Origin of the sequence: Streptomyces resistomycificus (assembly GCF_001514265.1) — a bacterium.
GTDB lineage: Bacteria > Actinomycetota > Actinomycetes > Streptomycetales > Streptomycetaceae > Streptomyces > Streptomyces resistomycificus.
This window is the reverse complement of the sequence record NZ_KQ948991.1, coordinates 218,457-274,397: the sequence shown is the minus strand read 5'-3', so window position 1 is coordinate 274,397 and position 55,941 is coordinate 218,457. Positions and strand designations below refer to the sequence as shown.

General features: G+C 70.6%; 54 protein-coding genes (2 of these 54 running past the window's edge). 36 read left to right on the top strand and 18 right to left on the bottom strand.

The features are described 5' to 3' along the window. Positions 1-1,536, bottom strand: the 5' portion of a protein-coding gene (locus tag AQJ84_RS15720; protein ID WP_053193092.1) for a heterodisulfide reductase-related iron-sulfur binding cluster. The gene continues 756 nt to the left of window position 1, outside the view; only the first 1,536 of its 2,292 coding nucleotides appear in the window; its start codon is at positions 1,534-1,536; the stop codon falls past the left edge of the window. Positions 1,537-1,755: 219 nt separating this feature from the next. Here AQJ84_RS15720 and AQJ84_RS15715 point away from each other — a divergent pair, with 219 nt between their 5' ends. From AQJ84_RS15715 to AQJ84_RS15695, 5 genes are all read left to right on the top strand, one after another. After that, positions 1,756-2,787 (top strand): MraY family glycosyltransferase, encoded by a 1,032-nt coding sequence (locus AQJ84_RS15715; RefSeq protein ID WP_030044330.1) that lies wholly within the window; start codon positions 1,756-1,758, stop codon positions 2,785-2,787. 96 nt (positions 2,788-2,883) lie between these two features. After that, a complete protein-coding gene (gene dnaK, locus AQJ84_RS15710; protein ID WP_030044331.1) occupies positions 2,884-4,731 on the top strand; it encodes a molecular chaperone DnaK in 1,848 nt (615 codons plus the stop codon). Then, entirely contained in the window at positions 4,728-5,381 is a 654-nt protein-coding gene (grpE, locus tag AQJ84_RS15705; protein WP_030044332.1) for a nucleotide exchange factor GrpE, read from the top strand. The genes dnaK and grpE overlap by 4 nt, the downstream gene beginning before the upstream one ends. A gap of 45 nt (positions 5,382-5,426) precedes the next feature. Beyond that, entirely contained in the window at positions 5,427-6,614 is a 1,188-nt protein-coding gene (gene dnaJ, locus AQJ84_RS15700) for a molecular chaperone DnaJ (protein WP_030044333.1), read from the top strand. Positions 6,615-6,619: 5 nt separating this feature from the next. Further along, the gene (locus tag AQJ84_RS15695) at positions 6,620-7,072 is read left to right on the top strand and encodes a heat shock protein transcriptional repressor HspR (protein WP_030044334.1); all 453 of its coding nucleotides are present in this window, start codon (positions 6,620-6,622) and stop codon (positions 7,070-7,072) included. 78 nt (positions 7,073-7,150) lie between these two features. Here AQJ84_RS15695 and AQJ84_RS15690 read toward each other — a convergent pair whose 3' ends face one another. Next, complete coding sequence (locus tag AQJ84_RS15690) at positions 7,151-8,869, bottom strand: PA14 domain-containing protein (RefSeq protein WP_079076135.1); 1,719 nt, start codon at positions 8,867-8,869, stop codon at positions 7,151-7,153. 2 nt (positions 8,870-8,871) lie between these two features. After that, entirely contained in the window at positions 8,872-10,905 is a 2,034-nt protein-coding gene (locus AQJ84_RS44150; protein WP_059198827.1) for a PA14 domain-containing protein, read from the bottom strand. Between the two features lie 294 nt (positions 10,906-11,199). Between AQJ84_RS44150 and AQJ84_RS15680 the strand changes: the two genes are divergently transcribed. The 3 genes from AQJ84_RS15680 to AQJ84_RS15670 all read left to right on the top strand — a co-directional run bounded on the left by AQJ84_RS15680 (position 11,200) and on the right by AQJ84_RS15670 (position 14,405). Then, entirely contained in the window at positions 11,200-12,306 is a 1,107-nt protein-coding gene (locus tag AQJ84_RS15680; protein WP_030044853.1) for a sugar ABC transporter substrate-binding protein, read from the top strand. A 205-nt stretch (positions 12,307-12,511) separates the two neighbouring features. Then, entirely contained in the window at positions 12,512-13,969 is a 1,458-nt protein-coding gene (locus tag AQJ84_RS15675) for a WD40 repeat domain-containing protein (RefSeq protein ID WP_128092387.1), read from the top strand. A gap of 19 nt (positions 13,970-13,988) precedes the next feature. Next, positions 13,989-14,405, top strand: coding sequence for a hypothetical protein (locus tag AQJ84_RS15670; protein WP_051870275.1), 417 nt, complete (start codon positions 13,989-13,991; stop codon positions 14,403-14,405). A gap of 119 nt (positions 14,406-14,524) precedes the next feature. On the opposite strand, the gene AQJ84_RS15665 is transcribed toward AQJ84_RS15670, so the two are convergent. The 6 genes from AQJ84_RS15665 to AQJ84_RS44970 all read right to left on the bottom strand — a co-directional run bounded on the left by AQJ84_RS15665 (position 14,525) and on the right by AQJ84_RS44970 (position 18,787). Next, the gene (locus AQJ84_RS15665; protein WP_030044856.1) at positions 14,525-15,721 is read right to left on the bottom strand and encodes a DUF418 domain-containing protein; all 1,197 of its coding nucleotides are present in this window, start codon (positions 15,719-15,721) and stop codon (positions 14,525-14,527) included. Next, positions 15,718-16,626 (bottom strand): ABC transporter permease, encoded by a 909-nt coding sequence (locus tag AQJ84_RS15660; protein WP_059198826.1) that lies wholly within the window; start codon positions 16,624-16,626, stop codon positions 15,718-15,720. Before AQJ84_RS15660 ends, AQJ84_RS15665 begins: the two co-directional genes overlap by 4 nt. Next, positions 16,623-17,543 carry an ABC transporter ATP-binding protein gene (locus AQJ84_RS15655; RefSeq protein WP_078632409.1) on the bottom strand — a complete coding sequence of 307 codons (921 nt, stop codon included), beginning with the start codon at positions 17,541-17,543 and terminating at the stop codon, positions 16,623-16,625. The genes AQJ84_RS15660 and AQJ84_RS15655 overlap by 4 nt, the downstream gene beginning before the upstream one ends. Then, a complete protein-coding gene (locus AQJ84_RS43055) occupies positions 17,536-17,802 on the bottom strand; it encodes a hypothetical protein (RefSeq protein ID WP_128092389.1) in 267 nt (88 codons plus the stop codon). The genes AQJ84_RS15655 and AQJ84_RS43055 overlap by 8 nt, the downstream gene beginning before the upstream one ends. Positions 17,803-17,879: 77 nt before the next feature. Then, positions 17,880-18,305: a hypothetical protein gene (locus tag AQJ84_RS15650; protein WP_128092390.1), complete on the bottom strand. Its 426-nt coding sequence runs from the start codon at positions 18,303-18,305 to the stop codon at positions 17,880-17,882. Positions 18,306-18,427: 122 nt separating this feature from the next. Next, entirely contained in the window at positions 18,428-18,787 is a 360-nt protein-coding gene (locus AQJ84_RS44970) for a helix-turn-helix domain-containing protein (RefSeq protein ID WP_078632411.1), read from the bottom strand. 323 nt (positions 18,788-19,110) lie between these two features. Here AQJ84_RS44970 and AQJ84_RS15645 point away from each other — a divergent pair, with 323 nt between their 5' ends. Continuing rightward, complete coding sequence (locus AQJ84_RS15645; RefSeq protein ID WP_030044860.1) at positions 19,111-20,166, top strand: helix-turn-helix transcriptional regulator; 1,056 nt, start codon at positions 19,111-19,113, stop codon at positions 20,164-20,166. On the opposite strand, the gene AQJ84_RS15640 is transcribed toward AQJ84_RS15645, so the two are convergent. Together AQJ84_RS15640 and AQJ84_RS15635 are read right to left on the bottom strand one after the other, a co-directional pair. Next, a complete protein-coding gene (locus AQJ84_RS15640) occupies positions 20,129-21,103 on the bottom strand; it encodes a helix-turn-helix transcriptional regulator (RefSeq protein WP_030044861.1) in 975 nt (324 codons plus the stop codon). The genes AQJ84_RS15645 and AQJ84_RS15640 overlap by 38 nt on opposite strands. 26 nt (positions 21,104-21,129) lie before the next feature. Continuing rightward, positions 21,130-22,140, bottom strand: a complete 1,011-nt coding sequence (locus tag AQJ84_RS15635; RefSeq protein ID WP_078632413.1) for a helix-turn-helix domain-containing protein — start codon at positions 22,138-22,140, stop codon at positions 21,130-21,132. Between the two features lie 336 nt (positions 22,141-22,476). Between AQJ84_RS15635 and AQJ84_RS15630 the strand changes: the two genes are divergently transcribed. After that, the gene (locus AQJ84_RS15630) at positions 22,477-22,812 is read left to right on the top strand and encodes a Rieske (2Fe-2S) protein (protein WP_030044863.1); all 336 of its coding nucleotides are present in this window, start codon (positions 22,477-22,479) and stop codon (positions 22,810-22,812) included. A 257-nt stretch (positions 22,813-23,069) separates the two neighbouring features. Here the strand turns inward: AQJ84_RS15630 and AQJ84_RS15625 are convergent, their stop codons facing one another. Then, the gene (locus AQJ84_RS15625; protein WP_053193807.1) at positions 23,070-23,483 is read right to left on the bottom strand and encodes a pyridoxamine 5'-phosphate oxidase family protein; all 414 of its coding nucleotides are present in this window, start codon (positions 23,481-23,483) and stop codon (positions 23,070-23,072) included. Between the two features lie 121 nt (positions 23,484-23,604). On the opposite strand from AQJ84_RS15625, the gene clpB reads away from it, so the two are divergent. The 5 genes from clpB (at position 23,605) to AQJ84_RS15600 (ending at position 29,002) form a co-directional block, all read left to right on the top strand. Then, complete coding sequence (gene clpB, locus AQJ84_RS15620; protein ID WP_030044864.1) at positions 23,605-26,202, top strand: ATP-dependent chaperone ClpB; 2,598 nt, start codon at positions 23,605-23,607, stop codon at positions 26,200-26,202. Positions 26,203-26,351: 149 nt separating this feature from the next. Beyond that, entirely contained in the window at positions 26,352-26,879 is a 528-nt protein-coding gene (locus AQJ84_RS15615; RefSeq protein WP_030044865.1) for a YbjN domain-containing protein, read from the top strand. Positions 26,880-27,067: 188 nt separating this feature from the next. Beyond that, positions 27,068-28,045, top strand: a complete 978-nt coding sequence (locus tag AQJ84_RS15610) for a hypothetical protein (protein ID WP_063785394.1) — start codon at positions 27,068-27,070, stop codon at positions 28,043-28,045. 124 nt (positions 28,046-28,169) lie between these two features. Then, positions 28,170-28,655 carry a hypothetical protein gene (locus AQJ84_RS15605; protein ID WP_037804611.1) on the top strand — a complete coding sequence of 162 codons (486 nt, stop codon included), beginning with the start codon at positions 28,170-28,172 and terminating at the stop codon, positions 28,653-28,655. After that, entirely contained in the window at positions 28,652-29,002 is a 351-nt protein-coding gene (locus AQJ84_RS15600) for a hypothetical protein (RefSeq protein ID WP_030044868.1), read from the top strand. Before AQJ84_RS15605 ends, AQJ84_RS15600 begins: the two co-directional genes overlap by 4 nt. Positions 29,003-29,020: 18 nt before the next feature. On the opposite strand, the gene AQJ84_RS15595 is transcribed toward AQJ84_RS15600, so the two are convergent. After that, on the bottom strand, positions 29,021-30,211 hold the full coding sequence (locus AQJ84_RS15595; RefSeq protein ID WP_030044869.1) for a pyridoxal phosphate-dependent aminotransferase: 1,191 nt from the start codon (positions 30,209-30,211) through the stop codon (positions 29,021-29,023). A 395-nt stretch (positions 30,212-30,606) separates the two neighbouring features. Here AQJ84_RS15595 and AQJ84_RS15590 point away from each other — a divergent pair, with 395 nt between their 5' ends. The 16 genes from AQJ84_RS15590 to AQJ84_RS15515 all read left to right on the top strand — a co-directional run bounded on the left by AQJ84_RS15590 (position 30,607) and on the right by AQJ84_RS15515 (position 46,335). Then, entirely contained in the window at positions 30,607-31,047 is a 441-nt protein-coding gene (locus tag AQJ84_RS15590; RefSeq protein ID WP_030044870.1) for a VOC family protein, read from the top strand. A 240-nt stretch (positions 31,048-31,287) separates the two neighbouring features. Continuing rightward, positions 31,288-31,635 carry a hypothetical protein gene (locus tag AQJ84_RS43475; RefSeq protein ID WP_053193804.1) on the top strand — a complete coding sequence of 116 codons (348 nt, stop codon included), beginning with the start codon at positions 31,288-31,290 and terminating at the stop codon, positions 31,633-31,635. 427 nt (positions 31,636-32,062) lie between these two features. Continuing rightward, complete coding sequence (locus tag AQJ84_RS15580) at positions 32,063-32,626, top strand: DUF2617 family protein (protein ID WP_030044872.1); 564 nt, start codon at positions 32,063-32,065, stop codon at positions 32,624-32,626. 60 nt (positions 32,627-32,686) lie between these two features. After that, complete coding sequence (locus tag AQJ84_RS15575; RefSeq protein WP_053193801.1) at positions 32,687-34,324, top strand: polyamine aminopropyltransferase; 1,638 nt, start codon at positions 32,687-32,689, stop codon at positions 34,322-34,324. A 77-nt stretch (positions 34,325-34,401) separates the two neighbouring features. After that, positions 34,402-35,247: an SRPBCC family protein gene (locus tag AQJ84_RS15570; protein ID WP_053193798.1), complete on the top strand. Its 846-nt coding sequence runs from the start codon at positions 34,402-34,404 to the stop codon at positions 35,245-35,247. A 283-nt stretch (positions 35,248-35,530) separates the two neighbouring features. Then, entirely contained in the window at positions 35,531-36,319 is a 789-nt protein-coding gene (locus AQJ84_RS15565; protein WP_030045876.1) for an aldose epimerase family protein, read from the top strand. 10 nt (positions 36,320-36,329) lie between these two features. Then, on the top strand, positions 36,330-36,878 hold the full coding sequence (gene pyrE, locus AQJ84_RS15560) for an orotate phosphoribosyltransferase (RefSeq protein ID WP_053192901.1): 549 nt from the start codon (positions 36,330-36,332) through the stop codon (positions 36,876-36,878). 146 nt (positions 36,879-37,024) lie between these two features. Next, positions 37,025-38,056, top strand: coding sequence for a class II fructose-bisphosphate aldolase (gene fbaA / locus AQJ84_RS15555; RefSeq protein ID WP_030045879.1), 1,032 nt, complete (start codon positions 37,025-37,027; stop codon positions 38,054-38,056). A gap of 66 nt (positions 38,057-38,122) precedes the next feature. Continuing rightward, positions 38,123-39,592 (top strand): MFS transporter, encoded by a 1,470-nt coding sequence (locus AQJ84_RS15550; RefSeq protein WP_053192903.1) that lies wholly within the window; start codon positions 38,123-38,125, stop codon positions 39,590-39,592. A gap of 204 nt (positions 39,593-39,796) precedes the next feature. Continuing rightward, on the top strand, positions 39,797-40,210 hold the full coding sequence (locus AQJ84_RS15545) for a DUF3151 domain-containing protein (RefSeq protein ID WP_030045882.1): 414 nt from the start codon (positions 39,797-39,799) through the stop codon (positions 40,208-40,210). A gap of 150 nt (positions 40,211-40,360) precedes the next feature. Continuing rightward, complete coding sequence (locus AQJ84_RS15540) at positions 40,361-41,200, top strand: tryptophan 2,3-dioxygenase family protein (protein WP_030045883.1); 840 nt, start codon at positions 40,361-40,363, stop codon at positions 41,198-41,200. Further along, entirely contained in the window at positions 41,193-42,404 is a 1,212-nt protein-coding gene (kynU, locus tag AQJ84_RS15535) for a kynureninase (RefSeq protein ID WP_030045884.1), read from the top strand. Before AQJ84_RS15540 ends, kynU begins: the two co-directional genes overlap by 8 nt. Before the next feature lie 448 nt (positions 42,405-42,852). After that, a complete protein-coding gene (locus tag AQJ84_RS15530; protein WP_053192905.1) occupies positions 42,853-43,731 on the top strand; it encodes an alpha/beta hydrolase in 879 nt (292 codons plus the stop codon). Positions 43,732-43,857: 126 nt separating this feature from the next. Next, positions 43,858-45,204, top strand: a complete 1,347-nt coding sequence (locus AQJ84_RS15525) for a sensor histidine kinase (protein ID WP_079022747.1) — start codon at positions 43,858-43,860, stop codon at positions 45,202-45,204. Then, positions 45,201-45,866 carry a response regulator gene (locus AQJ84_RS15520; RefSeq protein WP_030045891.1) on the top strand — a complete coding sequence of 222 codons (666 nt, stop codon included), beginning with the start codon at positions 45,201-45,203 and terminating at the stop codon, positions 45,864-45,866. The genes AQJ84_RS15525 and AQJ84_RS15520 overlap by 4 nt, the downstream gene beginning before the upstream one ends. A gap of 13 nt (positions 45,867-45,879) precedes the next feature. Next, a complete protein-coding gene (locus AQJ84_RS15515) occupies positions 45,880-46,335 on the top strand; it encodes a VOC family protein (RefSeq protein ID WP_053192908.1) in 456 nt (151 codons plus the stop codon). A 71-nt stretch (positions 46,336-46,406) separates the two neighbouring features. Here AQJ84_RS15515 and AQJ84_RS15510 read toward each other — a convergent pair whose 3' ends face one another. Next, positions 46,407-46,685: a hypothetical protein gene (locus tag AQJ84_RS15510; protein WP_157875019.1), complete on the bottom strand. Its 279-nt coding sequence runs from the start codon at positions 46,683-46,685 to the stop codon at positions 46,407-46,409. Positions 46,686-46,823: 138 nt separating this feature from the next. Between AQJ84_RS15510 and AQJ84_RS15505 the strand changes: the two genes are divergently transcribed. Beyond that, a complete protein-coding gene (locus AQJ84_RS15505) occupies positions 46,824-48,026 on the top strand; it encodes a cytochrome P450 (protein ID WP_030044921.1) in 1,203 nt (400 codons plus the stop codon). Here the strand turns inward: AQJ84_RS15505 and AQJ84_RS15500 are convergent. The 3 genes from AQJ84_RS15500 to AQJ84_RS15490 form a co-directional block, all read right to left on the bottom strand. After that, on the bottom strand, positions 48,010-48,243 hold the full coding sequence (locus AQJ84_RS15500; protein ID WP_051870282.1) for a hypothetical protein: 234 nt from the start codon (positions 48,241-48,243) through the stop codon (positions 48,010-48,012). The genes AQJ84_RS15505 and AQJ84_RS15500 overlap by 17 nt on opposite strands. A gap of 81 nt (positions 48,244-48,324) precedes the next feature. After that, a complete protein-coding gene (locus AQJ84_RS15495; RefSeq protein ID WP_030044923.1) occupies positions 48,325-49,983 on the bottom strand; it encodes an ABC transporter permease in 1,659 nt (552 codons plus the stop codon). Then, positions 49,983-50,978 carry an ABC transporter ATP-binding protein gene (locus AQJ84_RS15490; RefSeq protein ID WP_030044924.1) on the bottom strand — a complete coding sequence of 332 codons (996 nt, stop codon included), beginning with the start codon at positions 50,976-50,978 and terminating at the stop codon, positions 49,983-49,985. The genes AQJ84_RS15495 and AQJ84_RS15490 overlap by 1 nt, the downstream gene beginning before the upstream one ends. Positions 50,979-51,082: 104 nt before the next feature. On the opposite strand from AQJ84_RS15490, the gene AQJ84_RS15485 reads away from it, so the two are divergent. Further along, a complete protein-coding gene (locus tag AQJ84_RS15485; protein ID WP_030044925.1) occupies positions 51,083-51,580 on the top strand; it encodes a GbsR/MarR family transcriptional regulator in 498 nt (165 codons plus the stop codon). Positions 51,581-51,644: 64 nt separating this feature from the next. On the opposite strand, the gene AQJ84_RS15480 is transcribed toward AQJ84_RS15485, so the two are convergent. Further along, positions 51,645-53,156, bottom strand: a complete 1,512-nt coding sequence (locus AQJ84_RS15480; protein WP_053192912.1) for an APC family permease — start codon at positions 53,154-53,156, stop codon at positions 51,645-51,647. Positions 53,157-53,306: 150 nt separating this feature from the next. Between AQJ84_RS15480 and AQJ84_RS15475 the strand changes: the two genes are divergently transcribed. From AQJ84_RS15475 to AQJ84_RS15465, 3 genes are all read left to right on the top strand, one after another. Continuing rightward, positions 53,307-54,695 carry an ethanolamine ammonia-lyase subunit EutB gene (locus AQJ84_RS15475; RefSeq protein ID WP_053192914.1) on the top strand — a complete coding sequence of 463 codons (1,389 nt, stop codon included), beginning with the start codon at positions 53,307-53,309 and terminating at the stop codon, positions 54,693-54,695. Between the two features lie 125 nt (positions 54,696-54,820). Further along, positions 54,821-55,540 (top strand): ethanolamine ammonia-lyase subunit EutC, encoded by a 720-nt coding sequence (gene eutC, locus AQJ84_RS15470; RefSeq protein ID WP_051870283.1) that lies wholly within the window; start codon positions 54,821-54,823, stop codon positions 55,538-55,540. 35 nt (positions 55,541-55,575) lie between these two features. Further along, positions 55,576-55,941, top strand: the 5' portion of a protein-coding gene (locus AQJ84_RS15465) for a Uma2 family endonuclease (protein ID WP_037804650.1). It continues 252 nt past the right edge of the window; the window shows 366 of its 618 coding nt (coding positions 1-366); the start codon lies at positions 55,576-55,578; its stop codon lies off the right edge, out of view.

Genomic DNA, 55,941 nt, shown 5'->3' with positions numbered 1-55,941 from the left:
GATCGCGAACTTGACGCCCGCCATGTGCAGCAGCTCCGCGAAGGCCTTGGTGGTCTTCTTGGCGCGGTCTTCCAGGGCGCCGGCGCAGCCGACCCAGTACAGGTACTCGACCTCGGAGAGGTCCTCGATGTCCTTGCCGACGACCGGCACCTCGAAGTCGACTTCCTTGAGCCACTCCAGGCGCTGCTTCTTGGCGAGGCCCCAGGGGTTGCCCTTCTTCTCCAGGTTCTTGAGCATCGTGCCCGCCTCGGACGGGAACGCGCTCTCGATCATCACCTGGTAGCGGCGCATGTCGACGATGTGGTCGACGTGCTCGATGTCCACCGGGCACTGCTCGACACAGGCACCGCAGGTGGTGCAGGACCACAGCACGTCCGGGTCGATGACGCCGTTCTCCTCGGCGGTGCCGATGAGGGGCCGCTCGGCCTCCGCCAGAGCGGCGGCCGGCACCGAGGCGAGCTGCTCCTCGGACGCCTTCTCCTCGCCCTCCATGGTCTTGCCGCCACCCGCGAGCAGGTAGGGCGCCTTGGCGTGGGCGTGGTCCCGCAGCGACATGATCAGCAGCTTCGGGGAGAGCGGCTTGCCGGTGTTCCAGGCCGGGCACTGCGACTGGCAGCGTCCGCACTCGGTGCAGGTGGAGAAGTCGAGCAGACCCTTCCAGGAGAACTGCTCGACCTGGGAGACGCCGAAGACGTCGTCGTCACCGGGGTCGGTGAAGTCGATCGGCTTGCCGCCGGACGTCATGGGCTGCAGGCCGCCGAGGGCCGTCCCGCCGCTCGCCTCGCGCTTGAACCAGATGTTCGGGAACGCCAGGAAGCGGTGCCAGGCCACGCCCATGTTGGTGTTGAGCGAGACCACGATCATCCAGACGAACGAGGTCCCGATCTTGATCATCGCGACCAGGTAGACCAGGTTCTGCAGCGTGCCGACGCTCAGCCCCTTGAACGCCAGGACCAGCGGGTACGAGGCGAAGTACCCGGCCTCGTAGTGCTCCACGTGGTGCAGCGCGCCCTCGAGGCCGCGCAGTACGTAGATCGCGAGGCCGATGGTGAGGATGACGTACTCGACGAAGTAGGCCTGGCCGGCCTTGGAGCCCGCGAAGCGGGACTTGCGGCCCGGCCGCGACGGCAGGTTCAGCAGGCGGATCACGATGAGCACCGCGATGCCCAGGATCGTCATCACACCGATGAACTCGATGTACAGCTCGAACGGCAGGAAGTCGCCGATGAGCGGCAGCACCCAGTCCGCCTGGAAGAGCTGACCGAAGGCCTGCGCCAGGGTCGGCGGGAGCGTCAGGAAGCCCACTGCCACGAACCAGTGGGCGAAGCCGACGATGCCCCACCGGTTCATCCGGGTGTGGCCGAGGAACTCCTTCACCAGCGTCACGCTGCGCTGGTAGGGGTTGTCGGTACGGGTACCGGCCGGGACCGGCTGACCGAGTTTGAAGTACCGGACGAACTGGCCGATGGCGCGTGCGAGCAGCGCGACGCCGACCACGGTCAGGACCAGCGACACGATGATCGCGGCGAGTTGCATTTGGGGGCTCCTCGGGCCTGCGAGGGGAGTCTTCGAGCGAGATTACTAAGCGGTAACTTATCTGGTCCTCTGAGACTACCCGCAATTCTGTGCCGCACTGTAGTCAGCCGTGCGGTGATCTGTGCTACTGAGGCAGACCTCAGTAACCATCCCGGGACGGCGCGCCGAGCCCGTGGCGTTATTCACCAAATATCATGACATTCGGCTTAGTTTGGAACCGTGCTCTACGGGATCGCTGCCGCCACCACCGCCCTTCTCCTCGCCGCCGTGCTCGCCGCCCTGCTGCGCGCCCCGGCCCTGCGCCTCGGGATCGTCGACCGGCGGCGGCAGAGGCCCGTTCCGCTGTTCGGCGGCGCGGCCGTGGTCCTCACCGTCTGCCTGGTCACGGCGGCCGGGGGGTGGACCGGGATGGCCCCGGTCGCCGACGACATCCGCGGGCTGCTCGTCGCCGGGGCCGCGGTCGCCCTGCTGGGTCTGATCGCCGACGTGCGGCGCGTCAAGGCACGGTTCCTGGTCGGCGGTACGGCCGTGTCGGCGGCCTGCGTGGTGCCGTACGCGGAGACCGGCGTCCTGGGCGGGCTGCTGGCGGTCGGCTGGATCGTCTTCGTCGCCGCCGGGTTCCGGGCGCTCGACCACGCGGACGCGCTGGCCGGCACCGTCGGCGTGGTGACCGCCTTCGGGGTGGGGGTGCTGGCGGCGGTCGAGGTGATGGACGGGCTGGCCGCGCTGCTGAGCGTGCTGGCCGCCGCGCTGACCGGGTTCCTGATGCACAACTGGCCTCCCGCGCGCGTGGGGCTCGGTTCGTGCGGCTCCCTGTTCACCGGGTTCGTGCTCGCCTCGGCGGCCGTGGTCGCCCGCACCGGGCACGAACCGGCCTCCAGCGCGGGGGTGTTGTTCGCGCTGACGGCCCTCACCGGAGTGGACGTCGTCCTGGTGCTGCTCGCCCGCCGGCTGGCCGGACGGCCCCTGCTGCGCGGCGGCCCCGACCACGTCGCCCACCGGCTGCGGCGCCTGGGCCTCACCCCTCAGGGGGTGGCGCTCCTGCTCGGTGTCGGGGCGTCCTGCGGGGTACTCGTCGCGGTCCTCGTGCATCTGGGGTGGATCGCCGAGTCCGGGGTGCTCTGGGTGGCGGCGACAGCCCTGATCGTCGTACTCGCACTGCTGCGGATCAGGGTCCACGGACCTCGCACGGGGGTTCGCCGCCCGTCATCACCGCAGGTCACAGGGCAGTTGCGTGTAAGGAACGGATAAGAGTTGAGTCCCCGTGACTCATGTCTGTTGACCGAGCGGGGGCCGTCATGCACACTTGAGTCCGTTCCACTCAAGTCATTGCTGGAGGAATCAACCATGGCACGTGCGGTCGGCATCGACCTGGGCACGACTAACTCCGTCGTCAGCGTTCTTGAAGGCGGCGAGCCCACCGTCATCACCAACGCAGAGGGCGCCAGGACCACGCCGTCCGTCGTCGCCTTCGCCAAGAACGGCGAGGTGCTCGTCGGCGAGGTCGCCAAGCGCCAGGCGGTCACCAACGTGGACCGGACCATCCGTTCCGTGAAGCGCCACATGGGCACGGACTGGAAGATCGAGCTCGACGGGAAGCCCTTCAACCCGCAGCAGATCTCCGCGTTCATCCTGCAGAAGCTGAAGCGTGACGCCGAGTCGTACCTGGGCGAGAAGGTCACGGACGCGGTCATCACCGTCCCGGCCTACTTCAACGACTCCGAGCGCCAGGCGACGAAGGAGGCCGGCGAGATCGCCGGTCTGAACGTCCTGCGCATCGTCAACGAGCCGACCGCGGCCGCGCTCGCGTACGGCCTCGACAAGGACGACCAGACGATCCTCGTCTTCGACCTCGGTGGCGGCACCTTCGACGTGTCCCTCCTGGAGATCGGCGACGGCGTCGTCGAGGTGAAGGCCACCAACGGTGACAACCACCTCGGTGGTGACGACTGGGACCAGCGCGTCGTCGACTACCTGGTCCAGCAGTTCAAGTCCGGTCACGGCGTGGACCTCGCCAAGGACAAGATGGCCCTCCAGCGCCTTCGCGAGGCCGCGGAGAAGGCCAAGATCGAGCTGTCCTCGTCCACCGAGACCTCGATCAACCTGCCGTACATCACCGCGTCCGCCGAGGGCCCGCTGCACCTGGACGAGAAGCTCACCCGGGCTCAGTTCCAGCAGCTGACGGCCGACCTGCTGGAGCGCTGCAAGACGCCGTTCCACAACGTCATCAAGGACGCCGGCATCCAGCTCAGCGAGATCGACCACGTCGTACTCGTCGGTGGCTCCACCCGTATGCCCGCCGTCGCCGAGCTCGTCAAGGAGCTGACCGGTGGCAACGAGGCCAACAAGGGCGTGAACCCGGACGAGGTCGTCGCCATCGGCGCCGTCCTGCAGGCCGGTGTCCTCAAGGGTGAGGTCAAGGACGTCCTGCTCCTCGACGTGACCCCGCTGTCCCTCGGTATCGAGACCAAGGGCGGCATCATGACCAAGCTGATCGAGCGGAACACGACGATCCCGACCAAGCGGTCCGAGATCTTCACCACCGCCGAGGACAACCAGCCCTCCGTCCAGATCCAGGTCTACCAGGGCGAGCGCGAGATCGCGGCGTACAACAAGAAGCTCGGCATGTTCGAGCTGACCGGTCTGCCGCCGGCGCCCCGCGGCGTCCCGCAGATCGAGGTCGCCTTCGACATCGACGCCAACGGCATCATGCACGTGACCGCGAAGGACCTGGGCACGGGCAAGGAGCAGAAGATGACCGTCACCGGCGGCTCCTCGCTGCCGAAGGACGAGGTCGACCGGATGCGCCAGGAGGCCGAGAAGTACGCGGAGGAGGACCACGCCCGCCGCGAGGCCGCCGAGACCCGCAACCAGGGCGAGCAGCTCGTCTACCAGACGGAGAAGTTCCTCAAGGACAACGAGGAGAAGGTCCCCGGCGAGATCAAGACCGAGGTCGAGGGTGCGGTCGAGGAGCTGAAGGCCGCGCTCAAGGGCGAGGACACCGCCGAGATCCGTACCGCCACCGAGAAGGTCGCGGCCGTCTCGCAGAAGCTCGGCCAGGCCATGTACGCCGACGCGCAGGCCTCCCAGGCCACCGCCGGCGGAGCCGGTGAGGGCGCGTCCGAGGCCAAGGCCGACGACGACGTCGTGGACGCCGAGATCGTGGACGACGAGCGCAAGGACGGTGCCGCGTGACGGAGGAGACCCCGGGCTTCGACGAGAAGCCCGACGTCCCCTCCGGCGCCACCCCCGACGACGCCGAGCCGCAGGCTGCCTCCCCCTCCGGGGAGGGGGCGGCCCCGGCCGGGGACGAAAGTGCCCAGATCGCCGGCCTGACGGCCCAGCTGGACCAGGTGCGCAAGGCGCTCGAAGAGCGCACCGCGGACCTCCAGCGGCTCCAGGCCGAGTTCCAGAACTACCGCCGCCGGGTCGAGCGGGACCGGGTCACGGTCAAGGAGATCGCGAACGCGAACCTCCTGACCGAGCTCCTGCCCGTCCTCGACGACATCGGCCGCGCGCGGGAACACGGCGAACTCGTCGGCGGATTCAAGTCCGTCGCGGAGTCGCTGGAGACCGTGGCGGCGAAGATGGGTCTGCAGCAGTTCGGCAAGGAGGGCGAGCCCTTCGACCCGACGATCCACGAGGCCCTGATGCACTCGTACGCGCCGGACGTCACGGAGACGACGTGCGTGGCGATCCTGCAGCCCGGGTACCGAATCGGCGAGCGCACCATCCGCCCCGCGCGGGTGGCCGTGGCCGAACCCCAGCCGGGGGCGCAGACCGTCAAGGCCGACGAGGCGGAGACGGCCGACGACAAGGAGAGCGGTGGCCCGGACGAGGGCTGAGCTTGAACCGATCGTTGTGACGACGAGAGAGGAGGGGCGTCGAGGATGAGCACCAAGGACTTCATCGAGAAGGACTACTACAAGGTTCTCGGCGTCCCCAAGGACGCCACCGAGGCCGAGATCAAGAAGGCGTACCGGAAGCTCGCCCGCGAGTTCCACCCGGACGCCAACAAGGGCAACGTCAAGGCCGAGGAGCGCTTCAAGGAGATCTCCGAGGCGAACGACGTCCTCGGCGACCCCAAGAAGCGCAAGGAGTACGACGAGGCCCGCACCCTGTTCGGCAACGGCGGCTTCCGCCCGGGGCCCGGCGCGGGCGGCGGGTCCTTCAACTTCGACCTGGGCGACCTCTTCGGAGGCGGCGCCCAGGGCGGCGCCGGCGGGGGCGCCGGCGGCTTCGGCGGCGGAATCGGTGACGTCTTCGGGGGCCTGTTCAACCGCGGCGGCGCCGGCACGGGCACGCGTACGCAGCCCCGGCGCGGCCAGGACATCGACTCCGAGGTCACCCTCAGCTTCACCGAGGCGATCGAGGGCGCGACCGTACCGCTGCGGATGTCCTCCCAGTCCCCGTGCAAGGCCTGTTCGGGCACCGGCGACAAGAACGGCACCCCGCGGGTGTGCCCGACCTGTGTCGGCACCGGCCAGGTGGCGCGCGGCTCCGGCGGCGGCTTCTCGCTGACCGACCCCTGCCCGGACTGCAAGGGCCGCGGTCTGATGGCCGAGCACCCCTGCCTGGAGTGCAAGGGCAGCGGCCGGGCCAAGTCGTCCCGCACGATGCAGGTCCGCATCCCCGCGGGGGTCACCGACAGCCAGCGGATCCGGCTGCGCGGCAAGGGCGCGCCGGGCGAGCGCGGCGGCCCCGCGGGCGACCTGTACGTCACCGTGCACGTGGACGCCCACCCGGTCTTCGGCCGCAAGGGCGACAACCTCACGGTGACCGTCCCGGTGACGTTCGTGGAGGCGGCGCTCGGCGGCGAGGTCAGGGTCCCCACCCTGGGCGGCCCGCCGGTCACGCTCAAACTGCCCGAGGGCACTCCCAACGGCCGCACCATGCGCGCCCGCGGCAAGGGCGCGGTGCGTAAGGACGGCACCCGCGGCGACCTGTTGGTCACCGTGGAGGTGAGTGTTCCGAAGGACGTGACGGGGAATGCTCGTGACGCGCTCGAGGCGTATCGCGAGGCAACCGCGGGTGAGGACCCGCGGGCGGAGCTGTTCCAGGCCGCGAAGGGAGCATGAGTCAGATGGACGGTCGTCGACGCAACCCGTATGAGCTGACCGAGGAGACCCCGGTCTACGTCATCTCGGTGGCGGCCCAGCTGTCCGGCCTGCACCCCCAGACCCTCCGCCAGTACGACCGCCTGGGCCTGGTCTCCCCGGACCGCACCCCCGGCCGGGGCCGCCGCTACTCGGCACGCGACATCGAACTGCTGCGCACCGTCCAGCAGTTGTCGCAGGACGAGGGCATCAACCTGGCCGGCATCAAGCGCATCATCGAGCTGGAGAACCAGGTCGCCGCGCTGCAGTCCCGGATGGTGGAGATGCAGGCCGCCCTGGACGGCGCGGCGGCCGCGATGCAGCAGCGCGAGGCCGCGGTCCACGCGTCGTACCGCCGCGACCTGGTCCCGTACCAGGAGGTGCAGCAGACCAGCGCGCTGGTGGTGTGGCGCCCGAAGGGACGCCAGCCGTCGGACTGACGGCGGCGCCGCCCACGCCCGTACGCGAGGGGCCCGGAGGTTCGTGGTGAACCTCCGGGCCCCTTCCGCGTGTTCGGGTCACGTCGCCGGTACGGTGACCGCCGAGTCACCCGCCGGCAGGCTCTCGGTACCGTCCGCGGCGACGGCCGTGACCCAGTAGTACGACGTGGTGCCGCGCGCGGCACCGGTGTCGAAGTACTGGAACGCGCCGGAGTCGGCGTCGGCGACCTTCTCGTAGGCCGAGGTGGCCGGGTTCCAGCGGTAGACGCGGTACCCGCCCGCCTGCTCGGGCGCCGACTCGTCGAGTCCGCGCCACTCCAGCAGGTTGCCCTCGTCGCCCTCGGCGCCGGTGGCCTCCAGACTGAGCGGCGACCCCTCCGGTGTCGGCGTGCTCGGCGTCATGTCGAGCTCGGTCGCGACGACGATCTGGGCCTCGCCGGTCGACTGGAAGCTGGAGTTCCAGTCGTCGTCGACGGCATCGACGACGAAGCAGGACTCCTCGCCGTCCGGGACGGTGGCGTAGGCGTACGAGGTGGTCTCGGCGTCCACGTGGTAGCCGGGGTAGAGGGAGCACATCCGCTCCTCCTCGTCCCCGATCAGCTCGCCGCGGCGCACCACGTAACGTGCCAGGTCCGGCGTCGGGTTGGCGTCCCAGGTCAGATGGAACCCGTACGAGGTCGGTGTGACCGTCACGCCGGTCACGGCCGACGGAGGGGTCAGGTCCCGGCGCTTGCCGCTGACCGCCGCCGACCGCGCGGACTCGTTGCCGGCCGCGTCGAGGGCGGTCACCCGGTAGTAGTAGGTGCTGCCCTCGGCGGCCGTGGTGTCGACGTAGGACACCTGGTCCGTCGTGCTCCCGACCCGGGTGTACGTTCCCGCCGCGGTCGTCGCCCGGTACACGCGGTACGACGCGGCTCCCGGGACCGCTGACCAGCCCACCCACAGCCCGTTCTCCTCGGAGGCCGTGCTCAGTCCGGCGGGCACCGCGGGCGCGGTCTTGTCGGCGGTGGCGGCGGGCTGGTCGGCGCTGCCCGCCGACTCGTTGCCGGCCTTGTCGTAGGCGCGGACCTCGTAGTAGTAGGTGTCGCCGGTCACCGGGAGAGTGGAGTCGGTGTACGACGTCGAGGTGGTCGTCGCGAGCGGCGTGGTGCCGAACGCGGTGCCCTTCAGCCGTCGGTAGAGGCGGTAGCCGGCGAGGTCCATCTCCTTGTTCCTGGACCAGGTGACTTTGGCTTTGCCGGTGGCCTGGTCGTAGGTGACGGCGGTCCCGGTGGGGGCGAGGGGTTTGACCGTGTCGACGGTGGCGGAGGTGCGCGGGGTGTAGTCGAACTTGACGTTGGCGGTGCCGGTCCAGTTGACGTGGTCGATGCGCAGGGTGTGTCTGCCGGAGGGGATGGTGATGTTGACGGTCTTTGTGACCGTGCTCGACACGTTCTTCCAGAGGTCGACCTTGCGGACGTCGTCGAGGTAGACGCGGATGCCGTCCTGGGTGGCGACGGGCAGGGCGAAGGGGCCGCCGGAGCCGAAGTCGCGGGTGACGGTCCAGCGGACGCCGAAGTTGTTCGAGGGGAGGCCGGAGGCGGGGGCTCCGGTGCCCCAGTTCTGGTCGATGGCGCTGTCGCAGTCGGTCTTCTTCGGCGTCCCGGAGAAGGTGGTGTTTGTGAAGAACTGCCGCTTGAAGACCGGCGAGGCGCAGGTCGTGGCGGCGGTCGCGGGCGCGGCGAGCGCGGTGAGCAGGCCGCCCGTGGTCGCGAGGACCACCAGCGGTGCCGTGGCGCGCGGGGCCAGGTTCTTCATGCTCATGCTCCGCTCGGCGGAACCACCACGGCGGCGAGGCCGGAGAAGGACTCCGAACCGTCCGCGGCGACGGCCGAGATGACGTAGTGACTGGTCGTGGCCGTCGGGGTGGTGAGGTCGGTGTGGCCGTGGACGTCGGCGGCCAGGGGCACGTCGGTCAGGCGGACGTACTCCCCGGCGGCGCGGTCCCAGCGGTAGACGTGGAAGCCGGTGGCGGCGCAGCCGGTGCCGTGGCAGTTCCACGACAGCGCCGCGTGGCCCGACTCGTCAGCCGCGGCGGACAGGGACCAGGGCGAGGTCTGCGGCGGCGACTGCGGCGGCGTGAGCTCGAACTCGTTGACGCTCACGTTGGCGACGTCGGCGAGCGGGTTGCCCGACGTCGTGTAGAGGGAGTTGTTCCGCTTGTCCACCGCGTCGACGAAGTAGATCCAGTTCTCGTCGTCGGGCACCTGCACGTCGGTGAAGCGGGTCGTCCCGGCAGGGAGGGTGGCGAGCCACTCGTGGGTGGCCTGGTCGCGGCCGTCGGAGGCGCGCCGCACGATGTACGCGGCGATGTCCGGGGCCGGGCTCTCGTCCCACTCCAGGACCGTGCCGTACTCCGTGGCGGTGTGGGTCAGGCCCGTCACGGTGGGCGGCGCGATGGTGTCCCGCAGGCCCGCGTGGACCGTGGCCGAGGGCGCCGACTCGCGGCCCGCGCCGTCGACGCTGGTGACGTGGTAGGCGTAGGCCGTGCTCGCCTCGGCGGAGTAGTCGGTGCAGCCGTACTGCGGGTAGTAGTCCGCCTCGTTGCCCGTCCGGTACGTCTCGCAGGTGACCCGCACCGGCACGGCGTTCGGGTCGGACGGGTCCCAGCGGTAGGCCCGGTACTGGGTGGGCGCGGCCTTGGAGGCGGTCCAGCCCAGGGTGATGCCGGTCTGCTCGGCGTTCGTGCCCGTGGAGTCGACGACGGGCACGAACAGCGGCCGGGCGAGGGAGACGACCCGCGCCGCGGCCGTGTTGCCGGCGGCGTCCCTGGCGACGACCTTGTAGTACGAGGTCTCCCCGTAGGGCGCGGTCTCGTCGGTGCGGCTCGACCCGTGGGAGACGCCGAGCTTCTCGAACGGCCCGGAGGCGGACGCGGCACGGTAGACGTCGTAGTCCACGTCCCAGGTGTCGTCCTGCCAGTCCAGCTCGACCCCGAGGACGGGGGCGTCGGTCGCCGTCACCACCGGCGTCAGCGGAGCGGTCCTGTCGACGGTGGTGACGGGCACGTCGGTGCCGCCCGCCGACTCGTTGCCGGCCTTGTCGACGGCCCTGACCTCGTAGTAGTACGCGGCGCCGGTCGGCGCGAGCGTCTCGGTGAACGAGGTGCCGGTGACCGGGTCGCCACCGCTGACCCTGCGGTAGTCCTCGGTGCCCTTCAGCCGTCGGTAGAGGCGGTAGCCGGCGAGGTCCATCTCCTTGTTCCTGGACCAGGTGACCTTGGCTTTGCCGGTGGCCTGGTCGTAGGTGACGGCGGTCCCGGTGGGGGCGAGGGGTTTGACCGTGTCGACGGTGGCGGAGGTGCGCGGGGTGTAGTCGAACTTGACGTTGGCGGTGCCGGTCCAGTTGACGTGGTCGATGCGCAGGGTGTGTCTGCCGGAGGGGATGGTGATGTTGACGGTCTTCTTGACCGTGCTCGACACGTTCTTCCAGAGGTCGACCTTGCGGACGTCGTCGAGGTAGACGCGGATGCCGTCCTGGGTGGCGACGGGCAGTGCGAAGGGGCCGCCGGAGCCGAAGTCGCGGGTGACGGTCCAGCGGACGCCGAAGTTGTTCGAGGGGAGGCCGGAGGCGGGGGCTCCGGTGCCCCAGTTCTGGTCGATGGCGCTGTCGCAGTCGGTCTTCTTCGGCGTCCCGGAGAAGGTGGTGTTCGCGAAGAACTGCCGCTTGAAGACCGGCGAGGCGCAGGTCATGGCGGCGGACGCGGGCGCGGCGAGCGCGGTGAGCAGGCCGCCCGTGGTGGCGAGCACGACGACGGACGCGGCCGCCGTGGTCGTGCGTCTGGCTGAGTTCATTCGGTCCTCTGGTCGGGATCGGAGCGGCAGAGGCAGCCGCTGTGATCACGACTCGTGAGTAAACGAGTTGGTTGTACGGTTTCTCGCCTGCTGTTGGTCACCTTTGAATGGAGGGACCGTAAAGGGCGCTTGAAGACGGTTTCGCGGTGTCTTCACATGCAAAGCGGAGCGTGGTGTTGCCATCTCGTTAAGTAGTTCCGCTTGACGCTGGGGGAGGGCGGCGCGTTGGCTTTTCAGTCACATGGGCCGCAATGCTGCGCCCGCGTCCGGAAGGCACCAGAAGTGAGCTCCCCAATGCGTCGTATCGCCATATCCGTGGCCGCGTCCACGATGACCCTCTCGCTGGCCGCCTGCGGCGCGCTGGGGGTGACCGGGGACGCCGGCGAGGCGAGCCCGACCAAGGGGAACGACATCACGGTCGGCGTGCTGATGCCGGAGAAGACGAACACGCGCTACGAGGAGTTCGACTACCCGATCATCAAGGAGAAGGTCGCCTCCCTCACCAACAAGCAGGGCAAGACCGTGTACGCCAACGCCGAGGCCGACGCGAAGAAGCAGGCCGCCCAGATGGAGCAGATGATCGACGAGCAGGTCGACGTCATCCTGCTGGACGCCGTCGACTCGCACGCCATCGCTCAGACGGTGACGAAGGCGAAGGACGCGGGCATCCCGGTCATCGCCTACGACCGTCTGGCCGAGGGCCCGATCGACGCCTACGTCTCCTTCGACAACGAGCTGGTCGGCGAGGTCCAGGGCCGCTCGATCATCGAGGCGCTGGGGGAGAACGCCGACACCTCGGACAAGATCGTCATGATGAACGGTTCGCCCACCGACCCGAACGCCGGGCAGTTCAAGGCGGGTGCGCTCTCCGAGCTGGAGGGCAAGGTGACGATCGCCGAGTCGTTCGACACCGAGGGCTGGAGCCCGGAGGCCGCCCAGGCCAACATGGCCGGCGCGCTCCAGAAGATCGGCAAGGGCAACATCGCCGCCGTCTACTCCGCCAACGACGCCATGGCGGGCGGCATCATCAAGGCCCTGGAGGCCGGGGGCGTCACAGACCTGCCGCCGATCACCGGTCAGGACGCGGAACTCTCCGCCGTGCAGCGGATCGTCGCGGGCGAGCAGTACATGAGCGTCTACAAGCCGTACCCGCAGGAGGCCGAGGCCGCCGCCGAGATGGCCGTGGCGAAGGTCCAGGGCAGGGACATCAAGTTCGACGCCCTCGCCTCCGACAAGGTGGACAGCCCCACCGACAAGGACATCCCGGCACAGCTGGTGCCCGTGGTGGCCCTGACGAAGAAGAACATCGAGACGACCGTCGTCGCGGACGGCATCTACAAGGTGTCCGACATCTGCACCGGCGACTTCAAGTCGGCCTGCGCGGCGGCCGGTCTGAAGTAGGGCGTGTCGCGGGCGGGGGTCTCCCGCTCCGGTGATGTGTTCCTGATCACCAGGCCGCCTTCGCACCTGCGAACGCGATGAAGCGGGGGCGGCCGGGCGCAGGCGAAGATCCTGTGGAGGTGGGGCCCTTCGCGTCGCCTTCGCCGGAAAAGTTCGAATGGCGGACCGGGCAAGATCCGAAACTCCTCTAGGATCACGGGCTGTCATGTCTCGAACACGGGGGAAGTACATGCTGTCCACCAACGGAACACGGCTGCGCACTTTCGGCGCGCCCACCCGCGCGACCACCGGCCTCACGCTGTCCGTGGTGCTCTCGCTCGCGCTGCTGTCCGGCTGCGGCGGGGCCGACGCCGACACCGCCGGGAAGGCCCCCAAGGCCTCCGGATCCGCCGACGCCACGCCGGCCGCCGCCCCGAGCGGCCCCGCCTACACCGGCCCCGCCCTGCCCGGGTTCGCGCCGAAGGCCGCCTGGAGCCTGCCCGGCGAGGGCCACTTCAGGGCGCTGGACCTCGGCGGCACCCTGCTGTTCGCCAAGCGCGCGAACGGCGAATACCTCAGCGACAACGACCCGAGCACGCTCGTCGAGCCCACCCGGGCCCTGTTCACCTACGACACCGACGAACCCGAGCCCCTCACCCTGGAGTTCCGGGACGCCAAGACCGGCGCGGTGAACAAGACCCTTAAGGTGACCGCCGGTTCGATCGAGCGGACGACCTGGCACGGGGGCACCCCGGCCATCGTCGTGGCCACCGCCTCCACCACCGAGTCCGACGGCCTGACCGAGGCGAAGACGAGCTCGACGGCGGTCGTGTACGACGCCGAGGGCACGAAGCTGGGGCAGGTCTCGGGCTACGAGGAGGGGCAGATCCTCGACGGCTACCGCGTCGAGACCGTCGACAACACCCTGCGCCTGACCCCGGTCGACGGCGGCACCGCCCGCACGGTCACCTGCACGGGCACCGCGGCCGACTGCACGTACCGCCCGGAGCAGGGCATGGCCGACGGCTTCGCGACGCACGCGCCGCTGATCGCGGACACGTACTACGCGGGCTTCGAGAACGCCACCAACTACGAGTCGGACCCCGAGCTGGTCAGCCTCAACGACCTCGCCACCGGCAAGAAGGTGTGGTCCAGCGGCGACGCCCAGGTGCCGCCCGGCGTGGCGCTCGACGACGAGGGCGCGCCCGCGTCCGGCGCGGTGAGGGTCCTGCGCGTCACCGACGGAAAGGCGCTGGTCGGCTGGCAGTCCGACATCGCCTCCGGCACCTGGATCGACGCCTGGTACGACCTGGCGAGCGGCAAGCTGACCGCGTCGTACAAGGCCAGTGAGGAGGTCCTCTTCTCACCCGACGGCAGCGTCGCCGCCAAGGACGCGGAGGAGGTCGACGTCAACTACTCCGGTACGGCGCTCTGGCAGGTGGCCGACGGCAAGCGGCTGTGGACCCAGGCGGAGGGCGAGACGGCGCTCGACCCGCTGCGCTTCACGAGGGACGGTGCGGTGCTGTACGGACTGACCGACGACGGCGCCCTGGCCGTGGACGCCCGCACCCGCGAGGTTCTGGCCAAGGACCTCCCCGAGGAGTCCGTCCCCCTCGTCGAGACGGCCACGGGCTACGGCTACCTGAGCACAGGGGACGGCTTCTTCGCGTTCGCCCCGGCCTGAGCCGGGAGCTGAGCTGAGCGTGGACGCGGAACGCCGGTACCCACCCGTCAGGCTCCCCGAGGGGGCCTGGTGGGACTGGGACGTCATCACCTGGAACGCCGGTGAGTTCCGTCTGGCGGCGGGCCAGGACCTCACCTACCACCACGGGTTGGAGCTGGTCTTCGCCGATCCGGTGTACGTCCAGTGCCCGACGGCGTTCCACGATCCGGTGTTCCGCGAGCCGACGAGCGAGGAACTGGTACGGGTCTCTCGCCGGCTCGGCGAGGACCCGCCGGTCCTGGTCGCCTTCGAAGCGGACGCGGGCGGCCGGGAGCCGGTCTCCTGCCTCGTCGCCGCGGAACGCCTGGAGGTCGTGCAGGAGATGGTCCTGAGGTACCGGCGTGACGACGCGGTCCCCGGGCAGCGCTTCGCGCCGTGGGTGCGGCGTCCGGGGTAGCCGCTGGGCTACCGGACGGAGTTCGCAGCGGCCCAACGCGCCGCTGCACGTCGACGTCTGCCAGTGCGGTTCGGGCATCCGCGCCTTCTCAGAGGGTGTGGAGCGCATGCGTTCTGACGTCACGTGGGACGGGGCGTTGCCGCTCTGTCTCTCTTCCCCGGCCGCCCGGCCATGGTGATCGCCCGCAGCAGCCACTCTGCGGGGCCGTGTCGGAAACGTCTCGCGTACGTCGCGCTGGCGGCGAGCTGGAGGGCGTAGAGAGCGCACGCGAGTGTCAGGATCGCGGCCGCTCCCAGGCGGCCGTAGAGGGAGAGGCCGTAGGCCGTGGCGATGAAGGCCATGACCAGGGACTGGGTCAGGTAGTTGGTGAGGGCCGTGCGGCCCGCCGGGGCGAGCAGCCGCTGGGTACGGGCGCCGCGTGACGAGCGCAGCAGGAGCAGTACGAAGCACGCGTACGCCGCCGACAGGGCGGGAGCCGTCAGCATGCCCACACCGAGGCCCAGGTACTGCCAGCGTGCGTCCAGGGGGCCTTGAGAGGCGGAGGCGAAGAAGATCGCCCCGGGGGCTCCCACCGCCAGTCCGACGACCGTGATCCCGGTCAGCCGGGAGCGGCTCGCCTGTCCCGGTGCGAGCAGGCGTCGCCGGCCCGCGGCCAACCCGAGGAAGAACGCCGCGAGTACGCCGGGCGCCATGACGAGGATGCCGAGGAACGCGTCCGGGAGCCGGTCCAGGTTCGCCTGGAGAACCGTGCCGGGGTCGCCGCGGTAGGCGGCCACCGCGTCCGCGATCGCCCGGGAGTCGGAGGCGCTCTCGTCGTCCACCCACAGGGTGAGCGCGCCCACCGCGGTGAGAACGGCGCCGAAGACCCCGTACGTCCAGGCGGCCGTCTTGGCGGCGGTGGCCGGGGTCATCCGCCGCGCCCACAGCAGGGTCAGTCCGAGGAGGCCGTAGGTCATGAGGATGTCGCCGTTGAACAGCACGACGGCGTGCACCAGACCCAGCAGCACCAGGCCCAGGGACCTGCGCAGGAAGCGCGGAGCGAGGCGCGCGCCGTCCCGCTCGGCGGAGTCCGTCTGGAGGGTGAAGCTGTAGCCGAAGAGGAAGGAGAACAGGAGGTAGAACTTGGTGGCCGCCAGCGCCGTCACCAGCCACAGGGCGAACTGGTCCCAAGGAGCGGCCCCGGGCTCGCGGATCCCCTCCGACATGTAGGGATCCATCATCTGACTGCTGTTGACCACGAGGATCCCGAACAACGCGAACCCGCGCAGCGCGTCGACGTCGGGCAGGCGCCGGGGGTCTACCGGTGTGCTGCTCATGGGGCCTCCCGCCGCCGGTAGACCTGCCATCCGCAGTAGGCGATAAGGGCGGCGCTGACGGAGAAGACCGCGAGGCCTGTCAGGGGTGCCAGGTCACTGCCGATGAGTAGCCGGGTGAACTCCTCCGGATTCTCTGTACCGCTCATGGCTGCTCTGGCCGCAGCGAACGGAAACCACTCCGAGACGTTGCCTGTTCCGGGGATCTGTTCGACGGCCAGGCCGAAACCTCGTTCCAGCATGAGGGGCCACAGTGCGAGTATGAGCACCGTCATCAGCCGGCTTCGGATGCACGCGGCCAGACCGCCAGCCAGAACTGGCAGACATGCCATGACAGTCAGGTACCTCAGCAGGGGGCCGCATGCAGCCCACCAGTCGGGCTGCGGCAGCCCTACCACTGTCACGGCTGTCGAGCCCGAGGCCGCGCTGAGCACGAGCCCCACGACTGAGGCAGTCAGAGCGCCGACCGTGCCCGTGATGAGCTTGGCTGCATAAGACAGACTGCGGCTGCCGACGGTCAACCAGGCTGTCCGCGCTGTCCGGTGGCTGAACTCCGTGGTGATCGGCCCAGTGCCGAAGACGAACACCAGCATCCATGCAGAGAGCGGCAGTTGCATACCTATGGGATTGAATTGCAGAGAATCGACCAGCCGTCCGGTGTCGAGGGAGGACTGCCCTGCCCCTCCGGGCCCGGCTCCCATCGCCTCCATCGGCAGCAGCACGCCGTTGAGCAAGCTCAGGGTTATCAGCGCCGCCAGGACTACCCAGGTCGACCGGAGGCCCCTCAGCCTCATGTATTCGTAGTGCAGAGCGCGTTTGAGCGCGGTCCCGGCCAGGGGGATGACCGGGACCGCGCGGTCATAGGGTGAAGCATCTCGTTTGCTGGTTGTGACGGCAGTTGGACTCATCGGATCCGGTACTCCTGCTCGGCCACGGACAGGTAGAAGTCCTCCAAGGAAGCCGGTCGCTCGTCCAGCCAGTGCAGGGGTATGGAGTGCTCGGCCGCCAGGTCACCAACCTCGGCCCTCGACAGTCCCGTGATCTCGGCGGCCTCTCCGGTGGTCATCGTGAGAGCCCCGCCTCGCTGCTCGACCAGTGGTTCCAGTCGTTCGAGGACGGGGCTTTGCACGCCCACCCGTCCTTGAGCTGTCCTGGCCAGGTCCGACATGGATGCTCTGGCCACCACTCGGCCTTTCGCGAGTACGACGACTCTGTCGGCCAGCAGTTCCAGTTCTGCCAGTTGGTGGCTGGACACCAGCACCGCACGTCCCTCGGCGGCGAAGTCGCGCAGGAAGGTCCTCAACCAGCGCACCGAATGCGGGTCGAGCCCATTGGTTGGCTCATCGAGGATCAGGACTCGCGGATCGCCGATCAGAGCCTGAGCCATTCCCACGCGCTGAGCCATGCCGAGAGACAGACGCTCGAGGCGCATCCCCGCACTCTCCCGCATGCCGACCAGGTCGAGAACGTCAGTCACGCGTCCGCTTGGGGTGCCCGCACCGGAGGCCACCATCGTCAAATGCGCGCGCACCGAGTGCTTGGGGTGGCCGGCGATGCCGCCGAGAACCGCTCCAACGATCCCCGCGGGCGCACGCCACTGGGCCAACGGCCGTCCCATGAACAGAGTTTCACCACGTCCCGGCAGCAGGCCGAGCAGCAGGCGGATCGCGGTGGTCTTTCCTGCACCGTTCGCGCCCAGAAAACCAGTCACCGTATAGGGAGGCAGCTCCAGCGAAACTTCGGACAGTGCGCGTCGGCCGCGGAATTCCTTGGACAGGCCGTGCGCGGTCAGCAGGGGAGATGCCGAGGTGTCGAGGTCAGCCATGGTTCAGCCAGAACAAGACTCCTGAAACCATCAGAAGTAGGAAGGAAAACGCTCCACCGACACCAAGGTTACGGCGCTTGGTAAGGCACCATATCGCCATTCCCGTCGGGGGGATCCAGCCGCAGAGATAGAGTATCCACCCCACCTTGTCCGCGCCATCCGTACGGACAGCCACAAAAGAGAAGAAGGCAGCGCAGACAAAGAGTGCCGCCGATCCCCACATGTTGTCTGCGACCATCTGCTCGCGTGTTTTCTTCATTCTTCCCCCTTGTGCAGTGCAACTCCCCCCGAGCGGTCCGTGGTGCGGGAACCCGGGAGGAGGCACACTCGTCCGAATCAGATGACTTGCTGTGCCAGCCAGGAGATGAGCTCGGTGACGATGTAGCTCGGCGATCCCTTGATGGCCCACTTGACAGGGTTGAAGTTCGAGAGGCTGTTGACCCATCGGTCGAACGCCGCCTTGCCCTTCTTTGCAGCCTTCACGGCCGCCTTGAAGAGGGGCTTGCTCTTCTTGATCAGTACTTTGAGTGCGCTGAGCCTGCCCAGCGCCACCCGCTCTCCCTCGGCCTTGGCGGCTGTCTCGGAGCTCATCTCGACCTCGGGATACACCTCCACCGTCGCCGTCGGCAGCGCGGCGGTGTGCACCGTCACGACGGTGGCGACCGTCCGGTTGCTCTCGACAGCCGATGCTGCAGGCGCAGCCACACCCAAGGCCACTGCCGCCACCACAGAAGCGGCGATCGTACGCGTCTTCTTGCGCATTTGGTCCCTCCCCATAATCCCATTCCAGACGGCCTTTGAGGGCCGCCTTCGGCCGGTCTGTCCGGCTGCTGGAATCAATACTGTCGGGCAGGGTGTAATGCTCTCAATTGGACCTTAGGGCATTACCCTTCAGGGTGTAGCACTTCAGGGCAGTGATCCATGTGCGGGAGTTCATCCCTGTGCAGATTGGAGAACAGGGCCGCCTCGAGGCGCGACTCAATGTTGAGCTTTCGCATCAAGCTTGTCAGGTGTGCTTTGACTGTTCGTTCCGCTATGCCGAGCTGTCTGGCCATCACGCGATTGGACGGTCCATCGGCGAGAAGAGACAGTACTTGCTTTTCTCGATCCGTCAGTAGATCGAGATCGGAAAGCGGCCCCTGCTCGGCTCCTCCTCTTCCCGATGGAAGCGCAAGTGTCGCTCTGTCTGACAATGGGTTGACATCCCCCGTGGTCACAGCGATGTATACCTTCCCCGCTGGCATCAGTGGCAGCTCGCAACTGACGCGGTGTATGCCGAACTCCCGTGACTGCCAAGGTATTCGGAGGAGCCTAGGTCCGTGGGGGACGTCGTCCTCCGGGCGTCCACGGGTGAGCTTGGTCGTAGGCCCGTGATCACAGACGATCGCACCACTGCTGCATGAGTAACACCCCCATCTTGTTGCAACAGGCCATGAGGGGGTGGGGGTGTATGGGGATGAAAGGTGTCGAAAAGGTGTGCGGACGTGGTGAAGTCGTGTTGCGCAGCCGGTTCGGGCCGCGCATAGTTGCGCTGCGGAAGAGGCTGGAACCGGGGGTGGATTGGCTCATGGCCGGACACGGGACGGAGCATCCGCACGGTGCCGACCGGCTGTGCGAGGCCGGGGATCGCGTCTATTCGAGGGCCGTGCGGCGGGGCCGTGTGCCGCGCGAGGACGCCGAGCCGGTCCCCTGCCTCCTCGAACTCGCCCTCCTCCACCCGGATCCCGACGACATGGCCTGGCTGGTGCCGGCGGCCCCGCAGGAGGTCATGACGCGACTGCTGCGCGGGCTGTACGACGAGGTCAGCGCCAGTCAGCGACGGGTGGGTTCGGCGGTCGCGGCCTTCGAGTGGTACGCCGGTCTCGGCGGCCCGCGACCGCAGGCGGCCGCAGCGGAGGGCAGCGCGATCCGGGTCCTCGACGGACTCTCCCGCATCCAGGCCGCGATGGACGAGGCGACCGAGGCGTGTACGACGGAGGTCCTGACCGTCCAGCCCGGCGGCATCCGGCCCGAGCACGAGCTGACCGAGGGCCTGCACCGGGCGCTGGCGCTGCGCGGCCGGGGTGTTCGCATGCGCGACCTGTACACGCACGTGGCGCGGCACGGGCAGGGCCTGCTCAACTACCTGGAGCTGATGGGCGGCACGGTCCAGGCCCGCACGCTCGACGAGGTCATCGACCGCCTCATCCTCTTCGACCGCACGGTGGCCTTCATCCCGGCGAACGCGGACCGCACGCTCGCGTTGGAGCTGCGGCATCCGGCGCTGGTGGAGTACCTGGGCACGGTCTTCGAGCGGCTGTGGCGCCTCGCGATCCCCCTGACCGCACCCCTCCCGGACACCGGCATCGAGGGCATCTCGCACCGGGAGCAGTCCATCGCCGCGCTGCTCGCGGAGGGCCACCAGGACGCGGTGATCGCGGAACGGCTGGGGATAAGCGTCCGTACGTGCCGGGCGCACATCGCGCGCCTCTCGGAGACCCTGGGAGCGGCCAGCCGCACCCAACTCGGCGTCCGCATCGCCCAGGTGGGCCTGGACGGCACGCCCCGCCACGCCGAACTGGGCTCGGGGCCGGAGCCGGCCTCCCTCACCCTTCCTGCTCAAGAATCCCGGAACGTCCGATGAGATAACCGAGCTGCGCCCTGCTCTCGCTGCCGAAGGTGGAGGCGAGTTTCGCGATGTGCTCGCGGGCGGTGCGGATGTTCATGCCGAGGCGTTCGGCGATGACGGCGTCGGTGCGACCTTCCACGAGAAGGGCGGCGATGGCTCGCTGGCGGGGGGTGATTCCATTGAGGGCGGGCTGTTGGACGGCCCGGGGGTACATGGGGGTGGCGAGGGGCCACAGGCGGTCGAAGGTGGTGGCCAGGTACGTGACCAGCGGACGGTGGCGGACTTCGACGGCGATCGTGCGGTCCGGGTTGGCCGGGATGAAGGCGATTTCGCGGTCGAGCACGATGAGACGCTCGGGTACCTCGTCCAGGGTGCGGACCTCGACATCGCCGTCCAAGAGCTCGTAATGAGCGAGGACGGCGGGGTCGTGGCGCGAAGTGTGCTGGTAGAGGGTGCGCATCCTGGCTCCCCGGGCAAGGATCTCCTGTTCTTTGGTGAAGGCGAGGGCGAGCGAGGGGACGGGCCGCTTGCCACCTGGCTGAATCGTCAGCACCTCGTCGGACGACCGCAGCATGGCCTGCCGGATGGCGTCGTCGATCGGGGCGGAGCCGCTGAGCAAAGTGATCCCCGCGGCTTCAGTCGGGTCCGTGTGCGCGGTGCCGAGTCCCATGAATGGCTCGAAAGCCTCGGCCAGGAGGGCCTCGGCCTGTCGGCGCCGGGCTATGTCCTCGGCGATGCCGCGCAGCAGCCGGGGCAGGGCGAGGGCGGGTGCGACGGGACGCAGCCAACGTGTGTCGTCCAGGTCGGGCCGGAGGAGGCCGGCTCGCAGCAGGCAGGGCGCTGCAGCCGCCTCCTGCTCGGGGACGAGCCCTTCGCGCAAGGCGCGGCCGTACAGTTCCAGACCAGCTGAGCACAGTTCCTCCGGACCGTGCTGGTGCACCGGTGTCGTCACGCGTGATCCTCTTCTACTGGCAGGCGTCAGGGATCCTGCTTCAGGATCCCTGACTGCGCTATCAGGAATCCGAGTTGGGCACGGCTGCCGCTGCCCAGAGCAGTGGCGAGTTTGGCGATGTGCGCACGGCATGTGCGTACGTTCATACCAAGCCGCCGGGCGATCGCCTCGTCGACATGGCCCTCCACCAGGAGCTTGGCGATGGAGTGCTGGATGTCCGTGATGCCATCAGGCGCGGTTTCGTAGGGGGCGCCGGCGCTCAGCGGTACCGCGCGACCCCACATGAACTCGAAGACCTTGATCAAATAGCGGACGAGCCCCGGGTGACGGAGTTCGAGGGCCACCTGTCCGTCGTCGCGGGTGGGGATGAAGGCGACGGTCTCGTCACAGATGATCAGCCGTTCGACGAGTTCGTCGATGGTGCGGTACTCGACCTTGCTGTCGGAGAACTGCGCCACGTAGGCCAGCGTCTCGGGGCTGTACCGGGCCGGATGCTGGTAGAGCGTCCGGATACGGCAACCCCGCTCGATCAATGGCCTGTCGCGTTCCAGTGCCTTGATGAGCGTCTGCTCGAGGCGGCGACGGCTCGGCTGGACGGTGAGCATTTCGTTCTGGCACTGGGCGGTGGCCAGATCGAGCGACGCATTGATCCGGTCGATGCCTTCCAGCACTGTGATTGAGTGAGTGGTCCCCGTCGACTGGGCACTCAGGGTCATGAACGGCTCGAAAGCGTCTGCGAGTGAGATCGACAGTCGCCTCCGCTGGGTGATCTCGTCCTCGATCGGGTTCAGCCGCTGAGCCAGGGCGATCGATGGCGGCACGGGACGCAGCCAGTTCGGGTCATCGGGGTCCGGGTGGAGCAGGGCGAACTCCATCAGGCACGGAGCAGGCGCTACGTCGGTGCGAGCGATGCGTCCCGTGCGGAGAGCGTTCGCATAGAGACGGCGGCCTTCCTCGCAGAGGTCAGTCAGCGCATGAGGATGCGTCTGCTTAGTCTCATTTGCTTCCAATTCTCCACCCCCCAGGGTCCTGAACATGCAGGAACATGATGCATCGATTGTGTGGCCATGACGTGCCTGAATGCGCCATCGTCGTAGTCGACGGGGGAGAGGTGACCTTCAAATGAGGACGAAGCCGACTATGCATAAAAAAATGCTTCGCTCGGCGCTTGTCGCCGCCTTCTCCGCCGCTGTGGCCTTCGGAACGCTGAGCAGCGTCGAAGGGGCGAAGGAACGCGCTCCGCGTGACAGCAGTTGGAGTGTGGAAGCGGTGGTTGACGCCGCTCCGCGTGATAGCAGTTGGGCGGTTGTGGCGTCCGACGGTCCTCTCGACAGCTCCTGGAGCGCGGACGACAGTAGTTGGGCCACAGAGTCATGACCACCCCACCCGACGACCGCTCCTTCCGTCGCGAAATGGCCACGGCCTACCGCTCCGGCTGGCACTTCATCGACCTGGTCACCGCGATCCCCCACGCCGGTGACTCGTTGATGGTGACCGTCTTCGGTGAGCCGGTCGTCGTGACGCGGGACGAGGAAGAGGACGTACGGGCGTACCGGTGTCTGCGGCGGCCTCGGGGGGCGCCACAGCCCGTGCGGTGTGCCATCCGGTACGGAATGATCTTTGTGAACCTGGACCAGCGGGACCACCGGCTCGTGGAGCCGGACGCCCCGCCCCTACGGACCATCTCAGCCACCCCCCGCAGTGCCTGACGCGATTCCCCCGTCGTAACAGATCGCGCAGGTACTTCCCCCCGCAGCGGCGTCACCGTGACCTGAACACGGTGACGCCGCTGCAGTTTGCGGGACATTTCCCGGTATCCGGCACATCGGGGTGTGGCCGAAACCAGTCGATCTTCAGTGCGGTACGGGATTCGGCGGGATCGAGCGCAGAACACCTCGCCTCTGCCCGCCCCGCCCCCTGTCCGAACCCGCCTCCGTCGGCCCCGCCCCTGTCGGTCCCGCCTCCGTCAGCCCCGCCCCATCGCCCGGGTCAGCTCGATCTCGATCACCACGCGTGTCGGGTTCGGGCGCGGCGTCCGCCCGTAGCGCTCCTCGAAGCGGCGTTCCGCCTCCGCGACCCGTTCCGGCTCCGTGCGGACGAACGCCCGGCCCTCCAGGGTGGCCCAGCGGCGGCCGTCGACCTGGCAGGCGGCGACCAGGGCGCCCGCCGGGCCCGCCGCCAGGATGTTGCGCACCTTCTTGCTCGCCCTGTCGGCGATCACCCGAGCAAGCCGGCGCTCCGGGTCGTATGTCACCGCGACCGGCACGACGTGCGGGCTGCCGTCCGGGCGTGGGGTCGTCAGGGTGCAGTGGTGTCGTTCGGACCAGAAGCTGAGATACGACGCGTCCGGGGCACCCGGGTCCTGGGGGTATGCGGCCATGGACCGGAACTTAGCCGCTCCGGGGCTCCCGACCGCCACCTTGAGTGGAATAGACTCAAGTTTGTGTACGCTGACTGAGTCAGAGTGCAGGGACGGCTGACGCAAGGAGGAGACAGCGAACGTGGACGCCGAGCTGACCAACCGGAGCCGTGACGCCATCAACGCGGCCGGCAACCGGGCCGTGACCGAGGGGCACGCCGACCTCACCCCGGCCCACCTGCTCCTGGCTCTGCTCCAGGGGCAGGACAACGAGAACATCGTCGATCTGCTGGCCGCCGTCGACGCGGACCAGGCCGCCGTGCGGGTCGGCGCGGAGAAGGTCCTCGCCGCCCTGCCCAGCGTGACCGGGTCCACCGTGGCGCCCCCGCAGCCCAACCGCGAGCTGCTCGCCGTGATCGCGGACGCGCAGGAGCGGGCCAAGGAGCTCGGGGACGAGTACCTCTCCACCGAGCACATGCTGATCGGCGTCGCCGCGAAGGGCGGCGCGGCCGGGGACGTACTCTCCGGGCAGGGGGCCACGGCGAAGAAGCTGTCCGAGGCCTTCCGGAAGGCAAGGGGAGGACGCCGCGTGACCACAGCCGATCCCGAGGGCCAGTACAAGGCCCTGGAGAAGTTCGGGACCGACTTCACCGCCGCCGCGCGGGAGGGGAAGCTCGACCCCGTCATCGGCCGGGACCAGGAGATCCGGCGGGTCGTGCAGGTGCTCAGCCGCCGGACCAAGAACAACCCCGTGCTCATCGGTGAGCCCGGGGTCGGCAAGACCGCCGTGGTCGAGGGGCTCGCCCAGCGGATCGTGAAGGGCGACGTGCCCGAGTCCCTCAAGGACAAGCGGCTGGTCGCGCTCGACCTCGGCGCCATGGTGGCCGGGGCGAAGTACCGGGGTGAGTTCGAGGAGCGGCTGAAGACCGTCCTCGCGGAGATCAAGGACTCCGACGGGCAGATCATCACCTTCATCGACGAGCTGCACACCGTCGTGGGGGCGGGCGCCGGCGGCGACTCCGCCATGGACGCCGGCAACATGCTCAAGCCGATGCTGGCCCGCGGTGAGCTGCGCATGGTCGGCGCGACGACCCTGGACGAGTACCGGGAGCGGATCGAGAAGGACCCCGCCCTGGAGCGGCGCTTCCAGCAGGTACTGGTCGCCGAGCCGACCGTCGAGGACACCATCGCGATCCTGCGCGGGCTCAAGGGGCGGTACGAGGCCCACCACAAGGTCGTGATCGCGGACAGCGCGCTGGTCGCGGCCGCGACGCTCTCCGACCGGTACATCACCTCCCGCTTCCTCCCCGACAAGGCCATCGACCTGGTCGACGAGGCCGCCTCCCGCCTCCGCATGGAGATCGACTCCTCCCCGTTGGAGATCGACGAACTCCAGCGCGCCGTGGACCGGTTGAAGATGGAGGAGCTCGCGCTGGTCAAGGAGACCGACCCGGCCTCGCGCGAGCGGCTGGAGCGGCTGCGCCGTGACCTCGCCGACAAGGAGGAGGAGCTGCGCGGCCTGACCGCCCGCTGGCAGAAGGAGAAGGAGTCCCTCAACCGCGTCGGTGAACTCAAGGAGAAGCTCGACGAACTGCGCGGCCAGGCCGAACGGGCCCAGCGCGACGGCGACTTCGACACCGCCTCAAAGCTGCTGTACGGCGAGATCCCCACCCTGGAGAGGGACCTGGAGGTCGCCTCGCAGGCAGAGGAGGAGGCGTCCAAGGACACCATGGTCAAGGAGGAGGTCGGCGCCGACGACATCGCCGACACCGTCGCCGCCTGGACCGGCATCCCCGCGGGCCGCCTCCTGGAGGGCGAGACGCAGAAACTCCTGCGCATGGAGGAGGAGTTGGGGCGCAGGCTGATCGGCCAGACGGAGGCCGTGCGGGCCGTGTCGGACGCCGTCCGCCGCACCCGCGCCGGCATCGCCGACCCCGACCGCCCCACCGGCTCCTTCCTCTTCCTCGGCCCCACCGGCGTCGGCAAGACCGAACTCGCCAAGGCCCTCGCGGACTTCCTCTTCGACGACGAGCGGGCGATGGTCCGCATCGACATGAGCGAGTACGGCGAGAAGCACACCGTCTCGCGGCTCGTCGGCGCGCCCCCCGGCTACGTCGGCTACGAGGAGGGCGGCCAGCTCACGGAGGCGGTGCGGCGGCGGCCGTACAGCGTCGTCCTGCTCGACGAGGTCGAGAAGGCGCATCCGGAGGTCTTCGACATCCTCCTCCAGGTGCTGGACGACGGCCGCCTGACCGACGGTCAGGGGCGCACGGTCGACTTCCGCAACACGATCCTCGTCCTGACGTCCAACCTGGGCAGTCAGTTCCTGGTCGACCCGGTCACCAGCGAGGCGGAGAAGAAGGAGCAGGTGCTGGAGGTGGTCCGGACCTCCTTCAAGCCGGAGTTCCTCAACCGCCTCGACGACCTGGTCGTCTTCTCGGCCCTGTCGAAGGACGACCTCAGCCGGATCGCCCGCCTCCAGATCGACCGCCTCGCGGCGCGCCTCGCCGAGCGGCGTCTCACCCTGGAGATCAGCGACGAGGCCCTGGTCTGGCTCGCGACGGAGGGCATGGACCCGGCGTACGGTGCCCGGCCGCTGCGCCGCCTCGTCCAGACCGCCATCGGCGACCGCCTCGCCAAGGAGATCCTCTCCGGCGAGATCAAGGACGGCGACACGGTCCGGGTGGACGTGTTCGAGGAGGGCCTGATCGTGGGCCCCGCCACCGGAAAGACGCTCTAGCACGTCGATGGCCGTACCCCGGGTACCCGGGGTACGGCTGCCCCGGTGACCGGATCGAGTCAGCCCACGGCTGACAGACCCGCCGGGGCTTGCCACCCCCCTCCCCGCATGGGGGAGGATGGCGGGATCCGTACGAAGGGAAAATCACGGTGACCATCGACCCGTCCTCGATTCCGAACTTCGGGGGCCAGCCCGAGCCGCAGCCGCAAGGACCGGCAGGCCCCGTCGTCCCGGATCAGGACCTCGTGAAGCAGCTCCTCGACCAGATGGAGCTGAAGTATGTCGTCGACGACGAGGGTGACCTCGCGGCGCCGTGGGAGCAGTTCCGTACGTACTTCATGTTCCGTGGCGAGGGTGACCAGCAGGTCTTCTCGGTGCGGACGTTCTACGACCGGCCCCACAAGATCGACGAGAAGCCCCAGCTGCTGGAGTCCATCGACGACTGGAACCGGCGCACCCTGTGGCCCAAGGTCTACACGCACACCCACGACGACGGCACCGTCCGTCTGATCGGTGAGGCGCAGATGCTGATCGGCACCGGCGTCAGCCTGGAGCACTTCGTCTCCTCCACGGTCAGCTGGGTGCGCGCCGCCATCGAGTTCGACAAGTGGCTCGTGGAGCAGCTCGGCCTCGAGCAGGAGGTCAACGACGCGGAGAAGCCCGAAGAGGACGAGTAGTCCCGGGACAGGCATCCGAGAGCCCGGCCAGGGCGCCGACCACCAAGGTCGCGCGCCCGGGCCGGGCTCTCGCCGTTTCCGGGCCGGGACGACCCTGCCCCGCTCACGTCCCCGGACACAGAAACGGCCCCCGGCCGGGACGGCAATCCCGATCGAGGGCCTGACCGATCAGGAAGCGGACCTTCCCGATGGCTGACCCGCAGTCTAACGCGCGCCTGCGCGCCGACGCCGGAGCTCCGACCTCCGGCGTGATCCACGTACGCACCCGCCTCACGTCCGACTTCACGGTGATCTCCAACGCCCTCGCCCAGCGACGCGGCAGCGCGGTCACGGTCGGCGTCGCGGCGTACATCTCCTCACTGCCCGACGGCTCGTCCGTGACCATCACCGCCCTGTGCGACCACTTCACCGAGGGCGAGATCCTGATCTCGAGGGCGCTCAGGGAACTCGAAGCGGCCGGCTACCTGGAGCGCCGCCGCGAGCGAACGCCCACCGGGCAGGTCCGTACCCGTACGTACTTCTACGACGCACCCGGCGGCGACACGGACCCGGCCGGGCCGCCGAAGCCGCCCCGCCCCCGGAGGACGAAGTCGCCCGCGGCCGCGTTCGAGAAGACCGCGCCCGTCGCGACGCCCGCGCCCTCGGCCGCAGCCGCGACGCCCACGCCCGTCGCGACGCCCGCGCCCTCGGCCGCAGCCGCGACGCCCACGCCCGCCGCGACGACCACGCCCGAAGCGGCGCTCACCCCTACCCGGGAAGAGCCGTCGCTCTCCGAGGCCGACCCTCAGGCGGTCGCCGTTCTGGCCGCGCTCCGCCGCGTCGATCCGCGTCTCGTCCTGTCCGAGCGGGAAGCCGTACGTCTGGCCCCGGGCGTCACCCAGTGGCTCGCGGCCGGTGTCACGCCCTCCCAGATCACCGCACTGCTGACCGCACGGCTCCCCGACTGCTTCCTGACCCGTCCGGCGGGCATCCTCGCCTTCCGCCTCCGGGAGACGCCCCTGCCCGCACCGCCTCCGAGGCCGCTCGCCGAGAACGCGACCCGCCCGGTCCTGCCGCCCTTCCAGACGTGCGACGGCTGCGAGTGGGCCTTCCGCGCACCGGAACCGGGCCACTGCCGGGACTGCCGATCCGGAGCATCCGGGGAACTGCTGCGTGCGGCCTGCTGAGCCGCCAGCGGGTGGGTGTGCGGTCTGGCCCTGGGTGGAAGGCGCGATGGCTGGTTGCCGTCTCCCATAGAAATCAGAGTGCAATCTGAGTGCAGTCCGAGTACGGTCCGAGTACGGTCTGAGTATGAGCATCGTGTACCCGGCATCCGAATCGGAATCCGTCTCGTTCACCGATCTGTCCCGGAACCCGAAGGCGGTCGCCGCGAGGGCCGCTGCCCTGGGGTGTCTGCGTGTTACGCACCGAGACGCGCCCGACATGGTGCTGACCACGGCCATACACGCAGAGCGCAGCGAGGAGAACCTGACCACGGCGTCCCGGCTGTTTCTTGCCCTGATGAAGCAGGACGGCGGTGCCAGGTCGCTTCTGCTCGCGCTGCCCGAGGTGTTCCCGTGGGTGCGTCACCTGGACGACGAAGAAGTCCGGGAATTCACCGTTGAGCTCCTGAACGCGCTGTCCGACGCCGCTGAGCTGGGCGCCAGGGAGGCTGTGCACCGAGCGATCGTCTCGTGGCGGGCGACCGCCCGCATCAACGCTGACCCCGACCAGCTCAGGGAAGCACTCGGTCCGCTCGGTGACGTCGACCTCGGACCGGTCGAGGTGCACGAGTGAGCCCGAAGAAAGGCGATCGGGTCAGCGTCCCTCCGCTGAACGGCTGGAACGTCATTCACGGGACGACAGAGGCGGCGACCGGTTGGGAGGAGCTGTGCCGGGTGGCGTTACCGAACGCGCATCGCTGCCTGGAAGCCCTGCGCACAGAGCCGCTGTCGCGCGCCAACTGGAACCGTCAGCACCAGCTCCGCGGCAGGCACGTCACCAGGGAATGGAAGGGCGCCGAGCTGGAGCAGTGGGAGTACGAGATCACCAGCGGCGGCCGGGTTCGCTACCTGGTCAGCCCGGATACGGCGACTGTGATCCTGGTGTACGCCTCCCCGCGACACCCGAAGGACACTGAATAGCCCGACGGCGCAGGGCCCCTATGCGCCCAGTGTCTTGAGACGGCGCGTGGCCTCCTCCAGTACGCCTGTCCTCTTGCAGAAGGCGAAGCGGACGAAGGGGGCTCCGGCCTCCCGGTGGTCGTAGAAGACCGCGTTCGGGATGGCGACCACGCCCGCCCGCTCGGGCAGTGCGCGGCAGAACGCGAAGCCGTCCTGCTCGCCGAGGGGGCGGATGTCGGTGGTGACGAAGTAGGTGCCCGCCGGCCGGAACACCCCGAAGCCCGCCTCCGCGAGGCCCGTCGCCAGCAGGTCCCGCTTGGTGAGCATGTCGTCGCGGAACGCGGTGAAGTAGCTGTCGGGCAGGGCGAGCGCCTCGGCGACCGCGTACTGGAAGGGCCCGGACGCCACATACGTCAGGAACTGCTTCGCCGACCGTACGGCCGCCACCAGGCCCGGTGCGGCCGTCACCCAGCCGACCTTCCAGCCGGTGAACGAGAACGTCTTGCCGGCCGAGCCGATCGACACCGTCCGCTCGCGCATCCCCGGCAGGGTCGCCAGCGGCACGTGCTCGGCCTCGTCGAAGACCAGGTGCTCGTACACCTCGTCCGTGACGACGAGCAGGTCACGTTCGACGGCCAGCTCGGCGATCGCGGTCAGCTCCGCGCGGGTGAGGACCGTGCCGGTCGGGTTGTGCGGCGTGTTGATCAGCAGCAGCCGGGTCCGGTCGGTGACGGCGGCGCGCAGCTCGTCCAGGTCCAGCCGGAACGCGCCCTCGTGCGGACGCAGGGTGACCGGCACGCGGGTGCCGCCCGCCATCGCGATACAGGCCGCGTACGAGTCGTAGTAGGGCTCCAGCGCGACGACCTCGTCACCCGTTTCGAGCAGTGCCAGCAGCGCGGCGGCGATCGCCTCCGTGGCACCGGCGGTGACCAGCACCTCGGTGTCCGGGTCGTAGGACAGGCCGTACCGGCGCTCCTGGTGCGCGGCGATCGCCGTACGCAGCTCCGGGACGCCGGGGCCCGGCGGGTACTGGTTGCCGCGGCCGTCGCGCAGCGCCCGTACGGCCGCCTCCCTGACCTCCTCGGGCCCGTCAGTGTCGGGAAAACCCTGGCCGAGGTTGATCGACCCGGTGCGCAGGGCCAGGGCGGACATCTCGGCGAAGATCGTCGTCCCGAACTCGGCGAGCCGGCGGTTGACGAGGGGGCGTGCGCTGGAGGTCATGGCGGTCATCCTGCGCCCAAGCTCCGGAGTTCCTCAACCCGCCTTCGGGGACATGCACCTGCTGGTGTCCCCGGACGTCTGTGGTCGGAGCAGACCGGATCGGCGCCGCCGGGGGGCGCCGACGTCCACCGGCTACGGCCGCTCCTGCCGGGCATCCGGCTGAGCGGGCATGCGGGGGCCCTGATCTCTGCCTCGCACAGCGCGGCAACCACGGTGTGGGCCTTCGTGGGCGCCATTCTCATCGTGCCGGCGGTGGGTTGGTACATCCGGATGAACCTCACCTGGGGCGCGATCCGGATCTCTCGGAGTCCGGTGGTCCGGGGATGTCGAGAACGTGCCACCGGCTCCGTCCCAGGGGCGTCGGCGACCACCACCGGCCGCACGAGGAAGAAGGAGAAACCAGCATGGCGATTCAGCGGATGGACAACGTCGGCATCGTCGTCGAGGACATGGATGCCGCCATCGCGTTCTTCGTGGAACTCGGCATGGAGCTGGAGGGCAGGGCGGAGGTCGAGGGCCCCGTCGCCGACCAGTGCACCGGACTCGACGGCGTCCGCTGTGACATCGCGATGGTCCGGACCCCGGACGGTCACAGCCGGCTCGAGCTGGCGAAGTACCGCAGCCCGGCGGCGATCAGCGACGGGCCGCGCAACCGGCCGCACAACGTTCTGGGCACGCACCGCGTCATGTTCGCCGTCGACGACATCGAGGACACCGTCGCCCGCCTGCGCCCCCACGGCGCCGAACTCGTCGGTGAGATCGCCCGGTTCGAGGACAGCTATCTGCTCTGCTATGTCCGCGGCCCGGAGGGCATCATCGTCGGACTGGCCGAGCAGCTGCGCTGAGAAGGAGGAACCGGCCCGTCTTGCGCATGCGGAGTCCGGCGTCAGCCGCGCAACGCGACGACGAGCTGGTAACCGGTGAGCCCGACCGACAACAGCGGCGGCCTGCGGACCCCGGAGAGAACCCTCTGAGGTTGCTCAACTCTGCTTTGGGCCGTGAAGCGGAGGGGCATCTCACCGGCACGCACCAAGCGAGGCGCCCACGGGGGGCCGCTTCGGGGGAATCGGAAGGAGGGTGACGCCATGGTCATCGGCATCATCCTGGCGGTTGTCTGCTTCGTCCTGGTCGGGGTGTTCATCGCCCTCGGCGCCGGCCGGCGGAGGAACACGGTACGGACCGCGGGCCGCGGCGGGGGCGGGGGCCGCCGCTCGTCGAGCGGGAGCAGCCACCACAGCAGCGGCAGTGACGCCAGCTGGTGGGTCGCGGGCTCAGTCGCCGCCGGTGACGGCGGCTCGGGCCCGTCCGACAGCGGTTCCTCGCACGACGGCGGCTCGTCCGGCGGCCACTCCTGCGGTGGCGGCAGCTCGTCCTGCGGAGGCGGGTCGTCGTCCTGCGGAGGTGGCGGGGGCGGATGCGGGGGAGGCAGCTGACACGGGGCAGCTGAGCTCCCGGTAGGGGGGACCGCATCCGGAAACGGGGGAGGCGGGGGCGTGGAGACCGTACCTGGGTCGGACTCCACGCCCCCGTTCGGCGTTCCGCTCCCGGCGTGCGTAGCAGCACACCGGCGCACGCTCCGGCCGCCTCGGCGCACGCCGTGGTTGAACAGTTGAGCTGTGGAGCCCTCTGAGGGATGGAAACCCCACGAACTTGGGTAAAAACGCTGTGGCGGCGCCACAGTTCATGATTCCCTCTAAAACGCCAACGCGGGCCCCTCGGACGCCCCGCCGACGCCCTCCCCGACTCCTGAGAGTGCCGGCACCGCCTCCGACTGGGCCCGACCGGGCCGAATCCTCCGGTGCCGACCGGGGTGCGCCGGAACCTCCCCTCCCTTTCTTTGCGTGCTAGCGGAGCCGACCCATGCTCACGACCCTGAACACCTCCTACACCGACACGCGCGCGGCCGACCTCGCCTGGGCCCTGGGACGCGAACCGCTCCCCGCACTGGCCACGCTCGACCTCGAACTGGCGGGCGCGAAGCTTCAGTTGCGACTCCTCGGCGCCTCCCATCAGGTGCTCCTGGAGGACCAGCGGAGCAGCTGTTCGGAGACGGTCGCCTGCATCGCGGGCAGCAGCACACCGCTCCCGCTGGGCGTCGCCAAGCGGGTGGGCGACTGGGAGTACGAGTTCGCGGCCCGGGTCGAGGTCCTCTCGCCGGGCTCCTTCGCGGGCCGCGCCCAGGAGTTGCTGGCCCTGGTCTCCGACCACCCGCACGGGCTCGCCGGCGTCTTCCCCGGCAGCCCCCACGCCTTCACGGCGCTGCTGGCCCAGCGCCACGAGGGCCAGGTCCACTGGCGGACCTGGCACGCGTACCCGCAGGACGGGCAGTTGGTGGCGACCCGGACGAGGGTCGGCATCCGGGTTCCGGTGAACGGCCTCGGCCCGTCCGCCGTCGGGAGATCCAAACACGGGATGCTCAACTGACCGACAGTTCCACACGTGTGGGTGACGAAGCGTGCCGAGGCAGTGACGTAACGTCGCAGCGTGATCGAACCGCACGCGCCCGCCCCGCCCGGCACCACGCCGCCCTGGGCGGGCCCGGCGGGGCTGCCCCTCCGTGCCGGCACGGGCCGGTTCCTGGTGCTCGCCTCCGTCTTCGTCTGCGCGTCCTGCGGACTGGTGTACGAGCTCGAACTCGTCGCTCTCGCCACCTACTTGATCGGCGACTCGGTCACCCAGGCCTCCGTCGTGCTGTCCGTCATGGTCTTCGCGATGGGCATCGGCTCCCTCGCCGCCAAACGGCTGCGCTGGCGCGCGGCGGCCGCCTTCGGCGTGCTGGAGGCGGCCCTCGCCCTGGTCGGCGGGTGCAGTGCGATGGCCCTGTACGCGGTCTTCGCCTGGACCGGTGACTGGGGCGGTCTGTGGGCGAGCGGCCCGCGCTGCCTCCTGGTCGCGTTCTCCCTTGCCATCGGTGTGCTGATCGGCGCCGAGGTCCCGCTGCTGATGGAGCTGATCCAGCGCATCCGACGCCAGGACGCGGGCGGCGCGGTGGCCGACCTGTTCGCCGCGGACTACGTGGGCGCGCTGGTCGGCGGCCTGGCCTTCCCCTTCCTTCTGCTGCCCCTGTTCGGCCAGTTGACCGGCGCGCTGCTCACCGGCACGGTCAACCTGATCGTCGGCGGGGCGCTCGTCCTCGGACTGTTCGGCCGCGACCTGAGCCGCCGCGCCCGCTGGTGCCTGCTGGCCGGCAACCTGGCCGTGTTCGCGGTCCTCGCCACCGCCGCCGTACTGGTCGACGACTTCGAACGGGCCGCGCGGCAGGCGGTGTACGGCCCGGACGTACGGGTCGCGCTGCAGACCGACGTCCAGGAGGTCGTCCTCACCGGCGACACCGACGGCCGGCCCCTCGGCCTCTTCCTCGACGGGCGGCTGCGGGTCAGCGGCCGCGACGAGTACCGCTACCACGAGGCCCTGGTGCACCCCGCGATGAGCGGTCCGCACGCGCGCGTGCTCATCCTCGGCGGCGGCGACGGCCTCGCCGCCCGCGAGGTGCTGCGGCACGCGGGCGTCCGCCGGGTCGACGTCGTCGAACTCGACGAGGAGGTCCTCCGGCTCGCCCGCCACGACCCCGCCCTGGCGAGACTCAACGGCCATGTCTACGGCGACCCGCGCGTCCACGTGTCGACGGCGGACGCCTTCCACTGGCTGCGCGGGGCGCCGACGGCGACGTACGACGTGGTGATCGCGGACCTGCCCGACCCGGGCATCACCGCGAGCACGAAGCTCTACTCGCAGGAGTTCTACGGCCTGGTGCGGCGGACGCTGGCGGACGACGGCCGCCTGGTGGTGCACGCCGGCCCGGTCGCCTCCCGGCCGCGCGGCTTCTGGACGGTGGAGACGACCGTGCACACGGCCGGTCTGCGCACCGCGCCCTACCGCGTGGGCGGACGTGACTCCGGCTTCACGGCGGGCCCCGACCGCTCGGCCGGCGCGGCGCGGTCCCCGCACGACTGGGGGTTCGTGCTGGCGGCGCCGGGACGACGCCCGGAGCTGCGGCTGGACCCACAGGGCCCCCGGCGGCGCACGCTGACCCAGGCGGGCCTGACGGCTGACGGCAGGGCGGCGGCGGACAGCAGGATCAGCGGCCTGCGGGCGTCCACGCTGGTGCGTCCGCGTTACTGACGAGGTCCGCCCCGACGCGCGGTCACTTTCGACCAACGGGGGTGCGCGAGGGCGCGCACTGGGTAGTCTCGGCTCACATGGAGCATGAGGTGTTCGTTCCGGTTCCGGTCGATCGGCTCAGAGAGGCGCTGGCCGACCCCGCGCGGGTCGCCCGGGCCATCCCCGGGCTCCAGCAGGACGCCGGTGCCGAGCCCGTCGCGGGGCGGCTGAAGGTACGCGTCGGCAGCCATTCGGTCACCTACCGCGGCTCGGCCCGCCTCACCGCACGGGCCGACGGCACCTACGCCGTCGAGGGCGACGCCGTCGAGGCGCGCGGCACCGGCGCGGTCGGACTGACGCTCACGGTCCGCCTCCGTGACACGGACGGCGGCTGCACGGTGACCTTCGAAGGTACGGCGACGGCGGACGGCCGCGTCACCGAACTCCCGCCGGACGCGGTGACGGCGGCGGCCACCCGGCTGCTGACCCGCTTCGCGGAGAACCTGGGGACCGCGGCGCAGCCCGGGAACGGCGCGGGGGCCGCGGGGGCTGCAGAGTCTGCCGGGGCCGCAGAGTCTGCCTCTGCCCCAGAGGCCCCGGAGACCCCAGGGGTCCCGGGGGCCCCCGGGACCCCACCCCCCACGACCGAGACCGCTGCCGCCGCCGCCGAGACCGACGTACCCCCGCCGGGGCCGTCCGACGACGACGTCGAGGACTTCACGGAGCCCGTCGAGCCTCCCGCCGAGGCGGCGCACGCCCGGCGGACGATGATCGGACGCAGCGCGGAGGAGGTCGACCACGCACCCCCGCGCGGCCGGTACGCGCCGGTCCCCGCGCCCCAGACCGTCACGGCGGGCTCGGCACTGCGGTGGGCGGCCCCGGCGGCAGCGCTGGTCGTGGCGTCGGCGATCGTGGCGGGCAGAGCCCTGCGCAGACGCCACTGACGGATCTGCCTCCGCCCGGCCGACCGCCCGCGCCCCCGGCCGACCGCCCCCGCCCCGGCCGACCGCCCGCGCCCCGGCCGACCGCCCACGCCAGACCGCCCACGCCGCCCGCCCGCGCCCGCGCCGATCGACCGCACCCCGGCCGACCGCCTCCGCCCCGGCCGTTTGCCCGCGCCCGTGCCGACCGCCCCCGCCCCGCCAGACCGCCTCCGCCCGCGCCGATCGCCCGCGCCCCCGCCGGCTGCCCCCGACGCCCTCTTGATCAGCCCAGTAGGGTCGTCTCGTGAGTAGTGAAGACATCACGCTGACCGCGGGTGACGCGGAAGTGACCGTGCAGCCGGGGAACGGTGGCCGGGTGGGAGGGCTCCGCGTCGGCGGGGTCGAACTCCTGCGGCAGGGCGACCGTTTCGGCTGCTTCCCGATGGTTCCCTGGTGCGGCCGGATCAGGGACGGCCGGTTCCGGGACGGCGCGACCGTCCACCAGATGCCGCTGAACTCCCCGCCGCACGCCATCCACGGCACCGTCCGCGACGGTGCCTGGCGCACCGCCCGGGTCACGGAGTCCGAGGCGGTCATCACCTACGACCTGGTCGAGCCGTGGCCGTACCCGGGCCGGGTCACCCAGGTCGTCGCCCTCGGCGCGGACACCCTGACGCTGACCATGTCCGTGGAGACGTACGACTCCTCCTTCCCGGCCCAGATCGGCTGGCACCCGTGGTTCAACCGGAACCTCGGGCAGGAGGACGTACGGCTCGACTTCCAGCCCGCCTGGCAGGAGGAGCGCGGCGACGACCACCTGCCCACCGGCAACCGTCTCGACCCGAAGCCCGGCCCCTGGGACGACTGCTTCGGCATGCCCGGCGGGGTCGACGTCACGCTCACCTGGCCCGGCCAGCTGGAGCTGAAGGTGACCGGCCGGGAGGAATGGGTGGTCGTCTACGACGAGCAGGAGGCGGCCGTGTGCGTGGAGCCGCAGACCGGGCCGCCCGACGGGCTGAACACCCTGCCGCGCCTGGTCACGCCGCTGGAGCCGCTGGAAGCCGCCACCACCTGGACCTGGCGCCGCCTCTAAGCTGGCTGGCATGACTGACGTTCGCGGCGCGCTGCTGCAGCAGATCAAGGACAAGGCCGTGGTGCACGGCAAGGTGACCCTGTCGTCGGGCCTGGAGGCCGACTACTACGTCGACCTGCGCCGGGTCACCCTCGACGGCGAGGCCGCCCCGCTGGTGGGCCAGGTGCTGCTGGACCTGACCGCCGACCTCGACTTCGACGCGGTCGGCGGGCTCACCATGGGCGCCGACCCCGTGGCCGCGTCGATGCTGCACGCGGCCGCCGCACGCGACCGGAAGCTGGACGCCTTCGTCGTCCGCAAGGCCGCCAAGGCGCACGGGCTGCAGCGCCGCGTCGAGGGCCCGGAGATCGCGGGCCGCCGCGTCCTGGTCGTCGAGGACACCTCCACCACCGGCGGCTCCCCGCTCACCGCCGTCGAGGCCGTGCGCGAGGCCGGCGCCGAGGTCGTCGCCGTCGCCACGATCGTCGACCGGGCGACCGGGGCCGCCGAGAAGATCGAGCAGGGCGCGGGCGTCCCGTACCTCTTCGCGTACTCCAAGGACGAGCTCGGTCTGGACTGATCCGGCCGGTTGTCCACAGGCTGGGCACGGGGGAGGGACCATCCGGCCAAGTCTGGAAAGATGGGGCCGACGATGACGTCATCCCCAAGGTCTAGGTCAGGGCCGTAGGACACAGAACGCCAACCCGCATACCAAGGAGCGGACAGATGCCCATCGCAACCCCCGAGGTCTACAACGAGATGCTCGACCGGGCAAAGGCAGGCAAGTTCGCCTACCCGGCCATCAACGTGACCTCGTCGCAGACCCTGCACGCGGCCCTGCGCGGTTTCGCGGAGGCGGAGAGCGACGGCATCATCCAGATCTCCACGGGTGGCGCGGAGTTCCTGGGCGGTCAGTACAACAAGGACATGGTCACGGGCTCGGTCGCGCTCGCCGAGTTCGCGCACATCGTCGCCGAGAAGTACCCGGTCACGGTCGCGCTGCACACGGACCACTGCCCCAAGGACAAGCTCGACACGTACGTCCGTCCGCTGATCGCGATCTCCGAGAAGCGTGTCCAGGCCGGTCTCGGCCCGCTGTTCCAGTCGCACATGTGGGACGGCTCGGCGGAGACCCTCGCCGACAACCTGACCATCGCGCAGGAACTGCTCGAGAAGGCCCGCGCCGCCAAGATCATCCTCGAGGTGGAGATCACCCCGACCGGCGGCGAGGAGGACGGCGTCTCGCACGAGATCAACGACTCCCTGTACACGACCGTCGACGACGCCGTGCGCACCGTCGAGGCCCTCGGCCTGGGCGAGAAGGGCCGCTACCTGCTGGCCGCGTCCTTCGGCAACGTCCACGGCGTGTACAAGCCGGGCAACGTGGTGCTGCGCCCCGAGCTGCTGAAGGACCTGAACGAGGGCGTCGCCGCCAAGTACGGCAAGCCGGCCGGCTCCCAGCCGTTCGACTTCGTCTTCCACGGCGGCTCCGGCTCCTCCCCGGAGGAGATCGCGACCGCCCTGGAGAACGGCGTCGTCAAGATGAACATCGACACCGACACGCAGTACGCCTTCACGCGCCCGGTCGTCGACCACATGTTCCGCAACTACGACGGTGTCCTGAAGGTCGACGGCGAGGTCGGCTCCAAGAAGACCTACGACCCGCGCACCTGGGGCAAGCTGGCCGAGGCCGGCATGGCCGCGCGCGTCCTCGAGGCCTGCGGCAACCTGCGCTCCAGCGGTACCAAGATCAAGTAACCGCCGCCGCACGGCGGTGACGGCGAGCCCGGTGCCACGGCACCGGGCTCGCTGTATACCTGGGGCATGCCCGATGTCCGGCTGGCCTCGCCGCAAGGCAAGTGGATCCTGCTGACCACCGTCCTCGGCTCCAGCATGGCCATGCTGGACTCGACCGTCGTCAACGTCGCCCTGCCCCGCATCGGCCAGGACCTCGACGCCGACCTCGCCGCCCTGCAGTGGACGGTCAACGCGTACATGCTGACGCTGGCCGGGCTGATCCTGCTGGGCGGTGTGCTGGGCGACCGTTACGGCCGCCGCAAGGTCTTCGTCGTGGGGGTCGTCTGGTTCGCCGCCGCCTCCCTGCTGTGCGGGATCGCGCCGAACGCCGGTGTCCTGATCGCGGCCCGGGCGCTGCAGGGCGTCGGGGGCGCACTCCTCACCCCGGGGTCGCTCGCGCTCATCCAGGCCTCCTTCCACCCCGACGACCGGGGCCGGGCCGTCGGCCTGTGGTCCGGGTTCGGCGGGGTCGGGGCGGCGATCGGCCCGTTCGTGGGCGGCTGGCTGGTGGACGGGCCCGGCTGGCGGTGGGTGTTCTGGCTCAACGTGCCGCTGGCGCTGCTGTGCGCGCCGATCGCCGTACGGCACGTCCCCGAGTCGGGCGGCGGGGGCCGGACGTCCGCCCGCTTCGACGTGCTGGGGGCGGTGCTGGGCGCGCTGGCGCTGGCTCTGATCACCTACGCGCTGATCGAGGCCCGGTCGGGCACCCTGGCCGTCGCCCTCGTCGCGGCCGCCGGGGTCGGCGCCGCCGTCGCCTTCGTGTACGTCGAGAAGCGGCGGCCCGATCCCATGATGCCGCTGGACATCTTCGCCTCCCGCCAGTTCACCGCGGTCAACCTGGTCACGCTGTGCGTGTACGCGGCCCTCGGCGGGTTCTTCTTCCTGGCCGTGCTCCAGCTCCAGGTCGTCGTCGGCTACTCGGCTCTCGGCGCCGGGGTGTCCCTGCTGCCCACCACCGTCATGATGCTGCTGTTCTCCGCCCGCTCCGGTGAGCTGGCGGAGCGGATCGGGCCCCGGATCCCGCTCACCGCCGGGCCCCTGTTCTGCGCGGCCGGGATGCTGCTCATGCTGCGGGTCGGGCCAGGCGCCTCCTATGCCGCCGACGTGCTGCCCGCGCTGCTGGTCCTGGGGCTGGGCCTGGTCACGCTGGTCGCGCCGCTGACGGCGACCGTCCTCGGGTCGGTGGACACCGCGCGGGCCGGGCTGGCCAGCGGCATCAACAACGCGGCGGCCCGGGCGGCGGGCCTGATCGCGGTGGCGGCGCTGCCGCTGGTCGCCGGGATGGGGGAGGAGGCGTACCGGTCGCCGGCGGCCTTCGACACCGCGTTCGGGCGGGCGATGGCCGTGTGCGCGGGGGTGCTGGTGGTGGGGTCGGTGGTGGCCTTCGCGACGGTGCGCACGCCTCCGCCGGGGTGCCGGAAGCCGGAGTGCCTGACGCACGGGTCGGTGCTGGCGCCGCCGCTGGAGGGGGAGCGGGCACGGGGGCGTCTGTCATAGGGCGTGTCCGACGCCTCCCCTTCGCCCGCCCTCGCGGGGGCGGGCGGGGACGCGGTGGGCGGGTCTGGTGGTGGGTGGGTTCAGTCGCGTTGCGTGGCGTGTGCTTGTCCTTTGTCCGCCCTCGCGGGGGCGAGTGGCGATGCGGCGGACGGGCCCGGTGGCACGGCGGGCTCCGTCCCGCGCCGCATGGCGCAGACTTGACCCATGTCCATTCACGAAAACCTCCTCGGGGGACCGCCCCCGACCCACCTCCCCGACGACCCGGAGCCGCGCGAACTGCTCGCGAACGGCACCGCGCCCGCGGACGTCGCCGCGAAGTACCCGACCTCCTCGCTGGCCTGGGCCCAGCTGGCCGACGAGGCGTTCGAGCGGGGCAGTGTCGTGGAGTCGTACGCCTACGCCCGCACGGGCTACCACCGCGGTCTGGACTCGCTGCGCCGCAACGGCTGGAAGGGGCACGGGCCGGTGCCCTGGGAGCACGAGCCCAACCGTGGCTTCCTGCGCGCCCTGCACGGCCTCGCCCGCGCCGCGCAGTCGATCGGCGAGCAGGAGGAGTACCAGCGCTGCTCGCAGTTCCTGAAGGACTCCTCCCCGGCGGCGGCCCAGACGCTGGGATAGTCGCCGTTCCTCTCCGGGCCCGCCTGCGCGATCAGGCGGGCCTTGCCATTTCGGCGGACCATCGAAGAAGATGCCCGGCGGGGACCGGGGCCCCCGTGTCGGTAACGGCAGGGGCGGACCGCTACCCGGAGTACACATCAGGAGACAGCGATGTCCCACGAGGCTCACGAAACGCAGGAGCCCGAGACTCCGCATCTCGACTTCCAGGGCACGACGCCGTACGAGGACTACGTCAAGGCGGACGTGCTCACCCACCTCCAGCACACCCTCTCCGACGACCCCGGAGAGATGGTCTTCCTGGTCACGACCCAGGTCATGGAGCTGTGGTTCACCGTCATCGTCCACGAGTGGGAGACCGCGGCCGGGGCTCTGCGCGAGGACGACGTGCCGGTGGCCGTCGCCGCGCTGAAGCGTTCGGTGCGGGAGCTGGAGGCGCTGAACGCCTCCTGGAAGCCCCTCGGGCAGCTCACACCGGCCCAGTTCAACGCCTACCGCAGCGCGCTGGGCGAGGGCTCCGGCTTCCAGTCGGCGATGTACCGCCGGATGGAGTTCCTGCTCGGCGACAAGTCCGCGTCCATGCTGGTCCCGCACCGGGGCGCGCCGCGTGTGCACGCGGAGCTGGAGAAGGCGCTGCACGAACCGAGCCTGTACGACGAGGTGCTGCGGCTGCTGGCGCGGCGCGGGCACCCCGTGCCCGAGGCGGTCCTGCAGCGTGACGTCTCGCAGCGGTACGAGCCGTCCGACGAGGTCGAGGCCGTCTGGACGGCCCTCTACTCCGGCGACGAGAGCCACGACCTGGCCCGGCTCGGCGAGGCGTTGACCGACGTGGCCGAGCTGGTGTGGCGCTGGCGCAACGACCATCTCGTCGCCACCCGGCGCGCGATGGGCTCCAAGACCGGCACGGGCGGCTCCGCCGGGGTGGCCTGGCTGGAGAAGCGCGCCCGCAAGAACGTGTTCCCCGAGCTGTGGACGGCCCGGTCCTATGTCTGAGACCACTGAACTGGCCTTCAAAGCACGTGAGTTGGACGCCGGTGACGAGCTGGCGGGTCTGCGCTCCCGGTTCGTCCTCGACGACGGCGTCTACCTGGACGGCAACTCGCTGGGCGCGCTGCCCGCCCACGTCCCCGACCGGGTGCAGGACGTCGTCCGCCGGCAGTGGGGCGAACTGCGCATCCGGTCCTGGGAGGAGAGCGGCTGGTGGACCGCGCCCGAGCGGATCGGCGACCGGATCGCCCCGCTGGTCGGGGCGGCGGCCGGGCAGATCGTGGTCGGCGACTCGACCAGCGTCAACGTCCTCAAGGCCCTGGTGGGCGCGGTGCGGCTGGCGGGAGCGGGCCGCGACGAGATCGTCGTCGACGCGACGACCTTCCCCACCGACGGGTACATCGCCGAGTCGGCGGCCCGGCTGACGGGGTGCGCCCTGCGCCCCCTCGCCCCGGCGGAGGTCCCGGGCGCGGTGGGCGGGCGCACCGCCGCGGTCCTGCTGAACCACGTCGACTACCGCACCGGCCGGCTGCACGACCTGCCCGGTCTGACGGCCGCCGTGCACGCGGCGGGCGCGGTGGCGGTCTGGGACCTGTGCCACAGCGCGGGCGCCCTCCCGGTCGGGCTCGACGAGCACGGGGTCGACCTCGCGGTCGGCTGCACCTACAAGTACCTGAACGGCGGCCCGGGTTCACCGGCGTACCTCTACGTGCGCCGCGAGCTGCAGGACCGCTTCGACTCCCCGCTGCCGGGCTGGAACTCGCACGCCGAGCCCTTCGGCATGCGCCCCGACTACGCACCGGCCCAGGGCGCGCTGCGGGGGCGGGTCGGCACGCCCGACATCCTCTCCATGCTCGCCCTGGAGGCCGCCCTGGAGGTCTGGGACGGCGTGTCCGTCGAGGCGGTCCGGGCCAAGTCCCTCGCCCTGACGGACTTCTTCCTGGAGTGCGTGGCGCGGTACGTCCCCGCGGGGACGGTGCAGTCGCTGACCCCGGTGGCCCACGAGGAACGCGGCAGCCAGGTGGCGCTGCGGTGCCCGGACGCGGGGGCGGTCATGGAGCGGCTCATCGCGCAGGGGATCGTCGGTGACTTCCGGCGCCCGGACGTCCTCCGCTTCGGCTTCACGCCCCTGTACGTCGGTTTCGCGGACGTGGAGCGGGCGGCGGAGGTGCTCGCGCGGACGCTGCGGGCCGGTGGAGGAGACGCCTGACGGACCGGCCGGGCCCGCGGCGCCCGCCCGTGCCGGGCGGCTCGCGTCGCGGGTCTCCCGCTCACGCGGAGGCCGTGTACACCCCCGGTTCACGCCGAGGCCCGTGTACACCTCCGGTCGCGCCCGCGCTGCCGTGACCGCCGCGCGGTCGGCGTCGGCGGCCTCGGCCGCGTCGCGGGTCTCCAGCTCATGCCGAGGCCGTGTACACCCCCGGCCGCGCCCGCGCCGCCGCCCCGGCCGCGCGGTCGGCGTCGGCGGGGGCGGGGGCGCCCCGGTGGTGACGAAGTCAGGCTGACGAGACGGCAGAAACCGTTTAGCCCTCACCGAGCGTGACATCCCCGTGTCCGCGCACGTCATGGGCCTGATAGCGTCCCCGCCAACGGCCGAATCTCCCTTCGGGACGGCTTCCCGGTCCGCCAAATCCGTTTCATCGCTGAGAGGTTGGAGCATGCCGGACGACGCCGCAGCTTCCCGTGCCGCCGCCGAGGAGCAGTCGGTCTTCTCCCACCCGGAGGTCGCCCCCGACGCCACCGTGGCGTACGGCGACCATCCCGACCAGGTGATCGACCTCCACGCACCGCACGGCGAGGCGGTCCCCGGGCTTCCCGCCCCGCTGATCGTCGTGCTGCACGGGGGCGCCTGGCGCGCGCCGTACGACCGCCGCCACATCTCGCCGTTCGCCGACCACCTGGCCCGGCGCGGATACGCGGTGGCGAGCGTGGAGTACCGGCGGGGCGACGAGGGCGCCGGGAGCGGCGAGCCGGTCGCGGGACGCTGGCCGGACACCTTCGACGACGTCGCCGCCGCCCTCGACGCGCTGCCCGCCCTCGTCCGCGCGGCCCTCCCGCAGGCCGACCCGCGCCGCATGGTCGTCACCGGCCACTCGGCGGGCGGCCACCTCGCCCTGTGGGCCGCCGCCCGGCACCTGCTGCCCGCCGACGCCCCCTGGCGCACCGACCGCCCGGCCCCCCTGCGCGGCGTCGTCGCGCTCGCCCCGATCGCGGACTTCACGGTGGCGGACAAGCTGGACGTGTGCGGTGGAGCCGTAAGCCAACTCCTGGGCGGGCAGGACGTGTTCGCCGAGCGCCGGCCGTATGCGGACCCCGCCCTGCTGCTCCCCACCGGCATCGCCACCACGCTGGTCCAGGGCCGTGACGACCTCGTCGTCCCGCAGCCGGTCGCCGAGTCCTACGCGGACGCGGCGGCGAAGGCCGGCGAGGTGGTCGGCCTGACGCTCCTGGAGGACGTCGGACACTTCCCGCTGATCGACCCGGCGGCCGACGCGTGCGCGGTGGTGGCGGAGGAGATCGCGCAGCTCGCCTGGTGAGCCGGCGGGACGGCCGACCACCCCGGACGGGCCGGTGAGTCGGCCGGGTAGTACCTGAGAGGGAGGCCCCAGGACCCTTCTCACTGGTGACGACCGCTGCCCGGGCGTCCCTCTACCGTTCTGTACGTGACCGAGACGACCCAGACGCAGCAGACACCGCCGCGCGACCCGTACGCCGCCTACAAGGCGCGCAGCCCCGAGTTCCGGCTGGCCGCGGACGCCCTGCGCGGGCTGCGGCAGGACCTGTTCCACGACGCCTTCGCCTACCGTCCCCTGAGCCGCATGGGCGTCGACGGCCCGGTGACCCGGCGGCTGCCGGGACGGCTGCGCGAGTACGCGGCCTGGACGCCGCACGCCCTGATCGCCGTGGCGGCCCTGTTCACCCTGGCCCTCGCCGGTGTCGACACCGGCGGGCCGCCCCTGCTGCTCGTTCCGCTGTGCGTGCTCCCCGTTCTGCTGACCATGGTGCGGCCCGTCGGGGCGTTCTGGCTGTCCATGGCGATCGCCCCGGTCACCGGAATGATGAGCGGGGGCTGGGGCGACTGGCCCTGGACGCCCGGCTCCTTCGCCTGCCACCTGACGGTGCTGACGGTCGTGGCCGTGCGCACCAGGCCGCGCACAGCGGGGTGGATGTGGGCGCTGACGGCGGCGTACGGCCTGCTGGCGGAGGCCGGGTTCGGCTCGGACTACTTCGGCAGCAATACGGCTCCGATGCTGGTGTTCTCCGCGATGGTCCTGCTCTGCGTCGCCGTCTGGCACACACGCCGGCAGGCGAAGCAGGAGGTGACCGCCCAGCAGACCGTGACCGCGCAGGAGCGCTCCCGCCGCACGCTCCTGGAGGAGCGCACCACGATCGCCCGTGAGCTGCACGACGTGGTCGCCCACCACATGTCGGTCGTCGCCATCCAGGCGGAGGCCGCCCCCTACCGGGTGGAGAACCCGCCGCCGGAGCTGGAGCGGGCCTTCGTCACCATCCGGGAGAACGCCGTCGCGGCCCTGACCGAACTGCGCCGGGTGCTGGGCGTGGTCCGCGCCGAGGACTACGAGGCCCCGGACGCCCCGCAGCCCACCCTCGCCGACCTGGACGCCCTGCTCGCCAACGTGCGGGACGCCGGGCTGCGCGTCGACAAGACGGTGACCGGAGCGGTGCGCGAGCTGCCGCAGGGCGTCGAGCTGTCGGCGTACCGGATCGTGCAGGAGGCGCTGAGCAACACGCTGCGGCACGCGCCCGGCGCGAGCGCCCGGGTCGAGATCGGTTACGTCCTGGGCGGGCTGGGCCTGCGGATAGTCAACGACCCGCCGCCCGCGCCGGCCCTGGTGAAGCCCTCGCCCGGCGCCGGGCACGGCATCACCGGCATGCGGGAGCGGGTCTCCATGCTGAACGGCGAGATGACGGCGGGCTCGACGGCCGACGGAGGATACGAGGTGGCGGTGTTCCTGCCGGTGCCCGCGACGAGCGAGGGTGACGCATGACGATCCGGGTGCTGATCGCGGACGACCAGATGATGGTGCGCGAGGGTTTCTCGGTGCTGCTGAACGCGATGCCGGACATCGAGGTCGTCGGCGAGGCCGTCAACGGCCGGGAGGCGGTCGACCGGGTCCGTGAACTCGCCCCCGACGTCGTCCTGATGGACATCCGCATGCCGGAGCTCAACGGCATCGAGGCGACCCGGGAGATCGTCGCGGCGGACGGCACGGCGAAGGTGCTGGTGCTCACCACCTTCGACCTCGACGAGTACGTGTACCAGGCGCTGCGGGCGGGCGCCTCGGGCTTCCTGCTGAAGGACGCCTCCGCCCGCCAGCTCGCCGACGGGGTACGGGTGGTGGCCTCCGGCGAGGCGCTGCTGGCCCCCTCGGTGACCAGGCGGCTGATCACCGAGTTCTCGAAGCTGTCCGAGACCCCGCGCCTGATGCCCTCCGCCCAGGCGGCCTACGGCGATCTGACCGACCGGGAGACGGAGGTACTGGTCCTGATCGCCCAGGGCCTGTCCAACGCGGAGATCGCGGAACGGCTGGTGGTGGCCGAGTCCACGATCAAGACCCACGTCAGCCGGATCCTGGTGAAGCTGGGCCTGCGGGACCGCACCCAGGCGGCGGTGTTCGCCTACGAGGCCCGCCTGGTGACCCCGGGCTGAGTACCGTGAGGACATGGAACAGCGCATCACCCTGATCACGCTGGGAGTCCTCGACCTCGCGCGCTCCAAGGCCTTCTACGAGGCACTGGGCTGGCGCGGACAGGAGGTCGAGGAGACCGTCTTCTTCCAGGCCGGCGGCCTCGGCCTGGTCCTGTGGAGCCGGGACGAGATCGCGAGGGACGTCGGTCTGCGGCCCGGTCCCGCCACCGGTTTCGGCGGGATCGCCCTGGCGCACAACGTGCGGTCGGAGGCGGAGGTCGACGAACTGCTCGAGGCCGTGCGGCGGGCCGGCGGCACCGTCACGAAGCCCGCCGCCGTCAACGCCGTCGGGTTCTACTCGAGCGCGTTCGTCGATCCGGACGGTCACGCCTGGGAGGTCGCCCACAACCCCGGCTTCCCGCTGGCGGCGGACGGCTCACTCACCCTGCCGGACTTCGGCCAGGCCCAGGAGGACCGGGGAGACCGGTGACCGGCGGGGGCCAGAAGGACCCTGAAGACCGGTGACCGGCGAGGGCGGCCCGCCGGTCCGCGCTCTCGGCGCTACCGGCCCGACCTGATGCCGTCAGCGGCCACCCGCAGATCCCGCCAACTCTCGACAGCCAGCCGGCAGACTCCGATCATCCGTGTGAGGTCGCCCTGTGTGCACGTCAGGATGTCCTCGATCACCTGATCGCCCGGCGTGATCTCGCCGTAGCAGTCGTGCCACGCGAGCTCGACCAGTTCCAGCAGGTCCAGTGCGGCGGGAGCCGCGTCCTTCCCGACCGCCGCTTCCACCGCCGTCGTGCGTTCCGCCCGACGGGCGGCCCTCCCCACAGCCACAAGCCCCTCCACTGTGCGCAGGTGGCGTCCGTGCGGACGCGTCGACGGGACACAGACTCGCACAACAACGCCGCGGCCGAACCCTGTTTCCACAGACGCCCCTGGTCAGACAGGGGGACGCCGGGCTAGCGTCCCGTCATGGCAGCCTTCGATCCCTGGGACCCGGCGTTCGTCGCCGACCCCTACCCCGCGTACGCCGAACTGCGTGAGCGCGGCCGCGTGCAGTACTTCGAGCCCACCGGCCAGTGGCTGGTGTCGCACCACGCGGACGTCTCCGCGCTGCTGCGGGACCGGCGGCTGGGGCGGACGTACCAGCACCGGTTCACGCACGAGGACTTCGGGCGGACGGCGCCGCCGACGGCGCACGAGCCGTTCCACGTGCTGAACGACCACGGGATGCTCGACCTGGAGCCGCCGGACCACACCCGGATCCGGCGCCTGGTGTCGAAGGCGTTCACCCCGCGCACGGTGGAGCGGCTGAAGCCGTACGTCCACGGGCTGGCCGACGAGCTGGTGTCCGCGCTGGTGGAGGCGGGCGGCGGCGACCTGCTCACGGACGTGGCCGAGCCGCTCCCGGTGGCGGTGATCGCCGAGATGCTGGGCATCCCGGAGGGGGACCGGGCGCCGCTGCGGCCCTGGTCGGCGGACATCTGCGGGATGTACGAGCTGAGCCCGTCCGAGGACGTGGCGGCGAAGGCGGTCCGCGCGTCGGTCGAGTTCTCCGACTACCTCCGCGCACTGATCGCCGAGCGCCGCAAGGAGCCGGGCGACGACCTGATCTCGGGGCTGATCGCGGCGCACGACGAGGGCGACCGGCTCACCGAGCAGGAGATGATCTCGACCTGCGTGCTGTTGCTGAACGCGGGCCACGAGGCCACGGTGAACGCCACGGTCAACGGCTGGTGGGCCCTGTTCCGCAACCCGGACCAGCTGGCGGCCCTGCGCGCGGACCCCTCACTGGTCCCCTCGGCGATCGAGGAGCTGATGCGTTACGACACCCCGCTCCAGCTCTTCGAGCGCTGGGTCCTGGACGACATCGAGATCGACGGCACGGCCATCCCGAGGGGCGCGGAGATCGCGATGCTGTTCGGCTCCGCGAACCATGATCCCGAGGTGTTCCGCGACCCCGAGCGGCTCGACCTCACCCGCGAGGACAACCCGCACATCTCCTTCAGCGCCGGCATCCACTACTGCATCGGAGCACCGCTGGCCCGCATCGAACTGGCGGCGTCCATGCGGGCCCTCCTGGAGAAGGCCCCGACGCTCGGCCTCGCGGCGGAGCCGCAGCGCAAGCCGAACTTCGTGATCCGGGGCCTTGAGGGGCTCAGCGTCGAGGTCTGAGGCGCCGCAGCACGGCCCACACGCCGAGGAAGGCGGCGGTGCCCCCGAGGACCATCAGCGGCAGTTCGGCGTAGAGCACGCTCCAGTCGGGGGCCTGCTCGAAGCGATAGAACCGTCTCCGGGGGCCGCCGGCCGCGACGGCCCACACGACGAGCCCCGCTCCGGCGCCGACAGCGGCGGTCAGACACCCCGCGGCGGCCTGCGCACGTTGTCCCATGCCTGGCATGGACGCGTGCGGGCCGCCGGGAGTTCCGGATCGCACAGGGCTACCAGGTGCCACCAGCCAGGGCTTCTAGGGCTACTTCGTCTCCAGGTCCCGTCGGCGGAAGCCCGCCACCCCCAGCCGCACCAGGCCCGCGGCGACGAGGGTCAGAAGCAGCATCGGCGTCCAGGACATGTCGGCGGCGGGGAGCTGGGGCACATGGCCGAAGGGGGAGAGGTTGTTCATCCAGTCGGGGAACTGGAGGATCTGGCCGAGGTAGCCGACGAGGAAGGCGTAGACCGGCACGATCCAGGCGAACGCGCTCGCCTGCGGGAACCAGCCGAAGAGCACCACCGCGACGCCGACCGTGACCCACAGCGCGGGGGCGTAGGCCAGGGCCGCACCGACCAGCTTCGGGAACAGCCCGGCGTCGCCGGTGGAGGCCGCCCCCGAGATACCGAAGCCGAGTCCGGCCGCCAGCAGGACGACCGTGCCGCCGCCCATGGCGACGGCCAGGTGGCCGCCCACCCAGCGGGCGCGCGAGAGGCCGGTGGCGAGGAGGGGTTCGGCGCGGCCTGCGGTCTCCTCGGAGCGTGGCCGCAGCGCCGCCATCACCACGTACACCGCGGCGACCACCGTGATGACCACCATGACCATCGAGGCGAACGACTCGGCGATGCTGGCGCCGCCGATGCGGTCGAGGGCCTCCTGGATCTGGTCGATGTCCTTCAGCATGTCGTCGGCGTCCCCGAGGATCGACCCGTACATCGCACCCATCAGGAACAGGCCCGCGGCGAAGGCGATGAGCGTGCCGCGGTGCAGCCGCAGTGCGAAGCCGAGCGGGGTGCCCAGTGCGTCGGAGGCGACCGGGCTGCCCAGTTTCCCGGCCCGCAGCCCCGCGCCGACGTCCCGTCGGGTGGAGAGCACGAATCCCGCGGCCGCGCACGCCACCGCGAGCGCGAGGCAGAGCAGCAGCGGCCACCAGCGATTGTCGACGTAGACGTACGTCCGCTGCACCCAGCCGATCGGGGACAGCCAGGACAGGGCGCCGTTGGAGCCGGTGTCGCCGGCGGCACGCAGTACGTAGGCGACGCCGATGACCGCGAGGGCCATGCCGGAGGCGCCGCGAGTGTGCGCCGTCATCTGGACGGTGATCGCGGCGACGGTGGCGAAGACGATGCCGACGGCCGCGTGGCCGAGGCCGTAGAGCAGCGAGCCGGTGCCGTCGATGCCGTCGATGCCCGCACCCGCGAGTCCGACGGCCAGCAGCAGCGCCAGCACCAGGTTGGCGATGACGGCCACGGACAGGGCGGCCGCGAGGTGGGAGTGGCGGCCCACGACGGTGGAGCGCACCAGCTCGGCCCGGTTGGTCTCCTCCTCGGCACGGGTGTGCCGGGTGATGACGAGGACGCTCATCAGGCCGACGAGCACGGCCATGAAGCCGAGCATCTGGTGGCCCAGCATCGAGCCGAAGTTGTAGTCGGTGAGGTAGCGGCTCGGCCCCGACATGGCGAGTCCGGCAGGACCGTCCATGGTCTTGGCGACGCCGGCGCGGTCCTCGGGGTCGGCGTACAGCTCCTTGTAGTTGTTGGCGGTCGCGATCGTGCCGAGGAACAGGGCGAGGGTCCACACCGGCAGCCGTACGCGGTCCCGGCGCAGGTTGAAGCGGATCAGGGTGCGGGTCCCCGCCAGACCGTTGCCGCCCGTGACGGGCGCGGTGCGTGCTGGGGCCTTTTTGACGGTGGCGGTGGTCATCACACGGCTCCGTTGCCGTTGCCGGAGTGGCCGTTGGCGGCGAGCTCGTCGCCGTAGTGCCGGAGCATGAGCTCCTCCAGCGTCGGTGGGTGGCTGATGAGGCTGCGGATGCCGAACTCGGTGAGCTTGCGCACCGCGCGGTCGACGTGGCCGCCGTCGACGGCGAACCGGACCCGGCCGGCGTCGGCGTCGAGGGTCTGCAGGTCGTGGATGCCGGGCAGTGCGTCCAGGCCGGCGGCGGGGCGTTCGGTCTCCGCCTCGATGGTGGTGCGGGTCAGGTGCCGCATCTCGCTGAGCGTGCCGGACTGCACGATCCGGCCGAGCCGGATGATGCTCACGCGGTCGGCGAGTTTCTCCACCTGGGCCAGGATGTGGCTGGACAGCAGCACGGTCTTGCCGGCCGCCTTGGCCTCGACGATGACGTCCTGGAAGACGACCTCCATCAGCGGGTCCAGACCCGCGGTCGGCTCGTCGAGGAGTAGCAGCTCGGCGTCGGAGGCGAGCGCGGCGACGATGGCGACCTTCTGCCGGTTGCCCTTGGAGTAGGCGCGGCCCTTCTTGGTCGGGTCCAAGTCGAAGCGCTCGATGAGCTCGGCCCGGCGCTGCTTGTTGATGCCGCCCGCCCGTCGCCCGCCACCACCCTGCCTGACGCGCTGCGCGCGGCCCCCATCATGCAGCCGAGCGAGCAGGTCGATGGCCTCGCCCCCGGTGAGGGTGGGCCACAGCTCGACGTCTCCGGGGACGTAGGCGAGATGCCGGTGCAGTTCCACGGCATCCGTCCAGGGATCGCGGCCGAGCACCTGCGCGGCGCCAGAGTCGGCGCGCAGCAGGCCGAGCAGGACGCGGACGGTGGTGGACTTCCCGGCGCCGTTGGGGCCGAGGAAGCCGTGGACCTCACCGGTCTCGACGACCAGGTCGAGGCCGTCGAGCGCGTGCGTTTTGCCGAACGACTTGTGCAGTCCGGATACCTCGATAGCGGAGTTTGCCTTCGTCATGCTTCAGAACGTACGCTTCGTTCAGAAATTTGTGAAGTTAAGGAACCATCAAAATCACCGTTAGACTCCATTGGGAGCGGCTGACCAGGGGAGATGATCGAGGCATGGCGGAGACGAAGGATGCCGAGCGGGATCCCGGGGCGGTCTCGCGGTTTGTCGAGCGCTTCGCGGCGCAGCTCGTCGAGGCCGGGATGCCGCGCATGCCGGCCCGGGTCTTCGCCGCGCTGCTCGCCTCCGACGCGGGCGCCCTGACCTCCGCCGAGCTGGGCGAACAGCTGCAGATCAGCCCCGCGGCCGTGTCCGGGGCGGTGCGCTATCTGGCACAGGTCCGGCTGGTGTCGCGGGAGCGGGAACCGGGCTCCCGGCGGGAGCGGTACCGGGTGCACAGCGACCAGTGGTACGAGGCGATCACCAACCGCGAGGTCATCATCAAGCGCTGGGAGGACGCCCTGGGCGAGGGCGTCACGGGCCTCGGCGCCGAGACCCCGGCTGGGCGCAGACTCGCGGAGACCCTCGCCTTCTTCGAGTTCATGGGGGGCGAGCTGACGGCGATGATGGACCGCTGGCGCGTCCACCGCGACAAGACCTTCGGCCGGCGGTAGCAAACCAAGGGCCCTGGTGGAGACCGACCTCTCCACCAGGGCCCGCGGGCCAACTGCCGTACGGCTACCGCTCCTTCGTCTCCTCCAGCACCGTCCGGCCGATCAGCGCGTACCGCGACGGATCCCGTCGCTTGAGGTACTGCGCGTAGCCGACGCCGACCGCCGCGATCAGCGCGACGATCCACGGGGTCGCCTTCAGGACCAGCGAGCCGGACTCCGTGCCCGCCGCCACGCCCATGTTGGACACCAGGAGGACGACCACCGCGAGCATGGCCAGCCCACCCACCAGCGGGGCGGTGAGGGTCTTGAACCAGTGGCGGCTCTCGGGGTGGTGGGAGCGGAAGTAGGCCAGTACGGCGAAGGAGCAGACCGCCTGGACGACGAGGATCGCCATGGTGCCGAGGATGGCGAGGAGGACGTACAGACCGGCGTACGGGTCCTTGCCCGCGATCCAGAACGCGGCGATCAGCACGGCGCTGACGATCGTCTGGGCGAGGCCCGCGATGTGCGGGGAGCCGTTGCGGGCGTGGGTGCGGCCGACGGTGTTCTTGAGGGACGGGATGACGCCCTCGCGGCCCAGCGCGTACATGTAGCGGGCGGCGCAGTTGTGGAAGGCCATGCCGCAGGCGAGCGAGCCGGTGATCATCAACCACTGCATGACGACGACCGCCCAGTGGCCGACGTACTGCTCGGTGGGGTTGAAGAACAGTGCGAGGGGGTTGGCGGAGGAGGCGGCCGCGACGGCCTCCTTCTCGCCGTTGCCGATGATGGCCATCCAGGAGACGAGGACGTAGAAGACGCCGACGCCGAGGACCGAGACCATCGTCGCCTTGGGGATGATCTTCTTCGGGTCGCGGGACTCCTCGCCGTACATCGCGGTCGACTCGAAGCCGACCCACGACCAGAAGGCGAAGAAGAGACCGAGGCCGGCGCTGGTGCCCTGGAAGGCGTTGACCGGGTTGATCGGGCCGAAGGTGAAGCCGTCCGGGCCGCCGCCGTGCAGGGCGACCGAGATCGCCATGGCCGCGAGGATCGTGACCTCGGTGGCCAGCAGGACGACGAGCAGCTTCTCGGCGACCGAGACGCCGAACCAGGTGCCCATCGCGTTGACGGCGAGCATCAGGACCGCGAAGCCCCACCACGGGATGTCAATTCCCGTCTGGTCTTGGAGAGTTGTCGTCGCGAACACCGAGAAGATGCCGATGAGGGCCGGCTCGAAGACGACGTACGCGAAGGTCGCGAGGAGTCCGGAGGCAAGCCCGACCGTGCGGCCGAGACCGTACGAGATGAAGCCGTAGAAGGCACCGGTGGACGTGATGTGCTTCGCCATCGACGTGAAGCCGACGGAAAAGATTGCCAGGACGACCATTGCGACGAGGTAGCTCGCCGGGGCGCCGATGCCGTTGCCGGACGACACCATGAAGGGCACGTTGCCGGTCATCGCGGTGATCGGGGCGGCGGTCGCCACGGCCATGAAGACCACGCCGAGCAGGCCCACGGCGTTGGGCTTCAGCCGGTGAACCGTACTGCCCCCGCTTGTTTCCGTCGCTGGGGCGATCCCCTCGTCCACTGCCATCGGGCTGGCCCCTCTCGTGTCGGTCCGCTGCTGCACTGGACCGGAACTCTGCAGTTCCAATAAGTCGGTCAAGGGCGCCACGACGTTAAATGCTTGTCAATCAGACCTTTAGAAATCTGGCGGCAACACGTGGCTCGTACGGTCGCCGCCATGAGCGTCTACACGTCCACCCTCAGCGGCGAGCGCCACCGCTTCGTCTCGCTCGCGCGCCTGCTCGCCGCCGCGAGCCCCGAGCGCTCCGGCGACCGGCTGGCCGGGCTCGCCGCCTCCTCCGCCCGGGAAAGGGTCGCCGCCCGCTGGGCGCTGGCCGAGGTGCCCCTCGCCACCTTCCTCACCGAGCCGGTGATCCCGTACGAGACCGACGACGTGACCCGGCTGATCCTCGACACCCACGATCCGGTGGCCTTCGCGCCGGTGGCCGGGATGACGGTCGGGGAGCTGCGGGAGTGGCTGCTGTCGGAGGCGGCGGACGCCGAGGCGCTGACGGCGCTGGCGGCCGGGCTGACGCCGGAGATGGTCGCCGCCGTGTCCAAGCTGATGGGGAACGCGGACCTGGTGGCCGTGGCGCGGAAGGTGCGGGTCGTGACGGCCTTCCGGTCGACCATCGGCCTGCCGGGGCGGCTGGCGACACGGCTGCAACCGAACCATCCGACGGACGACCCGGCGGGCGTTGCCGCGGCCCTCCTCGACGGCCTGCTGCTGGGCTCCGGCGACGCGGTCATCGGCATCAACCCGGCGACCGACAGCCCGAAAGCCGTACGGGACCTGCTGGAGCTCCTCGACGGAGTGATCACGCGATACGGCATCCCGACCCAGTCCTGCGTGCTCAGCCATGTGACGACGAGCGTCGACCTCATGGAACGCGGCGCCCCCGTCGACCTCGTCTTCCAGTCCATCGCGGGCAGCCAGGCCGCGAACGCGTCCTTCGGGGTCACCCTCGGCCTGCTCGACGAGGCGTACGAGGCGGCCCTCGCGCTGGACCGGGGCACGGTCGGCCGCAACGTCATGTACTTCGAGACCGGCCAGGGCAGCGCCCTGTCGGCGGACGCGCACCACGGGGTGGACCAGCAGACGGTGGAGACACGGGCGTACGCGGTCGCGCGTCGGTACCAGCCGCTGCTGGTCAACACCGTCGTCGGGTTCATCGGCCCGGAGTACCTCTACGACGGCCGGCAGATCCTGCGCGCCGCCCTGGAGGACCACTTCTGCGGCAAGTTGCTCGGCCTGCCGATGGGCCTCGACATCTGCTACACCAACCACGCGGACGCCGATGACGACGACATCGCGACCATGCTGACGATGCTCGGTGTCGCGGGCGCCTCGTTCGTGATCTGCACGCCGGGCGGCGACGACATCATGCTCAACTACCAGTCGGCCTCGTACCACGACGCGTTGTACCTGCGGGAGGTGCTCGGGCTGCGCCCGGCGCCGGAGTTCGAGGCGTGGCTGGGGTCGATCGGGCTCCTGGACGAGCGTGGCGCGATCCGTGAGGTCGCGGCGCATCCGCTGACGGCGATCGGACGGGGGCTCGCGGCGTGAATCAACTCCCTGAGAACACGGTGGACCGTACGAACCACAGGGACCCCGGGGACTCTGCGAACCCCGGGGAGTCTGCGAACCCTGCGAACCCCGCGAGCACAGACGACTTCGCCCTCTGGGCGGCCCTGCGCCGACACACCCAGGCCCGGATCGGGCTCGGCCGCGCCGGTTGCGGACTGCCGACCCGGCACCGGCTGGAGCTCCAGGCCGCGCACGCGGCGGCCCGGGACGCGGTGCACTCGCCGTTCGACCCGGACACGGTCGCCGCCGCGCTGACGGGGATGCCGAGCGTACGGGTCCGTAGTGCCGCCCCCGACCGGCTGGCCTACCTCCAGCGTCCCGACCTGGGCCGTCGGCTGCACCCCACCGACCGGGCACACCTTCCGGCGGGGGAGTGGGACGTGGTGTTCGTGGTCGCCGACGGGCTGTCCAGCCGGGCGGTGCACGAGCACGCGGCGGCGGTGGTGCGGGCGACGGTGTCCCTGCTGCCGGCCGACTTCCGGGTGGCGCCGGTCGTCCTCGCCGAACAGGCGCGGGTCGCCCTCGGCGACGACATCGCGTGGGCGATGGACGCGGCGATGGTGGTCGTCCTGGTCGGGGAGCGGCCCGGCATGTCGGCGGCGGACTCCCTGGGTGCGTATCTGACGTACCGGCCGAGGCCGGGCATCACCACCGACGCCGACCGCAACTGTCTCTCCAACATCCGCCCACCCCTGGGTCTGACGTACGAGGGGGCGGCGGGGAAGCTGGCGGCACTGTTGGGACGGGCCCGGGAGCTGGGGCTCACGGGGGTGGGGCTGAAGGACGAAAGCGATCACGAGCACGTAATCGGGCGGCTACCCTGAGTTGTGGCTGGTCTGCATCAAGGGGAGGGCGCATCATGACACTGATGACTGAGCGACCGACGATGAGCGGCACCGAGCCCCGCGGCTTCGAGGCGTTGCTGGACGACCTCGACGAGCTGATCGTGCCCGACGGCTACAAGGCCGAGATCATCAAGGGGAACATCGTCTTGTCGCCGTGGTCGAAGGGGTACTACACCCGTGTGATGCGTCAGATGTGTCGGCAGCTGGAGGAGTACCTCCCCCAGGGCTACGAGCTTGAGCGGGCGCCCAATCTCTTCGTCTTTCCGGGGGACGAGCGCGCGTACGGGCCAGATGTCTACGCCGCTCATGAGCGGGTTTTCGATGCGGACAGCAACCGCCTGGACGGAGACGGACTCTTCTTTGTCGCAGAGCTGACCGCC

Excerpts from the sequence above, each read along its gene's own strand:
- dnaK (WP_030044331.1), top strand. The coding sequence starts at position 2,884 with ATGGCACGTGCGGTCGGCATCGACCTGGGCACGACTAACTCCGTCGTC.
- dnaJ (WP_030044333.1), top strand. The coding sequence starts at position 5,427 with ATGAGCACCAAGGACTTCATCGAGAAGGACTACTACAAGGTTCTCGGC.
- AQJ84_RS15695 (WP_030044334.1), top strand. The coding sequence starts at position 6,620 with ATGGACGGTCGTCGACGCAACCCGTATGAGCTGACCGAGGAGACCCCG.
- AQJ84_RS15690 (WP_079076135.1), bottom strand. The coding sequence starts at position 8,869 with ATGAAGAACCTGGCCCCGCGCGCCACGGCACCGCTGGTGGTCCTCGCG.
- AQJ84_RS44150 (WP_059198827.1), bottom strand. The coding sequence starts at position 10,905 with ATGAACTCAGCCAGACGCACGACCACGGCGGCCGCGTCCGTCGTCGTG.
- AQJ84_RS15680 (WP_030044853.1), top strand. The coding sequence starts at position 11,200 with ATGCGTCGTATCGCCATATCCGTGGCCGCGTCCACGATGACCCTCTCG.
- AQJ84_RS15675 (WP_128092387.1), top strand. The coding sequence starts at position 12,512 with ATGTCTCGAACACGGGGGAAGTACATGCTGTCCACCAACGGAACACGG.
- AQJ84_RS15665 (WP_030044856.1), bottom strand. The coding sequence starts at position 15,721 with ATGAGCAGCACACCGGTAGACCCCCGGCGCCTGCCCGACGTCGACGCG.
- AQJ84_RS15660 (WP_059198826.1), bottom strand. The coding sequence starts at position 16,626 with ATGAGTCCAACTGCCGTCACAACCAGCAAACGAGATGCTTCACCCTAT.
- AQJ84_RS15655 (WP_078632409.1), bottom strand. The coding sequence starts at position 17,543 with ATGGCTGACCTCGACACCTCGGCATCTCCCCTGCTGACCGCGCACGGC.
- AQJ84_RS43055 (WP_128092389.1), bottom strand. The coding sequence starts at position 17,802 with ATGAAGAAAACACGCGAGCAGATGGTCGCAGACAACATGTGGGGATCG.
- AQJ84_RS15650 (WP_128092390.1), bottom strand. The coding sequence starts at position 18,305 with ATGCGCAAGAAGACGCGTACGATCGCCGCTTCTGTGGTGGCGGCAGTG.
- AQJ84_RS44970 (WP_078632411.1), bottom strand. The coding sequence starts at position 18,787 with ATGCCAGCGGGGAAGGTATACATCGCTGTGACCACGGGGGATGTCAAC.
- AQJ84_RS15645 (WP_030044860.1), top strand. The coding sequence starts at position 19,111 with ATGGCCGGACACGGGACGGAGCATCCGCACGGTGCCGACCGGCTGTGC.
- AQJ84_RS15635 (WP_078632413.1), bottom strand. The coding sequence starts at position 22,140 with ATGTTCAGGACCCTGGGGGGTGGAGAATTGGAAGCAAATGAGACTAAG.
- AQJ84_RS15630 (WP_030044863.1), top strand. The coding sequence starts at position 22,477 with ATGACCACCCCACCCGACGACCGCTCCTTCCGTCGCGAAATGGCCACG.
- AQJ84_RS15625 (WP_053193807.1), bottom strand. The coding sequence starts at position 23,483 with ATGGCCGCATACCCCCAGGACCCGGGTGCCCCGGACGCGTCGTATCTC.
- AQJ84_RS15610 (WP_063785394.1), top strand. The coding sequence starts at position 27,068 with ATGGCTGACCCGCAGTCTAACGCGCGCCTGCGCGCCGACGCCGGAGCT.
- AQJ84_RS15605 (WP_037804611.1), top strand. The coding sequence starts at position 28,170 with ATGAGCATCGTGTACCCGGCATCCGAATCGGAATCCGTCTCGTTCACC.
- AQJ84_RS15595 (WP_030044869.1), bottom strand. The coding sequence starts at position 30,211 with ATGACCGCCATGACCTCCAGCGCACGCCCCCTCGTCAACCGCCGGCTC.
- AQJ84_RS15590 (WP_030044870.1), top strand. The coding sequence starts at position 30,607 with ATGGCGATTCAGCGGATGGACAACGTCGGCATCGTCGTCGAGGACATG.
- AQJ84_RS43475 (WP_053193804.1), top strand. The coding sequence starts at position 31,288 with ATGGTCATCGGCATCATCCTGGCGGTTGTCTGCTTCGTCCTGGTCGGG.
- AQJ84_RS15580 (WP_030044872.1), top strand. The coding sequence starts at position 32,063 with ATGCTCACGACCCTGAACACCTCCTACACCGACACGCGCGCGGCCGAC.
- AQJ84_RS15570 (WP_053193798.1), top strand. The coding sequence starts at position 34,402 with ATGGAGCATGAGGTGTTCGTTCCGGTTCCGGTCGATCGGCTCAGAGAG.
- pyrE (WP_053192901.1), top strand. The coding sequence starts at position 36,330 with ATGACTGACGTTCGCGGCGCGCTGCTGCAGCAGATCAAGGACAAGGCC.
- fbaA (WP_030045879.1), top strand. The coding sequence starts at position 37,025 with ATGCCCATCGCAACCCCCGAGGTCTACAACGAGATGCTCGACCGGGCA.
- AQJ84_RS15550 (WP_053192903.1), top strand. The coding sequence starts at position 38,123 with ATGCCCGATGTCCGGCTGGCCTCGCCGCAAGGCAAGTGGATCCTGCTG.
- AQJ84_RS15545 (WP_030045882.1), top strand. The coding sequence starts at position 39,797 with ATGTCCATTCACGAAAACCTCCTCGGGGGACCGCCCCCGACCCACCTC.
- AQJ84_RS15540 (WP_030045883.1), top strand. The coding sequence starts at position 40,361 with ATGTCCCACGAGGCTCACGAAACGCAGGAGCCCGAGACTCCGCATCTC.
- kynU (WP_030045884.1), top strand. The coding sequence starts at position 41,193 with ATGTCTGAGACCACTGAACTGGCCTTCAAAGCACGTGAGTTGGACGCC.
- AQJ84_RS15530 (WP_053192905.1), top strand. The coding sequence starts at position 42,853 with ATGCCGGACGACGCCGCAGCTTCCCGTGCCGCCGCCGAGGAGCAGTCG.
- AQJ84_RS15520 (WP_030045891.1), top strand. The coding sequence starts at position 45,201 with ATGACGATCCGGGTGCTGATCGCGGACGACCAGATGATGGTGCGCGAG.
- AQJ84_RS15515 (WP_053192908.1), top strand. The coding sequence starts at position 45,880 with ATGGAACAGCGCATCACCCTGATCACGCTGGGAGTCCTCGACCTCGCG.
- AQJ84_RS15505 (WP_030044921.1), top strand. The coding sequence starts at position 46,824 with ATGGCAGCCTTCGATCCCTGGGACCCGGCGTTCGTCGCCGACCCCTAC.
- AQJ84_RS15500 (WP_051870282.1), bottom strand. The coding sequence starts at position 48,243 with ATGGGACAACGTGCGCAGGCCGCCGCGGGGTGTCTGACCGCCGCTGTC.
- AQJ84_RS15495 (WP_030044923.1), bottom strand. The coding sequence starts at position 49,983 with ATGACCACCGCCACCGTCAAAAAGGCCCCAGCACGCACCGCGCCCGTC.
- AQJ84_RS15490 (WP_030044924.1), bottom strand. The coding sequence starts at position 50,978 with ATGACGAAGGCAAACTCCGCTATCGAGGTATCCGGACTGCACAAGTCG.
- AQJ84_RS15485 (WP_030044925.1), top strand. The coding sequence starts at position 51,083 with ATGGCGGAGACGAAGGATGCCGAGCGGGATCCCGGGGCGGTCTCGCGG.
- AQJ84_RS15480 (WP_053192912.1), bottom strand. The coding sequence starts at position 53,156 with ATGGCAGTGGACGAGGGGATCGCCCCAGCGACGGAAACAAGCGGGGGC.
- AQJ84_RS15475 (WP_053192914.1), top strand. The coding sequence starts at position 53,307 with ATGAGCGTCTACACGTCCACCCTCAGCGGCGAGCGCCACCGCTTCGTC.